At 65.6% G+C, this 55,014-nt stretch carries 55 protein-coding genes and 2 pseudogenes (2 of these 57 running past the window's edge); 29 read left to right on the plus strand and 28 right to left on the minus strand.

The genetic code is table 11. The annotated features are described in order from the left end of the window. Positions 1–644 carry the 3' portion of a carbohydrate kinase family protein gene (locus tag AC6EUH_RS11180; RefSeq protein WP_499738662.1) on the plus strand. Its footprint begins 316 nt before the window's first position, so the window shows 644 of its 960 coding nt (coding positions 317–960); its start codon lies off the left edge, out of view; it ends in the stop codon at positions 642–644. A gap of 45 nt (positions 645–689) precedes the next feature. Here AC6EUH_RS11180 and AC6EUH_RS11185 read toward each other — a convergent pair whose 3' ends face one another. Together AC6EUH_RS11185 and AC6EUH_RS11190 are read right to left on the minus strand one after the other, a co-directional pair. Continuing rightward, positions 690–2,630, minus strand: a complete 1,941-nt coding sequence (locus AC6EUH_RS11185) for a glycoside hydrolase family 32 protein (protein ID WP_499738663.1) — start codon at positions 2,628–2,630, stop codon at positions 690–692. Positions 2,631–2,746: 116 nt separating this feature from the next. After that, complete coding sequence (locus AC6EUH_RS11190; RefSeq protein ID WP_499738664.1) at positions 2,747–4,342, minus strand: glycoside hydrolase family 68 protein; 1,596 nt, start codon at positions 4,340–4,342, stop codon at positions 2,747–2,749. A 551-nt stretch (positions 4,343–4,893) separates the two neighbouring features. Here AC6EUH_RS11190 and AC6EUH_RS11195 point away from each other — a divergent pair. Beyond that, positions 4,894–6,258 (plus strand): type I glutamate--ammonia ligase, encoded by a 1,365-nt coding sequence (locus tag AC6EUH_RS11195; protein ID WP_499738665.1) that lies wholly within the window; start codon positions 4,894–4,896, stop codon positions 6,256–6,258. Further along, a complete protein-coding gene (locus tag AC6EUH_RS11200; protein WP_499738666.1) occupies positions 6,258–7,394 on the plus strand; it encodes an amidohydrolase family protein in 1,137 nt (378 codons plus the stop codon). Before AC6EUH_RS11195 ends, AC6EUH_RS11200 begins: the two co-directional genes overlap by 1 nt. A 35-nt stretch (positions 7,395–7,429) precedes the next feature. On the opposite strand, the gene AC6EUH_RS11205 is transcribed toward AC6EUH_RS11200, so the two are convergent. Then, positions 7,430–8,194 (minus strand): GOLPH3/VPS74 family protein, encoded by a 765-nt coding sequence (locus tag AC6EUH_RS11205; RefSeq protein ID WP_499738667.1) that lies wholly within the window; start codon positions 8,192–8,194, stop codon positions 7,430–7,432. Positions 8,195–8,382: 188 nt separating this feature from the next. Between AC6EUH_RS11205 and AC6EUH_RS11210 the strand changes: the two genes are divergently transcribed. Further along, positions 8,383–9,597, plus strand: a complete 1,215-nt coding sequence (locus tag AC6EUH_RS11210) for an NAD(P)/FAD-dependent oxidoreductase (RefSeq protein WP_499738668.1) — start codon at positions 8,383–8,385, stop codon at positions 9,595–9,597. A 69-nt stretch (positions 9,598–9,666) separates the two neighbouring features. Beyond that, a complete protein-coding gene (locus AC6EUH_RS11215; RefSeq protein WP_499738669.1) occupies positions 9,667–10,032 on the plus strand; it encodes a hypothetical protein in 366 nt (121 codons plus the stop codon). 177 nt (positions 10,033–10,209) lie between these two features. Here AC6EUH_RS11215 and mmuM read toward each other — a convergent pair whose 3' ends face one another. Then, positions 10,210–11,172, minus strand: coding sequence for a homocysteine S-methyltransferase (gene mmuM, locus AC6EUH_RS11220; protein ID WP_499738670.1), 963 nt, complete (start codon positions 11,170–11,172; stop codon positions 10,210–10,212). A gap of 113 nt (positions 11,173–11,285) precedes the next feature. Between mmuM and AC6EUH_RS11225 the strand changes: the two genes are divergently transcribed. From AC6EUH_RS11225 to AC6EUH_RS11235, 3 genes are read left to right on the plus strand one after another with little or no spacing between them, the layout of a single operon-like run. Next, positions 11,286–11,735, plus strand: a complete 450-nt coding sequence (locus AC6EUH_RS11225; protein ID WP_056430376.1) for a YqfO family protein — start codon at positions 11,286–11,288, stop codon at positions 11,733–11,735. Next, positions 11,732–12,484 carry a cyclase family protein gene (locus tag AC6EUH_RS11230; RefSeq protein WP_499738671.1) on the plus strand — a complete coding sequence of 251 codons (753 nt, stop codon included), beginning with the start codon at positions 11,732–11,734 and terminating at the stop codon, positions 12,482–12,484. Before AC6EUH_RS11225 ends, AC6EUH_RS11230 begins: the two co-directional genes overlap by 4 nt. A 32-nt stretch (positions 12,485–12,516) precedes the next feature. Continuing rightward, positions 12,517–13,293 carry an IclR family transcriptional regulator gene (locus AC6EUH_RS11235; RefSeq protein WP_056430382.1) on the plus strand — a complete coding sequence of 259 codons (777 nt, stop codon included), beginning with the start codon at positions 12,517–12,519 and terminating at the stop codon, positions 13,291–13,293. Here AC6EUH_RS11235 and AC6EUH_RS11240 read toward each other — a convergent pair. From AC6EUH_RS11240 to AC6EUH_RS11250, 3 genes are all read right to left on the minus strand, one after another. Further along, positions 13,290–14,090, minus strand: a complete 801-nt coding sequence (locus tag AC6EUH_RS11240; RefSeq protein ID WP_056430386.1) for an IclR family transcriptional regulator — start codon at positions 14,088–14,090, stop codon at positions 13,290–13,292. The genes AC6EUH_RS11235 and AC6EUH_RS11240 overlap by 4 nt on opposite strands. 37 nt (positions 14,091–14,127) lie before the next feature. Next, positions 14,128–15,273, minus strand: coding sequence for an alanine racemase (gene alr, locus AC6EUH_RS11245; RefSeq protein ID WP_499738707.1), 1,146 nt, complete (start codon positions 15,271–15,273; stop codon positions 14,128–14,130). 101 nt (positions 15,274–15,374) lie between these two features. Beyond that, positions 15,375–16,814 (minus strand): amino acid permease, encoded by a 1,440-nt coding sequence (locus tag AC6EUH_RS11250; RefSeq protein WP_056430391.1) that lies wholly within the window; start codon positions 16,812–16,814, stop codon positions 15,375–15,377. A gap of 302 nt (positions 16,815–17,116) precedes the next feature. Here AC6EUH_RS11250 and AC6EUH_RS11255 point away from each other — a divergent pair, with 302 nt between their 5' ends. The 3 genes from AC6EUH_RS11255 to AC6EUH_RS11265 all read left to right on the plus strand — a co-directional run bounded on the left by AC6EUH_RS11255 (position 17,117) and on the right by AC6EUH_RS11265 (position 21,077). Further along, entirely contained in the window at positions 17,117–18,169 is a 1,053-nt protein-coding gene (locus AC6EUH_RS11255; RefSeq protein WP_056430393.1) for a homoserine dehydrogenase, read from the plus strand. Beyond that, a complete protein-coding gene (locus AC6EUH_RS11260) occupies positions 18,162–19,577 on the plus strand; it encodes an aldehyde dehydrogenase family protein (protein WP_499738672.1) in 1,416 nt (471 codons plus the stop codon). Before AC6EUH_RS11255 ends, AC6EUH_RS11260 begins: the two co-directional genes overlap by 8 nt. A gap of 90 nt (positions 19,578–19,667) precedes the next feature. Beyond that, entirely contained in the window at positions 19,668–21,077 is a 1,410-nt protein-coding gene (locus tag AC6EUH_RS11265) for an aspartate ammonia-lyase (RefSeq protein WP_499738673.1), read from the plus strand. Between the two features lie 4 nt (positions 21,078–21,081). Here AC6EUH_RS11265 and AC6EUH_RS11270 read toward each other — a convergent pair whose 3' ends face one another. Further along, complete coding sequence (locus AC6EUH_RS11270; protein ID WP_056430402.1) at positions 21,082–21,549, minus strand: Lrp/AsnC family transcriptional regulator; 468 nt, start codon at positions 21,547–21,549, stop codon at positions 21,082–21,084. Between the two features lie 76 nt (positions 21,550–21,625). On the opposite strand from AC6EUH_RS11270, the gene AC6EUH_RS11275 reads away from it, so the two are divergent. Continuing rightward, positions 21,626–22,348 (plus strand): HAD hydrolase-like protein, encoded by a 723-nt coding sequence (locus AC6EUH_RS11275; protein ID WP_499738674.1) that lies wholly within the window; start codon positions 21,626–21,628, stop codon positions 22,346–22,348. A gap of 109 nt (positions 22,349–22,457) precedes the next feature. Here the strand turns inward: AC6EUH_RS11275 and AC6EUH_RS11280 are convergent, their stop codons facing one another. Then, the gene (locus AC6EUH_RS11280) at positions 22,458–22,853 is read right to left on the minus strand and encodes a phosphotransferase (RefSeq protein ID WP_499738708.1); all 396 of its coding nucleotides are present in this window, start codon (positions 22,851–22,853) and stop codon (positions 22,458–22,460) included. Here AC6EUH_RS11280 and AC6EUH_RS11285 point away from each other — a divergent pair. After that, complete coding sequence (locus AC6EUH_RS11285) at positions 22,840–23,214, plus strand: hypothetical protein (protein WP_499738675.1); 375 nt, start codon at positions 22,840–22,842, stop codon at positions 23,212–23,214. The two genes, AC6EUH_RS11280 and AC6EUH_RS11285, sit on opposite strands and share 14 nt — an antisense overlap. A gap of 483 nt (positions 23,215–23,697) precedes the next feature. Here the strand turns inward: AC6EUH_RS11285 and AC6EUH_RS11290 are convergent, their stop codons facing one another. The 4 genes from AC6EUH_RS11290 to AC6EUH_RS11305 all read right to left on the minus strand — a co-directional run bounded on the left by AC6EUH_RS11290 (position 23,698) and on the right by AC6EUH_RS11305 (position 27,193). Further along, positions 23,698–24,762 (minus strand): hypothetical protein, encoded by a 1,065-nt coding sequence (locus AC6EUH_RS11290; protein WP_499738676.1) that lies wholly within the window; start codon positions 24,760–24,762, stop codon positions 23,698–23,700. Between the two features lie 46 nt (positions 24,763–24,808). After that, positions 24,809–25,660: a phosphatidylinositol-specific phospholipase C/glycerophosphodiester phosphodiesterase family protein gene (locus AC6EUH_RS11295; protein WP_499738677.1), complete on the minus strand. Its 852-nt coding sequence runs from the start codon at positions 25,658–25,660 to the stop codon at positions 24,809–24,811. Positions 25,661–25,843: 183 nt separating this feature from the next. After that, on the minus strand, positions 25,844–26,719 hold the full coding sequence (locus AC6EUH_RS11300) for an aminoglycoside phosphotransferase family protein (RefSeq protein WP_499738678.1): 876 nt from the start codon (positions 26,717–26,719) through the stop codon (positions 25,844–25,846). Positions 26,720–26,887: 168 nt separating this feature from the next. After that, positions 26,888–27,193, minus strand: coding sequence for a hypothetical protein (locus tag AC6EUH_RS11305; protein ID WP_499738679.1), 306 nt, complete (start codon positions 27,191–27,193; stop codon positions 26,888–26,890). Positions 27,194–27,449: 256 nt separating this feature from the next. Here AC6EUH_RS11305 and AC6EUH_RS11310 point away from each other — a divergent pair, with 256 nt between their 5' ends. Both AC6EUH_RS11310 and AC6EUH_RS11315 read left to right on the plus strand, forming a co-directional pair. After that, entirely contained in the window at positions 27,450–28,409 is a 960-nt protein-coding gene (locus AC6EUH_RS11310) for a hypothetical protein (protein ID WP_499738680.1), read from the plus strand. Between the two features lie 91 nt (positions 28,410–28,500). Continuing rightward, the gene (locus tag AC6EUH_RS11315) at positions 28,501–30,375 is read left to right on the plus strand and encodes a Na+/H+ antiporter (protein WP_499738681.1); all 1,875 of its coding nucleotides are present in this window, start codon (positions 28,501–28,503) and stop codon (positions 30,373–30,375) included. 46 nt (positions 30,376–30,421) lie between these two features. Here the strand turns inward: AC6EUH_RS11315 and AC6EUH_RS11320 are convergent, their stop codons facing one another. Genes AC6EUH_RS11320 through AC6EUH_RS11335 form a run of 4 tightly spaced genes read right to left on the minus strand, consistent with a single transcriptional unit; the run spans position 30,422 to position 35,188 of the window. Then, complete coding sequence (locus tag AC6EUH_RS11320) at positions 30,422–30,901, minus strand: GNAT family N-acetyltransferase (protein WP_499738709.1); 480 nt, start codon at positions 30,899–30,901, stop codon at positions 30,422–30,424. A gap of 38 nt (positions 30,902–30,939) precedes the next feature. Then, a complete protein-coding gene (locus tag AC6EUH_RS11325) occupies positions 30,940–31,737 on the minus strand; it encodes an isocitrate lyase/PEP mutase family protein (protein WP_499738682.1) in 798 nt (265 codons plus the stop codon). Positions 31,738–31,773: 36 nt separating this feature from the next. Further along, entirely contained in the window at positions 31,774–33,774 is a 2,001-nt protein-coding gene (locus AC6EUH_RS11330) for a vWA domain-containing protein (protein WP_499738683.1), read from the minus strand. A gap of 25 nt (positions 33,775–33,799) precedes the next feature. Further along, the gene (locus AC6EUH_RS11335) at positions 33,800–35,188 is read right to left on the minus strand and encodes a sigma 54-interacting transcriptional regulator (RefSeq protein WP_499738684.1); all 1,389 of its coding nucleotides are present in this window, start codon (positions 35,186–35,188) and stop codon (positions 33,800–33,802) included. 92 nt (positions 35,189–35,280) lie between these two features. Here AC6EUH_RS11335 and AC6EUH_RS11340 point away from each other — a divergent pair, with 92 nt between their 5' ends. The 3 genes from AC6EUH_RS11340 to AC6EUH_RS11350 all read left to right on the plus strand — a co-directional run bounded on the left by AC6EUH_RS11340 (position 35,281) and on the right by AC6EUH_RS11350 (position 37,362). After that, positions 35,281–35,946: an MSMEG_4193 family putative phosphomutase gene (locus tag AC6EUH_RS11340; protein WP_499738685.1), complete on the plus strand. Its 666-nt coding sequence runs from the start codon at positions 35,281–35,283 to the stop codon at positions 35,944–35,946. 13 nt (positions 35,947–35,959) lie between these two features. Then, entirely contained in the window at positions 35,960–36,661 is a 702-nt protein-coding gene (locus AC6EUH_RS11345; protein WP_499738686.1) for an SCO1664 family protein, read from the plus strand. A gap of 341 nt (positions 36,662–37,002) precedes the next feature. Beyond that, positions 37,003–37,362 (plus strand): hypothetical protein, encoded by a 360-nt coding sequence (locus AC6EUH_RS11350; RefSeq protein ID WP_056430435.1) that lies wholly within the window; start codon positions 37,003–37,005, stop codon positions 37,360–37,362. A gap of 131 nt (positions 37,363–37,493) precedes the next feature. Here the strand turns inward: AC6EUH_RS11350 and AC6EUH_RS11355 are convergent. Together AC6EUH_RS11355 and AC6EUH_RS11360 are read right to left on the minus strand one after the other, a co-directional pair. Further along, positions 37,494–37,805: pseudogene (locus AC6EUH_RS11355) on the minus strand (IS110 family transposase); the annotation flags it as partial. An 81-nt stretch (positions 37,806–37,886) separates the two neighbouring features. Continuing rightward, positions 37,887–38,129, minus strand: a pseudogene (locus AC6EUH_RS11360) (transposase); the annotation flags it as partial. 208 nt (positions 38,130–38,337) lie between these two features. Here AC6EUH_RS11360 and AC6EUH_RS11365 point away from each other — a divergent pair. Then, positions 38,338–38,748, plus strand: coding sequence for a hypothetical protein (locus AC6EUH_RS11365; protein WP_056430440.1), 411 nt, complete (start codon positions 38,338–38,340; stop codon positions 38,746–38,748). 218 nt (positions 38,749–38,966) lie between these two features. Here AC6EUH_RS11365 and AC6EUH_RS11370 read toward each other — a convergent pair whose 3' ends face one another. The 3 genes from AC6EUH_RS11370 to AC6EUH_RS11380 form a co-directional block, all read right to left on the minus strand. After that, on the minus strand, positions 38,967–39,131 hold the full coding sequence (locus AC6EUH_RS11370) for a hypothetical protein (protein WP_499738687.1): 165 nt from the start codon (positions 39,129–39,131) through the stop codon (positions 38,967–38,969). A gap of 620 nt (positions 39,132–39,751) precedes the next feature. Then, entirely contained in the window at positions 39,752–41,761 is a 2,010-nt protein-coding gene (locus AC6EUH_RS11375; RefSeq protein ID WP_499738688.1) for an ABC transporter ATP-binding protein, read from the minus strand. After that, positions 41,758–43,497, minus strand: coding sequence for an ABC transporter ATP-binding protein (locus AC6EUH_RS11380; RefSeq protein WP_499738689.1), 1,740 nt, complete (start codon positions 43,495–43,497; stop codon positions 41,758–41,760). The genes AC6EUH_RS11375 and AC6EUH_RS11380 overlap by 4 nt, the downstream gene beginning before the upstream one ends. 122 nt (positions 43,498–43,619) lie before the next feature. Between AC6EUH_RS11380 and AC6EUH_RS11385 the strand changes: the two genes are divergently transcribed. Next, a complete protein-coding gene (locus AC6EUH_RS11385) occupies positions 43,620–44,147 on the plus strand; it encodes a DUF427 domain-containing protein (protein WP_056430449.1) in 528 nt (175 codons plus the stop codon). A gap of 97 nt (positions 44,148–44,244) precedes the next feature. Next, positions 44,245–44,478, plus strand: a complete 234-nt coding sequence (locus AC6EUH_RS11390) for a hypothetical protein (RefSeq protein WP_499738690.1) — start codon at positions 44,245–44,247, stop codon at positions 44,476–44,478. Between the two features lie 35 nt (positions 44,479–44,513). On the opposite strand, the gene AC6EUH_RS11395 is transcribed toward AC6EUH_RS11390, so the two are convergent. From AC6EUH_RS11395 to AC6EUH_RS11405, 3 genes are all read right to left on the minus strand, one after another. Then, entirely contained in the window at positions 44,514–44,735 is a 222-nt protein-coding gene (locus AC6EUH_RS11395) for a hypothetical protein (protein WP_499738691.1), read from the minus strand. A gap of 121 nt (positions 44,736–44,856) precedes the next feature. After that, a complete protein-coding gene (locus AC6EUH_RS11400) occupies positions 44,857–45,882 on the minus strand; it encodes a DUF808 domain-containing protein (RefSeq protein WP_499738692.1) in 1,026 nt (341 codons plus the stop codon). A 118-nt stretch (positions 45,883–46,000) separates the two neighbouring features. Continuing rightward, complete coding sequence (locus AC6EUH_RS11405) at positions 46,001–46,921, minus strand: 2-hydroxyacid dehydrogenase (RefSeq protein ID WP_499738693.1); 921 nt, start codon at positions 46,919–46,921, stop codon at positions 46,001–46,003. A 142-nt stretch (positions 46,922–47,063) separates the two neighbouring features. Here AC6EUH_RS11405 and AC6EUH_RS11410 point away from each other — a divergent pair, with 142 nt between their 5' ends. Next, positions 47,064–47,969: a serine hydrolase gene (locus AC6EUH_RS11410; protein WP_499738694.1), complete on the plus strand. Its 906-nt coding sequence runs from the start codon at positions 47,064–47,066 to the stop codon at positions 47,967–47,969. A 69-nt stretch (positions 47,970–48,038) separates the two neighbouring features. Here the strand turns inward: AC6EUH_RS11410 and AC6EUH_RS11415 are convergent, their stop codons facing one another. Further along, positions 48,039–48,206: a DUF8730 family Cys-rich protein gene (locus AC6EUH_RS11415; protein ID WP_499738695.1), complete on the minus strand. Its 168-nt coding sequence runs from the start codon at positions 48,204–48,206 to the stop codon at positions 48,039–48,041. A 192-nt stretch (positions 48,207–48,398) separates the two neighbouring features. On the opposite strand from AC6EUH_RS11415, the gene AC6EUH_RS11420 reads away from it, so the two are divergent. Together AC6EUH_RS11420 and AC6EUH_RS11425 are read left to right on the plus strand one after the other, a co-directional pair. After that, on the plus strand, positions 48,399–49,235 hold the full coding sequence (locus AC6EUH_RS11420) for an alpha/beta fold hydrolase (protein WP_499738696.1): 837 nt from the start codon (positions 48,399–48,401) through the stop codon (positions 49,233–49,235). Between the two features lie 356 nt (positions 49,236–49,591). Next, on the plus strand, positions 49,592–49,993 hold the full coding sequence (locus tag AC6EUH_RS11425) for a hypothetical protein (RefSeq protein WP_156367584.1): 402 nt from the start codon (positions 49,592–49,594) through the stop codon (positions 49,991–49,993). 81 nt (positions 49,994–50,074) lie between these two features. Here the strand turns inward: AC6EUH_RS11425 and AC6EUH_RS11430 are convergent, their stop codons facing one another. Both AC6EUH_RS11430 and AC6EUH_RS11435 read right to left on the minus strand, forming a co-directional pair. Beyond that, positions 50,075–50,314 carry a hypothetical protein gene (locus AC6EUH_RS11430; RefSeq protein ID WP_499738697.1) on the minus strand — a complete coding sequence of 80 codons (240 nt, stop codon included), beginning with the start codon at positions 50,312–50,314 and terminating at the stop codon, positions 50,075–50,077. A 114-nt stretch (positions 50,315–50,428) separates the two neighbouring features. Beyond that, positions 50,429–50,734 (minus strand): YciI family protein, encoded by a 306-nt coding sequence (locus tag AC6EUH_RS11435; RefSeq protein ID WP_499738698.1) that lies wholly within the window; start codon positions 50,732–50,734, stop codon positions 50,429–50,431. A gap of 283 nt (positions 50,735–51,017) precedes the next feature. On the opposite strand from AC6EUH_RS11435, the gene uraD reads away from it, so the two are divergent. The 5 genes from uraD to AC6EUH_RS11460 all read left to right on the plus strand — a co-directional run. Continuing rightward, positions 51,018–51,515: a 2-oxo-4-hydroxy-4-carboxy-5-ureidoimidazoline decarboxylase gene (gene uraD, locus AC6EUH_RS11440; RefSeq protein WP_056430482.1), complete on the plus strand. Its 498-nt coding sequence runs from the start codon at positions 51,018–51,020 to the stop codon at positions 51,513–51,515. Further along, positions 51,512–51,853 (plus strand): hydroxyisourate hydrolase, encoded by a 342-nt coding sequence (gene uraH / locus AC6EUH_RS11445; protein WP_056430484.1) that lies wholly within the window; start codon positions 51,512–51,514, stop codon positions 51,851–51,853. Before uraD ends, uraH begins: the two co-directional genes overlap by 4 nt. A gap of 383 nt (positions 51,854–52,236) precedes the next feature. Further along, on the plus strand, positions 52,237–53,577 hold the full coding sequence (locus AC6EUH_RS11450) for an MFS transporter (RefSeq protein WP_056430487.1): 1,341 nt from the start codon (positions 52,237–52,239) through the stop codon (positions 53,575–53,577). A gap of 68 nt (positions 53,578–53,645) precedes the next feature. Continuing rightward, entirely contained in the window at positions 53,646–54,329 is a 684-nt protein-coding gene (locus AC6EUH_RS11455; RefSeq protein WP_499738699.1) for a GntR family transcriptional regulator, read from the plus strand. Continuing rightward, positions 54,326–55,014: the 5' portion of an aspartate/glutamate racemase family protein gene (locus AC6EUH_RS11460; RefSeq protein WP_499738700.1), read on the plus strand. 115 nt of this gene lie beyond the right edge of the window; only the first 689 of its 804 coding nucleotides appear in the window; the start codon lies at positions 54,326–54,328; its stop codon lies beyond the right edge, outside the window. The genes AC6EUH_RS11455 and AC6EUH_RS11460 overlap by 4 nt, the downstream gene beginning before the upstream one ends.

The raw sequence follows: 55,014 nt of genomic DNA on the forward strand, positions 1-55,014 counted from the left end.
CCTCCTACCGCTTCGACATCAGCTGGGAGCTGGCGCCGGTCGCTCCCCCTTACCTGCCCAGGGTGCTTCACACCGGATCCATCGCCACGTTCCTCGCGCCCGGCGCTTCCACCGTCAAGAGGCTTCTGGAGCAGGCGCACCGGGAGTGCCTGGTGACGTACGATCCCAACGTCCGGCCGGCGCTCCTGGGAAGCCAGGCCGAGGCACGCTCCATCTTTGAAGACCTGGTTCCGTTGACCGACGTCGTTAAGCTCAGCGACGAGGATGCCGCCTGGCTCTACCCCGGGCTCCAGCCCGAGGACGCCGCGGCTAGGATCCTGGCCCTGGGCGCCGGTTTGGCCGTGGTGACCCGCGGCGGGCAGGGATCACTGCTGACCACCCCCGACGCAACAGTGCACGTCCCAGCCATCACATCAGTGGTGGCGGACACTATCGGCGCCGGAGATTCCTACATGGCCGCCCTGATCTTCGGCCTGCTGGCCCGCAGCACCGAAGGGCTGGGGCGTGACGTCCTGGAAATCATCGGCCGCACGGCGTCGAAGGCCGCAGCCATTACCGTCCGCCGGCCGGGCGCCACACCGCCCACGGCCGCGGAACTGACAACCGAGCTGCCGACGGCTGGAACTCCGGCCTTCATCCACTGACATCTGACCCGCTGCCGGCGCCGGGGACCGGCCGCGGCCAGCCGGTCAGTGCGTGGAGGCCAGCCGCCTGTAGCTGAAGGACTTAAGCGTCAGCGTGCCCCCGGCCGTGACGGCCTTGATGCTCGGAGTGCCCGGCGCGGGGAAAACGAGCGACGTCATGGTCTTTTCGCCGCCGTTGATGAAAACCTCAACTGAGCTATGGTCCACGAAAATTGACAGCTCCACTTTCCCGTCACGCGCCGGGCTGGCTGCGCGCCGTGTTGCCCGGAAGTCCGGACCGAGGTCGGCGCTGCCGGTGACAGCAGCGTCAGCCGCCCGGGAGATGAATGCCGATCCGTCGGCAAAGTCATATCCGACCGTCGCGAATGTTCCCCCGCCGCTGCCGAGCTCGATCCTCGCAACGGAACCGTCGTCGCCGGCCGTCCGCTCAAGCGTCACATCGAGCCGGTATGCTCCGCCCTCCGGGGCGGGCAGCTGTCCTGCGCCGTCCAGTGTCATACGGCGTTCGCCGGTCATTTCCGCCGGGCCCTCGATGGACTGCATGGCGGCCGTTGGGTTCGACACCAGGATCGGCTTCCCCTCGACCGTTTCGAGCCTGATATCGCGCACCATGGAGTCGGCACCGCCGTGCCAGTCCTCAGTGGGCAGCTGCCGGGCATAGGCCCAGTTGTTCAACCACCCGACGGCGTGCCGGGAGGACATCCGCTGGCTGTCGGTGAGCCTGGGATCATCCCACGTCACCGCGGCGTAGAAGTCGGAGCCGGCGTCGAGCCACTGATGCGGCGCACCGGACGGGGTGAAGCGGGTTCCGTCCCACTCGCCGGTCCAGTAGGCGACGCCCGTGGTGAACCCTTCCTGGCTCCCGTTGGCGCTGGCGGCCAGGACCCAGGTCCGTTTGGATGGGTCGCCGTCGAGATCCAGCTGGAAGAGTTCCGGGCATTCGAGGGTGCCCAGGCCGGTGCGTTCGACGCCGGAAGTGTAGCGCCAGTTCTTCAGGTCCGTTGAGGTATATATGCCGATTTTGTCGCCTTCGGCGAGGGCCATCACCCATTGGCTGTGGGCTTCATCGCTGATGATCTTAGGATCCCGCCAGTCCGGTTCGCCGGGGTTTTCCATGACCGGGTTCTGCTCATACGCGGTGAACGTGTATCCGTCGTCGGTGGAATAGAACAGGGACTGCCGCTGGATGCCCTGGTCCTGTTGGGTCATGATGGCGATGACGGCGCCCTTGCCGAAGCCGGCCGAGTTGTCTTTGTCCACCACGGTGCTTCCGGTCTCGATGTCGCCCAGCCCGTTTTTATACTTCGCGATCGCCACCCCTTCGTCTTTCCAGTGCACCAGGTCTGTGCTGGTCAGGTGGTACCACTCGGTACCGTTCTCCTTGGGGTAGTCGGCGTTGTAGAGGTAGTAGTAGTGCCACAGCCCGTCAATCAGGATCGGCCGCTGCGGATCGTTCATCCAGTTCTTCTCGGGGGTGATGTGATAGCCGGGCCGGAACTCTGATGCTCCCTCGGGCCGATCGAATGCGGAAGGCGCGGGCACCGGGATCTTCCGCGGCACGCCCATATCGGCGAGCATGGACTCCACCGCTTCGGATGTCATGCAGTCCGGACGAACAATCTCACCCTCCCCTGCGCTGACCACCTGGTCCTCCAAACTGGACATGACCTCGACGTCGCCTCCAGTGCGGGCGGCTGCCACCCACCCGGTGGGGCATTCGATGCTCCGCAGGTCCGTCACACCTTCGGTCGGGAGCGGATGTGACAGCTTCTCAAGCGTGCGGTCGGTACCGCTGAGCCAGTACGAGCCGTAACGCCCATGGGATTCCCTGGCTTCGGCCTGCGCGTCGGCAATGCCCCGGAGTGCCTGCTCGGCCCCGCTTTGTGCAGCCGGACCGGGTTCCGCCGACGGGATCAGCGCCACTACGACCAGTACAGCCGCGGCCGCGGCTGCCAAGGAAATCCAGATCGTCCGAAGGTTTTTCATGATTCAACATTCCTGGTTCTTGTGGAAGCCATCCCGCCCCAACTCTGACCTGTTCGTGCGAAGGGACGGAAGCGCCCGGAATCCCGGACGCTTCCGCCTCATGACTGCCTACTGCGCTACTTGTAGTGGCCGGCGCCGCCGACTTTGAGGTTCGTGGGCAGGTAGCCGAACGGACCGAGGCCGTTCTGCCCGAAGCTGCGGTCAACCGCGGATACACCGTTGCGGAAGTTGATCTTCACAGTGGGCGAGAGGGACCCGCCGCGGACGCCGTTGACGTTGTCGATGAAGGACTGCACCAGGCCGCCGGGCTGCACGTAGTGCGAGTAGGCCTGGAACTGACGGCCGTTCTGGCGGGGATCGGGACCCTCCGGCGCGTTGGCCGGCATGTTCAGGTCCGTGGGGGATGCCAGGGCCAGTCCGCTGTTGTTCATGGGCTGGTAGTCGGAACGGACACCGTTACCGACGAAGCCGTAGACGCCGTCGGGGCCGCGCATTCCGTCGGCGTAGGTGAACTGGTGGCTGATGGTGAACAGGTAGTACTTGTTCTTGCCGTCCTCGTTCTGGATGAAGATCTGCGGGCGCTCGGTCTGGTCGTTGACGCAGTTGGCGGACAGGATAGGCGGCAGGAAGGACCACTTGGTGAGGTCCTTGTTGTCCGCGACGGCGAGGCCGACGTTGGCGGTCTGGAACCAGGAACCGGTGCTGTTGACCTGTTCGAGGGTCTCGGCGTTCGGATCGCCGGGCTGGTAGCCGAGGTCCTCGTTCTTGCACTTGTAGTCGCCGCGGGTACCGCCGGTGTTGCCTTCGAAGACCATGTAAGTCTTGCCCGGGTGTGCCGGGTCCGCGAACGTGTACGGGTCACGGAACGCGAAGCCCGGGTTCTGGGCCTTGTTCTGGTACATGACGCCGTCCGGCTCCAGAAGCTTGGTGTGCTGGAAGCCGTCAAAGCTCACGCCGTTCTTGTCGGCGTGAATGTTTCCCAGTGCCTTGGCGATCACGGCGTCCGGGGCGATTCCGCCGCCGCCGGCGTTGCGCTCGGCAACGTCGTAGAACGTGGTGGCCGTGTAGAAGACGTTGACGTGGTTCCCCTGCATGAGGCGGGTGGAGCCGGACCATTCGGTGTTGCCGATGGAGGTGTTGTCCAGGAACAGGTGTCCGCCGTAGTTCCACTTGTCCTTGGCCGGGTCGGCGTTGGTCTTGCGGAAGAAGTAGCCGATCCGGGCGTTCCAGTGCCGCTGGTCGAAGCCGTAGCCGGCATTTCGGTCAGCAACGAGTGAGAAGATCACATCCCAGCCCTTGTAGCTGATCTGGTTCGCGTTCTCGTCGGTCAGGGACCACGTGTCCCAAACCCACACGTCGTCGTTCATGGCCGGGAAGTCCTCGGGGATCTCCGGCATAGTGACGCTCGGGCTCATGGAGTTCTGGCCCGGGGTTACGTTTGTGCTGCTTTGGGCCATGATCTGCTTGGCGTCCGCACGGGTCCATTTGGAGGTGAAGTCCGCGGCCGGGTCGTAGGCCTGCTGGGTGTGCTTCGTGGGCAGGGGGAAGCCGGGCGTTGGAGCCGGCATCTGCTCAATGTTCGGCGGATCCGACGGCGCGTTTGCCTGCGCCGGCGGAACGGAAAGGAAGACAGAGGCCGCCACGGCCGCTGCCAGTGCCGCGGCGGCAGAACGCCGCCGCAACTTGCGGGGTGAATTGTGATGCTCGTGCATTTTGCTCTTCTCGCGGAGTTGAGACCATTCGTGGAAGACGGGCATGTGCCCGGTCCCCGAGACTCCGACAGCCCCGATGCCACCGCAGGCGTCATCGAGGACGCCATCGTGTCGGGGGGACGGGACCTGGGTAGGGTCCCGAGTGGCAGCGGGGAATGATGCGGCCCGGCGCCGGGAACCACGTTAGGCAGGCCGCGCCGGGTTACCAAACCCTGCGTCGGGCGCCCGGGGCCGGGTATCGGCATCGCGTGTAAGCGCTTGCATTAAGTTCGGCGCGCGCGTGCCACGGCAGTCCGAGCCAGTCAAATGTTGCGTACGGTACCGCAGAGAAGCTGGGAATTTGCCCCGGATTTGCCCAGTGTTTGCTGGGCGCTGCTGAGCGCTGCGACGCTATTCTTGTCCTCTGCATCCCGGAACACCCGGGCAGACCGCGCCCGAGGCGGCGCGGATGGCGGCGCTGACGCCGGTGCCGCCGTCGCAGCGGCGCAAGCCAAAAGTCGGCACATCTTTTGAACCTTTCATTGGACCGGGAGTCGCCGCATGATAGGCGCATGACCCAATTCGCAGCAGCCGACGAATCTGCCGTTGCAATGGCTCAGCGCGAACTCGAAGCGGCCGGCGTCCGCACCGTGATCGGTACGGTGGTGAATGCTTCGGGCCTCACGCTGGCCAAGAGCGTTCCGTTGGCCCGGCTCAAAACCTTCCACGAAGCCGGGATGGGCGCTGCCCCCGTCTGGCACGTCTTCGCCATCGACGGCGGGATAGCGTTCACGGGCAGCATCACCACCGTGGGTGACATGCGCCTCAGGATCGATATCGCAGGGCTCCGTGTCCTGCCGGGCGGCCGGGCCTGGGCACCGGCCAGCCTGTTTGAACAAGACGGCGCCGCGTCTCCGGTCTGTACCCGCGGCCTTCTGGGCGACGTCGAGAGCAGCCTCGAGGAGGCCGGATACCACGCTCTCGTGGGCCACGAACTGGAATTCTTCCTCGTCGCCCCTGACGGTTCAGCGCTGGAAAACGCGCCCTGGGTTCCGTACGGGGCAACCGGCCTCTTGGACCGCGCGGACCTCCTCGATGACCTGCTGTCAGCGCTGCACCAGGCCGGCCTTCCGATGGAGCAGATCCACGCCGAGTACGGCAGAAACCAGTTCGAGTTTTCCCTTCCCCCGGCCCCGCCGGTGCAGGCTGCTGACAGCGTGGTCCTCGCCAAGACCATTGTTGGCATCGTCGCCCGGGCCCACAGCCTGCAGGCATCGTTCTCCCCGTTGCCGTTTGCCGGCATGGTCGGGAACGGCGCCCACCAGCACTTGTCGCTCCATAAGGACGGCGTGCCGCTGTTCTCCGGCGGCAGCGGACCGCACGGCATCGGCGCCGAGGGAGGCGCGGCCATTGGCGGCATCATCGCAGGACTCCCCGAGATCCAAGGGTTCCTCACGGGATCAGTCCTGTCCGGAAGCCGCCTGGCACCCGGCTCGTGGTCCGGCGCGTATTTGTGCTGGGGCCTGGAGAACCGGGAAGCCTCCGTGCGCTTTTTGGACGGGGGAAAGAGCAATCCGCACGGAGCCAACGTCGAGGTAAAAATCGTCGATCCGTCGGCAAACGTGTATCTGGCCTCCGCAGCCATCCTGGCACTCGCCCTTCACGGCGTCCGCGGCGGGCGCCAGCTTCCGGCAGAGATCCCGGGTGACCCCGGACGGCTTTCGGACGAGGAGCGGCGCCGGGCCAACGTCCTACTGCTCGCAGACTCCCCTGCCGCCATCATCGACACGCTGGACACGTCACGCCTTGCGCGCGGACTGCTCGGGGACGCCATCGTGGATGCCACGGTGGCCGTCCGGCGCTACGAACAGCGGATCTCCGCGGACCTACCGCCGGACGAGCTGGCCGAACGTTTTCGACTGGCCTGGTCGATCTAATGGCGGGCGGCTCCTTCCCGGACTTCGTTGACCACGTCAGCCTTGTTGATCACCACGTGCATGGCGCGTTTTCCGCCGACGGCGATGAGGCACGCTTTCAGAACGCGCTCAACGAGGGGAACACCGAACCGCTGGCCACCCCGGAGGACGCCTACAACACACAACTCGGGCTCGCCATCCGCCGCTGGTGCAGCGGCATTCTTGACCTGCCACGGCACGCCCCACCGGCGGACTACTGGCGCCGACGCTTCGAGCTGGGAGAACTCGAGGTGTGCCGGCGCATGACCCGCGCCGCCGGGGTGAGCGACTGGCTGGTCGATACGGGACTGGAGGGCCCTGACTACCTCGGCATGGCCGGCCTGGCCGAGGTCTCCGGCGGGCGGACCCACGAGATCGTGCGGCTGGAACCGGTGGCCGAGGCGCTGCTCCGGGAGATTGCCAACCCGGCAGAATACGTCGACGAATTCGGCCAGCGGCTCCACGAGCTCACCCGCGGCGCCGTGGGCGTCAAGACGGTTCTGGCCTACCGCACCGGATTCGACCGGAATCTCAGCCGACCCCCACCGGCTGCGGTGGCGGAAGCAGCCCGCCGCTGGCAGGAGACCCCGCGCGCCGGCACCAAGCTCATCGATATGACCCTGATTGCCCACGGGATCCACACGGCGGTGGCGATGAAGCTTCCGCTGCAGTTCCACGTCGGATTCGGCGATCGCGACCTGGACCTCCACAAAACCAATCCCCTATACCTCTTGGACTTTCTGCGGTCCGCCGAGGTCCGGGACACCCCCATCATGCTGCTCCACTGCTATCCGTTCGAGCGCGAAGCCGGCTACTTGGCCCACGCCTTTGAAAACGTCTATATCGATGTGGGCCTTGCCGTGAATTTCACCGGGTCACGGAGCCGGGATCTGGTGGCCCGCTCCTTCGAACTGGCCCCCTTCACAAAAGTCCTCTACTCCTCCGACGCGTTCGGCCCCGCCGAACTGCACTACCTCGGAGCGAGGCTGTGGCGCAACGCCATCACCAAGGTAGTGGGCGGATGGATCGACGACGACGACTGTTCCGAGGCGGATGCCCGCAGGATCGTGCAACTTGTCGCACATGACAACGCCCGCCGCGTGTACGGGCTCCCCTGAGCGCCGGCCCGAGATCCCGCGCCTGGCGATGTCAGTCAGCCTCCGATGCCTGGTTCCTCTTCCTCCGCCAGTCTGATCATGCGCAGTTCGTCCTCCACCGCGCGGGAGGGCCAGTAGTCGTTCGCCAGTTCACTGGCCCGGATTTTGTCTGCTGCCGGTACCAGCTTGCTGAGCAGCCCGGCCGCCTGAAGCAGGGCGATCAGCGCGGTGGTCCTGGCATCGGGGGCCTTGGCGTCAGGCGTCGCGGGAGCGGTCGTCTCCGCCGCGGGCCCGGCGTCGGCCGCCGCAGCAGCAGGCGCCCCGGTATCAGGCACCCCGGTATCCGGCGTCCCGGCATCGGCCGGTGCACCGCCGAGTGCGGCCTGGATCTTTTCCAGGAGCGCCGCCTCCGGAGCGTGGTCCTTCTCCGGGTACCGCACGCTCCGGAACACACCCAGGTGTTTTTCGCCGACATGTTCCACGATGCCCAGTGCCGCCATCCCCTCGTAGACGCGCTGCATTTCGGCGCGGCCCTCCATCATGGACACCCACCGCTTGGGCGTGTGGGGCCGGGACTTGCCCCGGATGAGCTCCAGCTCGTGCTGCAAGTCCGTCGGTGGGGCGGTGCCGGTGGCCCTGACGTGCTTCCCCTGCAGCCCGATGGCACCGATCAGCTCCAGCTCGGCCAGTATGGCCCCGGCCAGAGTGGTCCTGAGCGCGAACATCGGCACCTCAGGTTTCCCGCCTTGGTCGTTCGTTGCGAGAAGGAGGAAGGCCTGGGGAAGGTTCAGCTCCGCCGCCTGCGGCGTTTCAGCGTTCATACGAACATCGTGGCGCAGGCGGGCGGCCGCCACAATGGGAACTTGCCAGCGTCGACGTCGGCGTGTGCACTTTAGGAGCTTGCGGCCCGGCAAGCGGACGATACCCAATAAAGATCACCATGCTTACTATTGAGGCTCCGCGGCTGTTCACGAGTGCGCTGCCGGAACCGCCTATCCGAGGAGCGCCGATGTCGCTGAGCAAGGGAACACCCGTGGAATACGAAGTCCTCATTATCGGCGGCGGCAACGCCGGCGTCTCCCTGGCGGCGCGCCTCCATCGCTACGGCGTGAAGGATGTGGCCGTGGTGGAGCCGCAGGACACCCACTTTTACCAGCCGCTGTTCTCGCACATCGCCGGCGGGAGGGCGAATGCATCAGAAGCCACCCGGCCCCAGCGCTCCGTGATGCCGGAGGGCGTGGAATGGATCCGGGACGGAGCGGTGGACATCGACCCGGCGAGCAACACGGTGTCGCTGGCGTCGGGCGGCCAGTTGAAGTTCGGGCACCTGGTGGTCTGCCCCGGCCTGCAGCTGGATTGGGACAAGATCCCTGGCCTGGCCGACGCCGTCCACTCCCCCTCCGGTACGTCCCACTATGAGTTCACCCTGGCCGCCAAGTCCTGGACGCTGTTCCGTGGACTCAAGGCCGGAACCGCGGTTTTCACCATGCCCTCCGGCCCCATCAAGTGCGGCGGGGCCGCGCAGAAACCGATGTACTTGGCCTGCAATTACTGGCGGGAGCAGGGCGTCCTCCAGGACATCCGGGTGGTCATGGTGCAGCCCTACCCCACCGTGTTCGGGGTGGCCGGCGTGGATGAAGAGCTGAACCGCAAGATTGCCGAGTACGGCATCGAACTGCGGCTGAACAGCGAACTGGTGTCGGTGGACGCGTCGGCGCAGAACGCGCTGATCCGGAACAATGCCACCGGGCTCGCCGAGGAGCTGCACTACGACGTGCTCAATGCCGTCCCGCCGCAGTCGGCCCCGGACTGGCTGAAGGCCACGGAGCTGCCCGCACCCGGCGACCCGGGCGGATTTGTGGAGGTGGATCCGCAGACGCTCCGACACGTCCGCTTCCCGAACATCTGGTCCTTGGGGGATGCCGCGGCCACCACCAACTCCAAGTCCGGCGGTGCGCTGCGAAAGCAGACGAAGGTCCTCGCCAAGAACCTGGTTGCGGCCCGGGACGGAAAGCCCCTGACGCAGAAGTACGACGGATACTCGGTGTGCCCCTTCACAGTGGCCCGCTCTTCCGTTGTCTTCGCGGAATTCGACGACCAGTACCGGCCCATGCCCTCTGTCCCGAAAGTGCCAACATGGAAGGCGAGCCGGGCATCATGGGTTGTGGACCGCGACATCTTCCCCAAGGTCTACTGGAACCTGATTCTCAAGGGCCGCGCCTAGGCCTGAACGGCCGCGACCTGCCGTTTATCAAGTTCCAGGCGACCACAGGGATCAGCAGGCATAAGCTGGTTGAGCAACGTCTTTTCCATCACCGGGGAGGTCAGCATGGGCACTGAAACCGCCGACGTGATCGGCCATGATGTCACCACCATCACCTGCGTGTGCGGCAACACCGTCAGCAAGGACGGGTTGATCCAGGCCAATGCACAGGGCGTCCCCGTCTACAGCGGAGACAGCACCCCGGTCCCGGCCGGGCTGGCGGCATGGCCTGCTGATGAGGATCTCTACACCCTGTGTCCCTCCTGCGGCCGCGTGTACAGTGACTCGGTCATCGAAGAGACGGGAACCGCGCCCGTCGCCTTCCGCGTCGACGTCGCCGCCGACCCGATCGCCGAGGCCATCAGAGTCCATTGGCAGCTCAGCACCCAGGACTGACTCTGCCAAGCGGACGACGGCGGGACCTCCCGCCGTCGTCCGGCGTCATTTTGGATGTTGACCGAGCCGAGCTGTCCTTGGGGACCGAGGGTCTGAGGCATCGCACGGGACGCCGCCCTGTTCAAAGCCGACTAAGCCAACGACGGTCGAACCGGTTTGGCGACGCTCCCCTAACGATTAGTCCACGGACCGGGCCAAGGCAGCGATATCCCTGGGTGTGGTCCGGCAGCACCCTCCTATGATCCGCGCACCCAGTTCCTGCCAGGTGGCTGCCCCTTCCGCAAGGCTTGAAGGCTGCGAGCCACGGGATTCTGCGGCGCCGGAAACCGCCTCGCCCGGTCCCCAGGTCTTGCTGACCGGGTCATAACATTCGCCCGAATTCGGGTACACGACCAGTGGCTTACTCGTGGCTTGACGAAGGGCCTCAAGGGAGGGCGAAACCAGCTCCAACGGCACACAATTCACACCGATGGCTGCCACGTGCGGATGTGCTCCGCAGAGCCCTGCGACGTCGGCCAGAGAAGTCCCGTCGCTGATACGCTCACCGTCCCGGAGTGTAAAGGAGAACCAGGACTCGACGTCGAACTCTTCCACCAGGTCCAATAGCGCCTCGGCCTCCGGGAGTGATGGCAGCGTCTCACATGCCACGAAATCGGCCCCTGCCCCCACCAACGCCGCAATCCGTGGCCGGTGGAAGTCCATGAAACCGCGCTTTCCGAGGACGTAGTCACCCCGGTATTCCGATCCGTCCGCGAGGTAGGCGCCATAAGGGCCCACAGACCCGGCAACCAGCAACGGACCAGCACCCGGATGTTCGTTCAGGTGCTCGCGCCGCGCCTCGTCGGCCAAGCGCACACTCAATTCCACCAACTCCAGCGCTTTGGCCTCGACAATGCCGCGCTGAAGGAATCCTTGAGGCGTGGCCTGATAGCTCGCCGTGATGGCGACCGCGGCGCCGGCGCGGAAGTAATCGCGGTGGACCTGCCTGATTAAATCCGGCTGTTCCAACAGGACTTTGGCAGACCAGAGGGGGTCTGCCAGATCACAGCCGCGCGCCTCAAGCTCTGTAGCGAGCGCACCGTCCGCCACTACTTTTTCGCCGGCCCTGAGCATGTGGGACAACTTCGCGTTCCTGGGCATCAGCAACCCTTCCTGCTAGTCGTAATAAGCATTTGTAGTTGCTTGTAATGATCATCACTATATGTCACGATGACACTCAAGCAACCTGAGAACCGCGAGGAAGAGGCGTCCCCATGGACATTGAGATGAAGACCGTCCGTAAGCTGCGCGTGCATTGGCCCATATCGTCAGAGATTTTCACTCGGCTCACAAAGGGCGAAGCCGAGGCATTTCAGGATGACCAAGGCATAGCGGCACTGCTCCAGGCTTTGGCAGCATCCCCGGAACTGGGTGATTTCGGAAACTACAGGCACGTCTTTGAGTCTGGTGTCGGTTTTGAGGGATTCACCGTGTCGGAGGGAGCCAACCCCACGCTGGGGCAGGTGGGACAGCGGACGATTTCGACGACCCTTGCCTTCACCACGTACTTCGACGCTGCCTTGGAGGACGCCGCAGTGGACCGGATCATACGCCGCATCGTGGAAATCCATCCTTGGGAAGTGCCGGTCATCGAACTGTCCGGGCCTCTCAGTGTCTCTTGCACGGCGTTGGCGGCAGCCTACGACCACCAGGCCGCGTCATGATTGGAGCCACCAAGACGGCACTCTGGGACGATCTCCAGCCGCTGCTTGCCGGCAGGACATTTACCGATTTGACGCATGCCTTCCACCCCGGTCAGCCGCATTTCCCGGCATTCCCGGACGAGGTCAGGGAAGCTGTGTACGACCTGGCGAAGGGCGACGGGTTCACCGCCCACCGCTATTCCATCATCGGGCAATGGGGAACGCACGTTGATCCCCCCTCGCACTTCATCCGCGGGGGCCTGACGCTGGATCAGATCCCGGTTGAGGACATGGTCCTTCCCCTGGTCATCCTGGACATCACCGATCGAGTCGGTGCAAACGCTGATGCCTGCCCTACGGTGGAGGATATCCAGGCGTGGGAGTGCCGCAACGGCACCGTCCCGGCGGGCTCCTTTGTAGCCCTGCGGACCGGGTGGAGCCGTCGCTGGCCTGACGCGGACGCGATGGCAAACAGGGACGGCGCGGGCGTCAGCCACACGCCGGGCTGGTCGCAGGAAGTTCTCACGTTCCTGATAGAAGAGCGGTCAATTGCGGCTCTCGGCCATGAACAGACGGACACGGATCCGGGATTAGCCACTTCCCGGCAGGATTTCAGCCTGGAGACCTACGTTCTGGCGAAGAACCGCTGGCAGATCGAGCTACTGGCAAACCTTGATGGGCTTCCCGAAGCGGGAGCCGCGCTCATTGCAACATGGCCGAAGCCGCTACAGGGCAGCGGCTTTCCCGCCAGGGTCTTTGCAATCCACTAAAACGGGTCCATCCGGCGACTAGAATCGGGTCCATGCCTAAGACATCCAGCATGGGGCGCGGAATCATGGCCGTCTTCGCGGTTGGCTCCCGCAACGCAAAAGGCCTCCCCGGCGGGACTGTCGCCGACATAGCAGCCGATTTGGGCAAGGACCGCAGCCAGGTTTCGCGGAGTCTGCGGGGAGCACAGCAGGAGGGCTTCCTGGAACGCCGGGAACAGCGGTCCTACGCGTTGGACTGGTCGCTCTTTACGGACGCGCAGCTGCTGACAGAGCAACGGCTGCAGACCGACGGCGCAACTGCCCTGGAAGGCCTTGCCCGCGAAACGGACGAAGGGTGCTTTCTGGGTGTGCTGAGCGGAGACAGCACGGTGACCATCGGTGAACGCGTTCCGACCAGCAGCCATATGGTCGGCTCGTGGCTGGGCCGGCCCTACCCTGCTTACTGCAGTGACGCCGGCCAGGCATTGCTGTGGGAGGCGTCGGACGCCGAGGTCCGAACCGTTCTTGCTGCCGCTGCATTCGTCCGCCATGGCCCCAACACGCCCGTGGATGTCGAGGACTTCCTCACCCGGCTGCGTGACGCGCGTGCGCGGGGCTACTCCATCGTCGATGAGGAGGCCGAGCCCGGCCTCTATTCCCTGGCCGTTCCGATCCGGGATTTCAAAGGCGACGTGGCGGCTGCGCTACAGGTTGTAGGGCCCAAGAAGCGGCTGGAGCCGCGTCGTGAACTCTGCGCCGCGGCTCTGGTGAGGTGGGGACGGTGGCTGGAGTCGTCGCTTGGTCACTCGTCGCCGCAGGAGCAGGCTTAGCTGGGAATGCCTTCGTGACCGGCATCGTCCCGCGCACTGAGGTCGCAGGGCCCGAGCCGTCCAGCGGCTTCCGCCATGGCCTTGGCGATGCGCTTGGCAATCGGTTCGATCGCGTTCCGGGCGCCTAGGACACTAAGGGCGGCAAGAATCGTTCCCTCAGCGTTGCGGACAGGGACTGCCAGTTCATAGATGCCGTGCTCGAACTCTTCCGCCGCCACGATGAAGCCGCGGGGCCTGTCCCGGTCCATCAGTTCGAAGACCTCAGCCGGCGAATGAGCCGCTCCCGGACCGCCGACGCCGATGAAGCTGACCTCGCTGAGCAGGTCATTGATCGTCGATTGTTCGTGGTCCCAAAGCAGCGCCCGGCCGGATCCGGTGCACCATACCGGTGTCACCATACCGGGCTTTACGAAGCTTCCGGGGAGGGCATCGTTGGTGGAAGCCCGCAGGAGAATGACGCGGAAGCCGTCGCGGACGGAGATTCTGAATCTGAGGCCGAACGTGGCCACCAAAGTTTCCAGCTCGGTTCTTGAGTCGCGAACCCAGCCGCTGTTAAGCGAGTCCGCCAAGGCGAAGAATCGCGGACCAGTTCGAAATGGCCCCCTCTCGACACGTTCCAACAGTCCCAGATCGCACAATTCCTGGGTCAGCCGGGACACACGGCTCTGTTCCAGGTCAAGTTCGGAGGCGAGCTGAGATACGCCTAGAAGCCGCCTGCCCCACTTTTCCCGGTCCGCGACCAAGCGGACAATGCGAAGACCTTGTGTCATGGACGACGATTCCGAGGAAGAATCCACTGTCAACGCTCCTTCCGCCCGATAGCCACGCCCATTCTCACACGTCCTTAGGGCTGACAAGGATGCGGCGCCCTCCCGCCCACACGGTATAAAGGTCAGCGAGGATGGCCGAATTCGCTGTTTCCAGCTCTTCGGCGGTGATTTCTTCGCTTCCTTGCCGCCCGAAGAGCACCACCTCGTCCCCGGGAGAGACATCCGCGATGTCGGTGACATCTACCACCATGGAATTCATGGAGACAAGGTCCACAATGGCAGCACGGCGGCCATGAACGAGCACGCTGCCCTGGCATGCCAGGGCACGGCGGTACCCGTCGCCGTAGCCTGCGGTCACCGATGCCAGCCTGGAATCCCGCGTCAGGGTATGCGTGAGCCCGTAGCCGACCTTGCTGCCGGTGGCATAGCTGTTGACGGAGGCGATTCTGGCCTTGAAGCTCAGGCACCGTTGAAACTGTCCCTGCGCCGGATCCGAATCGCCGTAGAGCACCGCCCCGGCACGGACCATGTCCAGCCAGGTACCGGGCATGTGCATCGCGGCGTAGGAATTCGCGCAATGCAGGAGGACATCCTCTCGGGGAATGCCGGTTAGCTGAAGCAGGGTCATCGCCTGGCTGTGAAAACGCCAAAGGCCCTGTTCGATATGCCGGTTATCGTCTGTGGGGAAGTGGGTCATGATCCCAGCCAGTTGAAGCCACGGGTGGCTGACGATGCCTACAGCGCAGGCCCGGCCGAGCGGGGTGGAGACATCGAGGCTGTGCCTGCTCATCCCGGAAGAATTGATGTCGAGATGGATTCGAATCGATTTTCCCGCGTCGGCGGCGATGTTGTGCATCTCCCACGCGCTCTCCGGATCGGCGACAAGTTCTTCGATGTCATGGTCCAGCCCGGCTTTTATCTCCTGCGGCGCTGCGGCACGGACACGCAGGATCCGGCCCTCAAAACCGCAGCGGCGCGCGAAGGCCGCCTCCTCGTTATTTCCGACTCCGACGAAAGGGACGCCAAGCCGTACGAGGGATGGGAGCACCAGGTCAGCTCCATGGCCGTAGGCATCGGCCTTGACCACCGCGCACAGAAGCGCTTGATGATCGATCATCGACAGGACGCCGCGGACATTTGACTCGAAGGCGACGGCGTCAATCTCCAGCCAGTTGCCGACGTTCTGGATGGAGCTGCCCACATGGTGCATCAGGTGTTGGGATTTCATGTCTTATCCGTGGGACAGCTTCGCGGCCGGGGACACGGAACGCCCAGGCCGCGAAGCTGAGTTGATGAGGGTGAACGGTGCAACTAGGCCGACTCGACCGTTCGCGGCTGGCGCCCGTACTTGAAGTAGAAAAAGGCGTAGCAGGCACCCACGAAGGGAACTCCGAAGTACAGTGCCGCGATCTGGTTCGGGTCAAAGGCAATACCGATGAGCGAAACGAGGCACAGCGTGAAAGCCAGGATCGGGACCAGCGGAAACAACGGGGCCCGGTACGGAAGGGCTGCGACATCGCCACCGTTTTTGACGAAAGCCCTCCGGTGGAAGAAGTGCGAGGCAACGATCGACATCCAGACCCCCACGACGGCGAAGCCCGCAACCGAAACGAGGGCCAGGTACACCGTTTCGGGTGCCATGACACTGCTGATAAGCGAGGCCAGGCCGCCCAGCATGCTGACGGACAGCGCAACCATGGGGATACCGCGTTGGGTTAGTTTCTTCAGCACCCGCGGGGCGTGTCCCTCATCGGCGAGGGAGTAGAGCATCCGGGCGCAGGAGAATAGGCCGCTGTTGCCGGCGGACAGAAGTGCCGTGATGATAACGAAGTTCATGATGTCGGCGGCAAACGGAACACCGATGGAGGAGAAGACTGTCACGAACGGACTTTCGTCCAGTCCGACCTCGTCAAACGGGACGGTTGCGGCGATGACGGCGATCGCACCGACGAAGAAGATGAGCAGGCGCACGACTGTACTGCGCATCGCCTTGGGGATGCTGGTGGCGGGATCTGCCGTCTCGCCTGCGGCAACGCCGATGAGCTCGGATCCGGAGAAAGCGTAGAACACCGCAAGTGCCGTCACGAGCACACCCGTAAAGCCGTTAGGGAAAAGGCCGCCGGCAGTGTTGAAGTTCTCGAACAGGACGGGGTGGTTGCCTCCCTCGCTGAGCGGATGAAAACCGAACAATGCGGCGCCGCCGAGAACAATGAGGCCCACGATCGCTGCGACTTTGACGATGGCGAACCAGAACTCGGATTCGCCAAAGAACTTCGAGGAAACTGCGTTGAGGCCGAACAGGAGTGAGGCGAAAATTAAGCACCAAACCCACACATCTATGCCCGGGAACCAGCGTTGCATGAGGAGACCGGAGGCTGTGAACTCCGATCCGATGGCTACGGCCCAGCAAAGCCAGTACAGCCAGGCCGTGGCGAAGCCGGTGGCGGGCCCGATGGACCTTGCGGCGTAAATGTGGAACGCACCCGAGACCGGGTAGGCGATGGCAAGTTCGCCGAGGCAGGCCATCACGAGATACACCACAAAGGAGCCGATGAGGTAGGCGATGACGGCACCAAGCGGACCGGCCTGGGAAATCGTGTAACCCGAACTCAGGAAGAGTCCGGATCCGATCACGCCGCCCATGGCGATCATGACGAGATGCCGCGGCCCCATGGACCGGCGGAGCCCTGGTTCGGCCACCGGCGGGGCCGTTGGGTGTTGTTCAAGCTTGATGGTTGATGAGGATTCCATGGTGTCTCCCAGGTGAGTGGTCAGGTCAGCGGCGATCGGTGCGCGTGAGCCTCGGGTTGAAGCGCCACGGGGTGGCTGGAGCTGCACAAGAGGATGGTGACGAAGGTAACACGGAATGGCCCTAGCGGTCATTAAAAACATCCAAACATGCATATGTCGCACGTATGTTACTTGGGGTCGTAGGTGTCGAATCGACATGCGGATGGTCAGTTCGCCCCGTTCTTCGGTCAAAATCACATGCCCTGACGGTCACGCAGTGCCGTCAATATTGGGTGACCAACCTTATTGATTGAAGGAGCACCATGACCACGTATGACATCGCGCTGATCGGCTTCGGCGGCGTAAACAGGACCCTGGCCGAACTGATCGCCACACGCGGCGAGGCACTTCGTTCAGATTTGGGTTTTGGCCTGCGGGTAGTTGCCATCACCGATCTTCGCCTCGGATCGCTGGTCCAGTCCGAGGGAATTGATCTTTCCATGGCCCTGAACCTGGGCAGCGGCGGGGAAACCTTCGCCGAGCATGGCGGATCCGCGGACACCCACAACGAAGCAGTCATCCGTACATGCCCAGCGGACATCATCTGCGAGGCCACCTACACAAACCCCGAAGACGGCGAGCCTGCCGTGTCCCACGTCCGATGGGCGCTCGAAGCCGGCAAGAGCGTGTGCACCACGAACAAAGGTCCGGTTGCTCTCCGCGGTGCCGAACTGACGTCAATGGCCGAACAGAACGGAGTGCATTTCGAGTTCGAAGGTGCCGTCATGAGCGGCACACCCGTCATCCGCTTGGCCAAGAAGATGTTCGCTGGCCTCAAGCTGAACGGCTTCGAAGGCATCCTCAACGGCACCAGCAACTACGTGCTGGGGCGGATGGAAGCAGGTTTGGACTACGACGCGGCCATTTGCGAGGCACAGGAACTTGGCTACGCCGAGGCAAATCCCGCAGCAGATGTCGAGGGTTACGACGTTCAGCTCAAAGTCCTGATCCTCGCCAACGAGCTTCTCGATGCCGGCATCGAACTCAAGGATGTTCAGCGGCACGGAATCTCGACGGTGACGCCGGAAGATATCCAGAACGCTGCCCGGGCAGGACGCCGCTGGAAACTGGTCGGTTCGGCTCAGCGGAACCCCGACGGGACCATAACAGCAGGTGTTAATCCCGTCGAGCTGCCCCTCGACCACGGGCTGGCCGGGGTTTCGGGCGCGACGAACGCCGTCGCCTTCGATACCGATCTCCTGGGTCAAGTCACCGTCTCGGGACCGGGAGCCGGTCGCGTGGAGACAGCTTATGCGTTGCTTTCTGACATCATCGCCATGCACGCTGCCAAGACGGAGGCAGTTGCACATGTCTGAGTCCACCATGTTCCGCATGGAAACGGCGCTGTCGCAGAACCTCCGGGAGGTGACAAGCCCCTACGACGGGAGGGTGGTCGGCACAGTTCCACTGACCGCCTCGACGGCCGGCGAAGCGGTGCTCGAAGTGGCACGCTCCGGCGCGAGGAAGGCCCGGGCTTTGTCCCGCAATGCACGCGGGAAGATTCTTGACGCCGCCGCGACGGACATCGAACACCGGAACGAAGAGTTCGCTCGCACCATTGTGGCCGAGTCCGGAAAGACCATCCGGCAGGCACGAAAAGAGGTGCTGCGAGCCGTCAACACCCTCCGCCTCTCCGCAGACGAGGCCCGCAGGAACGCAGGCGAGGTCATCCCGTTCGACTCTTATGAGGGCTCGGAGGACCGGACCGGCTGGTACTCCCGGGAGCCGCTGGGCATCATTGCGGCGATCACGCCTTTCAACGACCCGCTCAACTTGGTGGCACACAAGATCGGGCCGGCCATCGCCGGAGGGAACGCTGTGATCCTTAAGCCTTCCGCTCTGACGCCCCTGTCGGCCCAATTGCTCACGGATGCCCTCGTGGACGCCGGGCTCCCGCCCGAAGTCCTCTTTGTTGTACACGGCGACCGGGACGTGGCCGAAAGCATCATTGCATCCCGCGACGTACGAATGGTGTCCTTTACTGGTGGTTTCTCCACTGGAGAGAGCATCGCCCGCACCGCCGGGTTGAAGAAACTTTCGATGGATCTGGGCGGAAACGCGCCGGTGATCGTCCTGAACGACGCTGATATTGAGAACGCCGTCGAATCCTGCGTTTCCGGTGCATTCTGGGCCGCCGGCCAGAACTGCGTGGGGGTGCAGCGCATCCTCGTGGCTGAGTCGTTGTACTCCGAGTTCCGCCAGCGCTTCCTGGATGCAACGGCGATCTTGGTTGCCGGCGACCCGTCGGACGAGCGGACCGATGTGGGCCCGATGATCAGCCCTGTCGCATTGAGCGAACTCCGGAGCAAGCTGGACGAGGCGATTGACGCTGGCGCTGTGGTTCTCACTGGCAACGTGGCGGACGGCAATGTTCTTCAGCCGACCGTCCTGGAAGCCGTCCCGGCAGACAGCAGGCTGTGGAAGGAAGAAGTGTTCGGCCCCGTTGTCATGCTCCATCCTTTCAGCACCTTCGAGGAGGCCATCGAAGTTGCGAATGCCATCGACTTCAGCCTCCACGCAGGCATTTTCACGGACTCCCTGGGCAGGGCCATGGACGCTGCCCGCCAGCTGGAAGCAGGCGGCGTCATGATCAACGACTCCTCGGACTACCGGTTCGATGGCATGCCGTTCGGGGGTTCCAAGTACGGAAGCATGGGCAGGGAAGGCGTCCGCTTCGCCTATGAGGAAATGACTCAGCCGAAGGTCATCTGCATCAAGAACTAGGGACGGAGGGGCGCTGCGCTCCTCCACCTTTCGCTCGGACCAGCCACATTGGCCCTGCAAAAACGATTCCACATTAGAGAACGGAACATCATGACCACCCGCATCGAGACTGATTCGCTCGGCAGCATTCCCGTGCCGGCTGCGGTCTACTGGGGAGCCCACACTGCCCGTGCTTTGGAGAACTTCACCATCAGCGGCATTCCTGTCTCCCGTCACCCGCATCTGGTACGCGCCTTGGCGATGATCAAGAGCGCCGCGGCTCAGGCCAATTGCGAGCTCGGGGTCCTCACGCACGCGCAGAGCCAGGCAATCCGCGAGTCGTGCCAGGAAATCCAGGATGGACAGCACCATGAGCAGTTTTGCGTGGACGTCATTCAGGGTGGAGCGGGCACAAGCACGAACATGAACGCGAACGAAGTGATCGCGAACCTTGCCTTGGAAAAACTGGGCCACCGCCGCGGAGAGTACCAGCACCTGCATCCGATCGATCATGTCAACCGGTGCCAATCCACCAATGACACGTATCCAACGGCGATCAAGCTGGCCCTGATTTTCGCCACCGCGGAACTCCACCATGAACTGGGCAAACTTGCCGACACGGCCAGAGGAAAAGCCGCCGAATTCGCCGCCGTCGTAAAGATGGGCAGGACCCAACTTCAGGACGCTGTTCCGATGACCCTCGGGCAGGAATTCAATGCATTCGCCGCAACACTGGAAGAAGACCGCGCCCGGCTCCTTGAGTCCACGGGCCTTATGCGTGAGTGCAGTCTGGGCGCCACTGCCATCGGCACAGGCATCACCGCCGAGCCGGGATATCAACAGCTTGTACTGCGGGTACTGTCCGAAGTCTCTGGCGTCCGGCTCGTTCGTGCCGCTGACCTCGTCGAGGCAACGTCTGATGTCGGCGTTTTCATGCACATGTCGGGAATGCTGAAACGGACGGCGATAAAGCTGTCCAAGATCAGCAGCGACCTCCGGCTGCTGTCCAGCGGACCGCAGAACGGCTTTGGCGAGATCATCCTGCCTCCCCGTCAGGCCGGGTCGTCAATCATGCCGGGAAAGGTAAACCCCGTGATTCCGGAGACCATGAACCAGATCGCTTTCGCGGTCGCCGGAGCAGACACGACAGTCACGATGGCGGCGGACAACGGCCAACTCCAGCTCAACGCTTTTGAGCCTGTTATTGCCCACGTACTTCTTCAGAGCATTTCGTGGCTCAAACAAGGAGTACGCGTTCTCCGGACTCACTGCTTGGAAGGCATCGAAGCAAACACCGAACGACTCGCCCGCCAGACGGCAGTCTCAGCGGGCCTTGCGACGGCGCTGATTCCGGCCATCGGTTACACGGCCGCAGCAGCAGTCGCCAAAGAGGCCCTCCACAACGGATCGACGATTCTTGACGTCGTCACCAGCAGGAAACTCCTGGACCGGGACGCGGCCCAGAAGCTGCTTGAAGCCGCCGTGCGGCCCGTTGAGGAGACCGCCACGTCGCCTGTCTGACCGCTCATTCCGCGTTGCCGACTCCACCGGTGCCTCGCCTAATGACACTGGAAAGCGTCATTGCCGTGACGGTGTCGGTGACGCCGGGAAGCGCGGCGATCTGCTCCCAGATCTCCTGGATCCTTTCCAGCGACCGGGCTTCAATTCTCACCAGTAGATCGAAGTCGCCGCTGACTACATCACACAAAACCACTTCCGGAATGGTCCGCAGAACTGTGATGACGTCCGACCCCCGCACACGGTCCTTCCGATAGACCATCAGGAAGGCAGATACGGGACTCTGGCCGGGCGGGCCCGACACAACTGTGTACCCCTGGATATACCCTTGCCGTTCCATCCGGTCGATCCGCTGGCGCACCGCATTCCGTGAAAGCAACACCTTCGTTGCCAGTTCCGCGTGACTAATGCGTGCGTTCTTCGTGAGCTCCGCAAAGATCCTCTGGTCTATCTGATCAAGACTCACTCGATCCATGCCTACCCTTCACAGCAAATCAATCCCCGGGCACAACCCGAGCTGAACCAACGCCAAGACCGAAAGTTCCTGAGAAATGATACTTCCGCACCAAAACCGTCCGACGCTTAAGGACATAACCTGCGTCCTGTTCGACATGGACGGAACGCTGCTCGACTCCGCACCCGGAGTTACATCAAGTGCCGCCCAAGCCCTGGCCGCTGTAGGCGCATCCATCCCGTCACAGGATGAACTGTGCCGGTTTGTCGGCCCGCCGATGATCGAGTCCTCCAGAACAGTGGCAGGGCTGGACGAACCAACCGCCCAAAGAGCCCTCCAACACTATCGCAAAGCGTATGCGGACAATGGTGCTGAGCAGTCCAGCCTTTACGCCGGAATCATCGAACTGCTGGAGGATCTACAGTCAGCCGGCATACCCATGGCTGTGGCCACTTCCAAAGTGGAAGATCAGGCAGTACGACTCGCGCGACGGTTTGGCATAGAACGCCACTTCGTCAACGTATGCGGTGCCTCCGACAGCGAGAGACGGGCCACCAAGGCGGAGGTCATTGCCGAACTGCTGCTCCGTCTCGACTCCTACGGCGTCGACATCTCCCATCCGGTGATGGTCGGTGACCGAAGCCATGATGTCGCGGGAGCAGCGGACCACGGCATCTCCACCATCTTCGTGCCTTGGGGATACGGCGGCGCGGAAGAAGCGTCGGGAGCGGCCGCGGTGGCCGCCTCACCTTCAGCCCTGGTGCAAATGATCCTGCAGAACAGCCACCGCCCCACTCGCCAGACAGGCGCCATACTGTAGCGGTTCACAGGTCTGCCTTTGAATCTCATTCGGTGGAAACGACGACGGCGCCAGGGTCCCCGGTATCGGGCGCTGAGGCTGAGGGAGGCCCTGCCAGCGGTTCCCTAAGTCAGCCTTCCAGGATCTGCCTGATCCCGAACTCCCCCACGGCGAACATCCGCGGATTGTCGTTGGAGTTGCTCACCAGGGCGGCGGACAGGTTGAGAGCCCAGCCCCGGGCCCTCATCCAGGTGTCCCCTTCCACTGCTAGGCCAAAGGCGTCGATAAAGCGGTGCCGGGCGCCGGCGTCGAACATCAGCCATCCCACCGCCAGATCGACCGCCGGGTCCCCTGCCCCGACGTCGCCGAAATCGATCACGCCGGCCAGCGAGCCGTCGTCCGCCAGCAGGACATTGCCCGGGTGAAGGTCCCCGTGGAGCATCATCGGCGGACCGTCCCAGGCTTTGGCGGCACAGGCCTCGACTTCAACCGCGGTTGCTAGGATCGAACTAATGAACCAAATTATTCGAAATGGTCAAATTAAGAACGCTTACTGGATACTCCTAAGCGTCTTTTTCGCTGCAGGAGTCGTTATCATTGGCCTTGCCGAGGGGATAATTCTGCTCGTTGCGGCAATCGCGCTCGTGGTCGCCATCGTCGGCCTCACGGCTCTGCATGGACAGTTCAGGAAAGACGTTATGCGCAGCCTCTCGACTGCGTCACCGGGCGTCGGCATCACGGCGGCCACCGTCGTTGCCGTTGCCGTCCTGCTGCGCGGCACTGATTCCGCGGTTTGGGCCGTCCCTCTACTGGCCGGCGGCGCCTCCGCTGGCCTTTATGTGTGGTTGCACCGCCATGGCCGTTACGACGAGTCCGCTGCTGTCTGAGGTCTAAACGCCGGTCCGGCCGCGGAGCCGCCCGTTTCCAGTGACGGATCGTGCCTCCTCAGGCCCGAGGCTGATCGTGTTCCGGGCGGTTCCGCGCGTCAATGCCATACGACTTCGGGCTGCAGCACCGGCCCTGCATAGTGCACTCGATCGCTCCAGGTTTGCATGGTCGGTTCCTGTCTTCGAAAAGCAATGGCAGGCCAGGAACAAAATGGGGAGCGATAGTTGCCGAAGAGCCCGCCGTCCGGCGCGGCTGCCCGGACGACCTTCCCAGGACGGTGCTCGTTGGTATATCCGAGTTCCCGAGCGCCAATTCACAACGTGTCCCCGTCCACATCGGAGTCAGCACCCCGGTCCCCGGCGGGCTGGCTGCATAGCCCGCGGATGAGGATCTCTACACCCTGTGTCCCTCCTGCGGCCAGGTGCACCGTGTTGAGCGGACGACGGCGGTACCTCCCGCCGTCGTCCGCTTCCGTGCGGTGACTACTGGGTGAAGGCGACCTTTTCCCAGGCCAGAACGTCCGCGTCGTCGGCACGGTTGCCGGCGACGGTGAACCTGACGTAGTTGGTGGCGTTGGCGGATCCGTCCACGGTGATGCGCTGCAGGTCATCTGCGGCGGGCTGGCCGTAGATGCCCAGCCAGGGTGAGCCCTCCGCGAGCGGCTCGTTCTCGGCGAAGGCGTGGCTGTCGCCGTTGATGAGGTAGACCGGGGCGTCGAAGCTGTTGGTTTCGTCGATGATGGCCTGCACGATATCGCGGAAACCGGACATGGTGTCCGGGTTGGCGGTCGCGGCGGCGAGCAGGGACGGGTCGAACATGTCGGCCTGGGTCATCAGGACAACGGCGCGGTCGTTGCGGCGTTCGGCGTCAGCGAAGGTGTCGCGGATCTGGGCCAGGACTGCGCCCGTCCGGTGCTCAACTTCGTCCAGCTGCTCGGGCGTGGCGGTGGTTTCGCCCAGGCCCGTCCACGGCTGCAGCGAGTTGTTGCTGCCCTGGATGTTCAGCACGGAAAACGCCACCCGGTTGTGAGTGAAGCGGACGTTTTCCGGCAGCCCGAGGTCCGCCTGGGTCTTGACAGGCATGGTGGCGCCCAGGGTCTTGCCAGGCTCGTCGAAGAAGACATCCCGCAGCTTGTCGAGCCGTTCCAGAGGGTTGTAGGCGCCGTTGTTGGTGCGGTGGCAGTCCACCCATTCGTTGTCGCCCGGGGTGAAGACCAGCGGGTGCTCGAAGGTGTCGAACTGCGTGCGGATGTTCTCGAAGTACTCGTCCGAGCAAACCGAGGAACCGTTCTTGATGTCGCCCACGTGGGTGACGAACTTCAGCGCGCTGTCGGCGTTGATGTCCTGGATGCGGGCGGGGAACTTCGCGATTTCCGCCTCGCCGTAGGGGATGTCACCGATCACGCCGAACGTGAACCCTTTGTTGTCCGCGGCGCTGTCGGCGGTGCCGTCGGCGGCGGTGGCGGCGGCGGTGGCGGGCTGGGACGAAAGGAGGCCGAGCGCCAGGACCGCTGCCGCCGTCGTCGTTTTGATGGTCCTTGAAGGCATGGCGGTGTTCCTCTTCTTTGCGGAGTTGGGGCTTGAGGCGTGCGGCTTAGGCCGCGCGGGCGGTCAGGAACTGCTGCAGCGCGGCGAGGTCGTCGGTGTTGATGTGGTCCACGCCGGCATCGAAGAGTTCGTTCCAGATGGCTCCGCGTGCGGTGCCGGGCATGTCCGGGGTGGCCCAGAAGCGGACGCGGTAGCCATTGGCGTGCGCGTCGGCCACGTAAGCGCGCAGTTTGGCGCGCTCGGCCTCCGGCATGGGGCCCACGCCCTGCCAGGTGAAGAGCTTGGTCCAGTTGTCGCTGACCAGCGGTATCAGGCCCGCAGGCTTGCCGGAGGTGAGGTCTGCGGAGCGGCCATCGTAGAAGCTGAAGCGCTTCTCCTGTGCCTGCATGGTGGCCAGCGGGCGGTTTCCGCTGATGACCGCGGTGACCGGGCCGGTCTTGGTGGTGCCGTGGCTGTAGCGGCTCATGATGTCGCGGTGCTCGGCCAGTTCCTTCTCGATGGCGGCGTAGGTGGATTCGCCGTCGCTCTTGATGTCGATCAGAAGCTGCAGGCTGCCGTCCCACTTCGGGTAGACGCTGTGGCCCTGACCCCGGGCGAGGTCCTGGAGCGGATCGAGGTAGAGGCTCTCGAGCGTCACGCCGGGCCGGGCATCCTCCAGGTCGTGGGCCACCAGCAGCTCGCCGTCCACCAGCCACACGTCCGCTTCCACGCTGGTGAAGCCATGCTCCAATGCGTCGAACAGGGGACGGTCATGCTCATAGTCGTTGTGCGCATGCGCCTGGGCGAGCGGCTGGCCGACGACGGGAGCCGGCTTGGTTGCCTCTGCCTGGGCAGGGGCTGCTGCACCGGCCAGGGAGGCAAGGACGGCGACAGCGGCGAGGGTGCTTTTCACGTACACGGAGTACTCCTTGAATACAGGGGACTCTCCGCCCGGCACATGGGAACGTGCCGGGCAAAAGGGGGCGTGAAAAGACTGCTGGTCGCGGGAGAACGCTGGAGGGCGTGTTGGTGGCTGGTGGGTGAACTGGGAAAGATCGTTGGCGTGGCGAGGATGAGGGAGGCCCTGCCAGTGGTGCCTAAGTCAGCCTCCCAGGATCTGCCTGATCCCGAACTCCCCCACGGCGAACATCCGCGGATTGTCGTCGGAGTTGCTCACCAGGGCGGTGGACAGGTTGAGGGCCCAGCCCCGGGCCCGCATCCAGGTGTCCCCTTCCACTGCTAGGCCAAAGGCGTCCATAAAGCGGTGGCGGGCGCCAGCGTCGAACATCAGCCATCCCACCGCCAGATCGACAGCCGGGTCCCCTGCCCCGATGTCGCCGAAATCGATGACGCCGGCCAGCGAGCCGCCGTCCGCCAGCAGGACATTGCCCGGGTGAAGGTCCCCGTGGAGCATCATCGGCGGACCGTCCCAGGCTTTGGCGGCACAGGCCTGCGCCCACACTGCTCTCAGCGCTGCTGCCTGCGGGTAGCGTTCGCGGTCCCGGAGCCGTTCCACCACCGCAGTGTCGCGCTCCAGCAGCGGCACGCCGCGGAAAGGATTCACGGGTACGCCGGTGTCGGCGGGCACGTGGAGGGAGAGGAGGAAATCGGTCAGACCCTCAGCGGCCGGCCCACGGTCCGCGGGGCCGACGTCGGCCGCGGCGGTTCCGGGGACCCACCGCACGATGCTCCACGGCCAGGGAAAGTCCGGCGCCCGCCGGCCGGCGTGGACGGGGACAGGAACCGCCACCGGGGAGCGGCTGGCGATGCCGGGAAGGTAGCGCTGCTCATGCAGGATCAGCGGCACGGCCTCGGCCCTGCGCGGCAGCCGGACGGCCAGGTCATCGCCGAGCCGGAAGGTCGCGTTGTCCCAGCCATTCGCGACCCGCACCGGCTGACGATCGGCGAGATCGGGCCGCTGGTCCCGGACGACGGACTGGACGACGGCGTCATTGACTTCCAGCGTGGCTGGTGGCATTCCCGCCATCCGGAGGCCCGCCTTCCTTTGCGCCCGGAATGCAGTCCAATCCTTTCCCGGCATCCTCCAGCCCGCTGGAGGATATGGAATCGCCGCGGGATGTCCCGCCGTCGACCTGGGGACGCCGGGCATGAAACTCATCCGGCGAAGACCCCGGATTCTCGGGGGTCAGCCCGCGCCCAGGCCCTCGCGGGCCATCTCCTCCAGAATCCTGGCTGTTGGCGCTGCCGACATGAGCTGCCCCATCACCTCGGGTTTGTCCCACACCTGGCTGCGCAACTTTTCCAGAAAGTCGGTCGCGGCCTCCTTGGTGTCGAAGTCCAGGAGCACGGCCACGCTGTTCTGGTCCTCGGTATCCCGGAACAAGCGGACAGATCGGGCGCCCGAGGCTGCGCGACCTGCGGGATCCGTGTCGAACACTTTCTTGAAAGCCTCGTATTCCCGGACCGGATAGCTAATCTGCAGGGTGAACATCGTCCTTCCTTCCCTCGCGCTGTGGCAGGGACCACGATAGGCCGTCCAGCGTCATCCCGATAGGGCCGGAAGGTGGACGTGAGCCGGCGCCGCGCATGAGGGCGGTGACGTTGATCCGGAAGACCCGATCCCGGCGGTCATCGTCCACCTCGTGGGTGGGGCGACTAGGTTAGTCCATTCGGTGCATTATTCTGGACGGGATAACCCACTTACTCGTGCGCGTCCCTCCCAGAGCGCTCAGACGCAAGGAGCCTCCGTGAGCCTTCCCGCTCAAGCGATGGACCAGACAGCTCCCAGCAGACCACCACGCCGAACTCCCGCCGGGGATGCCGCTTGGGGGCGGCTGATCGGGATCCTCGCGGGATTGCTCGGTTTGGGCCCCTGGCTGGTGACCGGCGCACAGCTCCCACTGCAGAACTTGTGGGGCGCCGACGTCGCTCCGGACCAGATGCCCGTGTCGTTACTGCCGCTAAGCCAATACGAACTCACCACGATCGTGGCCCTCCTCACCGTGGGAGGTGCGGCAGCCGGACTTGCGGTGCGCATCTGGTCCCCCGCCCGACGGCGACTGGTGGCGTGGTGCGCGGCAGCCGGCGTTCTTGTGGTCCAGTCCACGGCTGCCGTCCAGTCCTTCACCGTGCTCGACGGCGGCTTGACGGGCGGAACAACGGCAAGCCTCTACTTCGCCGGGTTGCTCGCGGGCGTCACCGCATCCCTCGCTGCTGCCCTCGTGGCGCACCTGCTGCTCTGTTCAAGGTCACGGAGCCTGGCGGCACTGGGCGCCGGACTCGTGGCGGTGCCGTTCGCTTCGTGGACGGTGGAGTGGGTTGTCGGCTTCGTTGGCCACATCAACGTCCCCGCGGCAGTGCCGTCCCTGGCTCACTGGATTCCCGCCATCCTCGTTGGTTGTGCCCTGGCATGGTGCGGCCTTCGTCCTGCGCGGCGGGCCGCGATGTGGGCCCTGAACCTTGCCCTGTTGTGGGTGGTTCCCGCCCTGTTCATCTCCGTCAACTACGTTCTGGGGACGCGCGTACTGGCTGGCGACCTGCAGGAGATGCTGTTGATGAGTCGGCAGATCCTGGCGGCAACACTTGGACCCGCGGGTGGAGCAGCTCCCAAAGTCTTGCTGGCTCTGGTCATCGCGTTGGCGGGGCTGGGGGCCAAATCCATTTTTGCCCGCCGGCGGCCGGACGTGCCGACCTTCCCGTCCACGTAAAATCCCGGCTCACCCGCGATTGAGCACGGCCACGCTGGTCTGGTCCTCCGCCGGCCCAGACACGCTTTCCTCCAGCTGAGACAATGTCCCAATGGACATCGCGCTGGGACTCCTGGTTCTCGTCGCGGTGGTCTGTGCCGGCAGCGCGCTGGGCCGGAAGCTCAACATTTCGGTCCCACTGCTGCTGGTGTTGGCCGGCGTGGTGGGCTCCTTCCTCCCCTTCGTTCCGCAGATTGAGCTGAACCCTGAAGTGGTCCTTGTGGGACTCTTGCCGCCGCTGCTGTACGCCGCGGCGCTGCGGACTTCGCTCTTCGATTTCAGCTCCAACCGCCGCGCCATCGGACTGCTCTCGGTGGGCTACGTCATCTTCGGAACCTTCGCCGTGGGCTTTGTGGTCTGGTGGTTGTTCCCGGAAATTCCGCTGGCTGCCGCTATCGCCCTCGGCGCGGTCGTGGCGCCGCCGGATGCTGTGGCGGCCACCGCCATCGCGAGGAAGGTGCGAATGCCACGCAGGATCGTCACCATCCTGGAGGGTGAATCCCTGGTCAACGACGCCACCGCCCTGATCTGCCTTCGCGCCGCCATCGCCGCCATTGCGGGGTCGGTGTCCGTGACGGGGATCGCCGGGGACTTCCTGCTCGCGGCCGGGGGCGGGGTGGTGGTGGGCATTGCGGCCGCCTACGTGCTGACCGAGCTCCGCAAGCGGACCCGGAACGTCGCCATTAACACGTCGACGTCGTTGATCGCCCCGCTGGTCGCCTACCTTCCCGCGGAGGCGATTCACGCGTCCGGCGTACTCGCCGTCGTCGTTACCGGGTTGGTGATGGGTACCAAGGCGCCATCCATGCCCAACGGTGCCGCCCGGCTGAGCCAGCGCAGCAATTGGAACACTGTGCAGTTTCTGCTGGAAAACGCAGTCTTCCTGCTGATCGGGCTGCAGGTGCGGACCATCATCGACGGCGTCCAAGACGACTCCCTGGGCGCGGGGCGGATTTGGGCCGGCTGCGCTCTGATCCTGCTGGCGGTGCTGGTGCTCCGGCCGGTATGGGTTTTCCCGGCCACGTACCTGCCCCGCCTGATTCCGGCCGTGCGGCGGAACGACCCGGCGCCGCCGTGGCAGTTCGCGGCGATTGTCTCCTGGGCCGGGATGCGGGGAGTGGTCACCCTGGCCGCGGTGCTGGTGCTGCCCGCAGATCTGGAGCACCGTTCGGTGCTGATCCTGGCCGCCCTGGTGGTGGTGGGCGGCACGCTGACGCTGCAGGGGTTCACTCTTCCGGGGCTGGTCCGTCTCCTGAAGGTCCAGGGCCCGGACCAGCGCGAAGACGCGCTGAACCAGGCTTCGCTGATGCAACTGGCCACCGCTGCGGGCGTGGCACGCCTGCAGGAACTGCGCACGGAAAACGATCCGCCAGAGGTGGTGGCCATGCTGAAACGCCGCACCCAGGAGCGCGGGTTGGCTGCTTGGGAACGGCTCGGCCGCCCATCGGCGGAAACGGCGACCCCCAGCGCGCGTTACGCCTGGCTGCGGCTGGCCATGCTGGAAGCGGAACGGGCCAAGGTACTGGAACTGAGGCGGGGCGGCGAGTACGCGCAGGAGGTCCTCAGTGATGTGCTGGACCGGCTGGATGTTGAGGAATCCATGTTGGACATGGCGCTGGACGAGGTGGACACCTCCGGCGAGGGCGGCGGGGAAGGGATCGCGCGGCCGGGCGGAGTATGTGCCCACCTCGAGTCGGCCCGGTCTCGGGACGTACCCGCGGACCCCTTCTGCGCGAGCTGCCGGAGGGAAGGCACCACGACGGTGCACCTGCGGATGTGCCTGGCGTGCGGCAGGGTGGGGTGCTGTGATTCCTCACCCGGAAGCCACGCCTCGAGGCACTTCGAAGCGACCGGGCACCCGGTGATGCGGAGCATCGAGCCGGGCGAAGACTGGCGCTGGTGCTATCAGGACGACCTGCTGGGCTGACGGCAGGACAGAAGACTTTCCCCTCGCCGTGAACAACGTGCCCGTTTCAGAGCTCGCGATAGTAGTAGAGCATTGGGTCTGTCTGGTTGGGTTCGGTGTTGGTGAACCCGTGGGCTTCGTAGAAACGGCGCGCATCGGTGTCCTCGCCGTCCACGTTGATCTCAAGGAGTGCACCGCCCCGGGCCCGCACCAATTCGAGGGCTGCGTCCAGGAGTGCGCTGCCGAGGCGGTGACCGCGGAGCTCTGGACGGACATAGAGCTCGTCGAGGATCGCGACCGGCCCCCGGTACCAGACGTTGGGCCGGAAACTAAGCACCGCAAGCCCGCTCGCTGGCTCGCCGGTCAGCAGGACCACCACGTCGTCCCCTGCCAGGAGCTGCGTCAATCGTGATTGAAGCTCCTGGGTGTCCGGGGTCGGCGTCGAGAACTCAGTGTTGAAGTCATGAAGTAACTGGGCAACGACGGCGGCGTCGTCCAGTGTCGCCCGCCGCGGCTTCTGGCCGCCTGCAGAATCGTCGGAAGTCATGGCTTCATCAAGAGGAGCAGGCGAAGCGGCGTCCATGGTCACCTCCTCTCAAGATCCGGAGGGCGCTGGCTGAAGGACACGAGACGCGACTGCATCTCCCAGTACGGAGTGGCGGCCGGGACCTGCGTGCCGTCACGCAGGGCGTTGACCACGTTCACCGCCGCGTCCACTGCTGCGCGGTATGGCAGGGAGCCGGAACTCACCCGCCGGACCCCCAGCTCGCCCAGCTCGGCAACAGTCAGCGAGGGATGTGCCAGCACGTTGACCGGCAGCCCAATACCGGCCGTGATGGTCCGGATGTCCTCCGGGACCACAAGTCCGGGGACGAAGATCCCGTCCGCTCCGGCGTCGGCGTAGGCCCGGGCGCGGAGCAGGACGGCATCCACAGTGGCCTGTTCGCCGAACCATATGTTGTCCACCCGGGCGTTGATGAACAGAGCAGGGCTGCGCCGCTTGACGGCGGCCACTTTCTCGGCAAAAGCTGCTGGATCGACCAGGTGCCCGTCCGTGCTGTCCTCCAGGTTGACCCCGGCCACGCCCTGGGCAGCCAGTTGGGTCACAAAGTCTGCAACCTCGGCGGGGTCATCGGAGTAGCCGTCCTCGACGTCCGCCGTGACGTGGACAGGCAGGCGGCACAGCTGGTTCACCAGGGCGGCGGTCACTGCCTTGCTGGACCGGCCGCCGTCGGGCAGGCCGGCGCTTGCCGCGATGCCAAAGCTGGTGGTGCCGACGGCCGGATAGCCAGCTGACGCAAATGCCAAGGCGGATCCGACGTCCCACGCATTGGGAAGCAGGAGCGGCGCCCCGGTGTGGTGGAGTTCCCGAAAAGTGGCCATAGTATTTCCTTCCCTCCCAACCGAATAGGTGGATTCCTACCCGGCCCAGTCGTCGTCGTAGGGGCGGCCGCGGAAGTGCGCGCGGAGGTACTCCCCCACCACGGCAGCGCCCAGGTCCCCGGTATCGGGCGCCACGACGCGGCCGTCGATCCGGCGGGCCATCCGGGCGACGAAGCGTTCCAGGCCGGGGTCGTCGCCCAGCCGGAAGAACGTGGCCTGGGTCCCGGCGCGCCCCAGGCGGTCCAGCTCGGCCACGGTCACGCGGATGGTCTCCGGGTCCGGCGGATACGCGAACCAGGATTCGCCGTCGGCCAGCAGGTGGGCGGTGGGTTCGCCGTCGGTCACCACCAGGAGGACGGGCTGCATCGACGGGTGCTGGCGGAAGAACCGGCCGGCCAGCAACAGCCCATGGTGCAGGTTGGTACCCTGCTCCCGGAAGGCCGGCAGGGCGGTGAGCTCGCCGATGTCCATGGACTGCGCGTAGCGGCCGAAGCTGATCAGCTGCAGCCGGTCGCCGCGGAACCGGGTGGTGACGAGATGGTGCAGGGCGAGCGCGGTGCGTTTCATCGGCACCCAGCGTCCCTCAGCGGCCATCGAGAAGGAGACATCCACCAGCAGGGCGACGGCGGCCTGCGTGCGCGCCTCTGTCTCCGTCACCTCGATGTCATCCACGGCCAGGCGCAGCCCGTGGCGCGGGTCGCCGCCGTCAGCGATCGTGCGGCGGATCGCGTTGGTGATGGTCCGCGTGACGTCCCACGGCTCGGCGTCGCCGAACTCCCACGGCCGGCTGGAGCCGGTCTGCTCCCCCGCGGCCCCGGCAACCCGCGTATCCCGGCGCCCCTGCCGGCCGGAGAGCTGCCTGGCGGTGTCCCGCAGCAGCGCCCTGCCGAGCCGCCGCATGGCCTGCGGCGAGAGCCTCAGGTCGCCGTCGGCCCCGCGCTGCAGGAAGCCGCCATCGTGCATGGCCCGCTCGATCTCCGCCAAGGTGCGGGCCGACACCGCCGCGTCCTGCCCCAACTGGCGGGCGAGGGCGTCCAGGTCCAGGTCGTCCAGGCGGGATCCGTTGTAGGACTGGGAGAGCTGTTCGGCCAGCTCGTCCAGTTCGGCGAGGTCCTGCAGCACGCCGGTGCCGTCGCCGAGCCCCAGCCCCTCCTCGCCGTCGAAGCGTTCGGAGCCGGACCAGTCCTCGCCGGGACGCAAAGCCTGCAGGTTGGCGTCGAGTTGGCCCAGCTGTGCCATAAGCGCCGGCGAGCCGAACGCCTGCGCCGAGAGCCGCATCAGCTCCTCGCGCTGCTCGGCGGACATGGACTGCAGCAGCCGCTGGGCGGCGGCCGCGCGCTGGGCGAGCGCGTCCACCAGCTCCTCGACCGATTGCGGGTTCTCCGGGAAGTACTGGCCGTGCTTGGCCATGAACTCCTGGAAGTCCGCGTCCGTGTCCTCGCCGCGCCGGTGTTTGTCCAGCAGCTCGTTGAGGTCCTGCAGCATCTCGGCCACGGCCGCGCGGTCCTCCTGGGTGGCGCCCTCGAGCGCCTCCTTCATCCCGGCGAACCGCTGGTCCAGGATCTCGCGGCCCAGCAGGTCCTTGATCCGCTCGTAGGCTTCCCGGGCGGTGCTGGACTGCCAGTCGTAGGAGGCGAGTTCGTTGACCGCAGCGGCCGTGGATTTGGGCAGGTTCTGCAGCTGCATTTCCCGGAACGCGCGGTCGGTGTTGTCCATCATGGCGTCGCGGGCGAGCTGTTTGCGCTCCTCGAGCACGGCGGTGTCCAGCAGCTTCTGGACCTCGTTGAGGGTGCCGTCCAGCCGGTGCTGGCCCAAAAGGTCCTTGCGCCGCTGCTGGACGCGCCCAGCGAGGTCGTCGAGCCCTTCCCGGTTCCGGCCGCCGCGCCGCAGGTACTCCTGGAGGGCGTGCCGGGGCGAGTATCCGGCCATCACGTCCTCGGCGACGGCGTCCAGCGCCTCCGCCAGATCCACGGGCGGGGCGAGCGGATCCGGCCCTCCCCGGTACCGGCTGTACCGGGACCGGTGGTGTGCGGTCATGAGGCCTCCTGTGCCGTGGGATTACTTACCCGTAAACGGTCGCCTCGTCGTCGGACTCCTTGGCGATCCGCCGGGCGAGGTAGAGGCCTTCCAGTGCCAGTTCGACGGCGGCGGCGCGCTGCCCGTCGTTTTCCGCGCCGAGGCGCTCCCCGATGTCGTCGTAGAGGCTGGATCCGTTGAGCGCCGGGAGGTTGTCGAGGAACTCCCGCGCCGTGACCAATTCCCCGGTGGTCACCGTGGTGTGGCCGTCCAGTGCGGCGACGAGGTCACCCATGTCGATGCCGTGGAAGTGCGCCCGCACGGCTTCCGCGGTGGCCACGCGCAGGAGGTGGTCCAGGATGTCCTGCTCCCGGCCCTCCTCCCCCGATTCGAACTCGATCTTCCCGGCGAGGACTTCCACGGCGGCGTCCAGGTCGATGATCCTGGCGACGGCCTCGTCCTCGCCGCGCACGCTGGCCCGGCGCAGGGCGGCCGCGGCGACGGTTTCGGCGCCGGCGATGGCGAACCGCGCGGACACCCCGGAGGTCTGGTTGATCGCCGGGGACTGCCGCAGCGCCCGGGTGTAGCGGGCCAGGATCTCGAGGATGACGGGAGGGACACCGGCCACCAGGTGCCCCTCCTGCCGGATGACGGCCACCTCGTCGTCGAGCTCGATCGGGTAGTGGGTGCGGATCTCGGCGCCGAAGCGGTCCCGCAGCGGCGTGATGATCCGGCCCCGGTTCGTGTAGTCCTCCGGGTTGGCGGACGCGACCACCAGGACGTCCAGCGGCAGCCGCAGCACGTAGCCGCGGATCTGGATGTCGCGTTCCTCCATCACGTTGAGCATGGAGACCTGGATCCGCTCCGCGAGGTCGGGCAGCTCGTTGATGGCGATGATGCCGCGGTTGGAGCGCGGGACCAGGCCGTAGTGGATGGTTTCCGGGTCCCCGAGGCGGCGGCCCTCGGCCACCCGCATCGGGTCGACGTCGCCGATCAGGTCCGCGACGGAAGTGTCCGGCGTCGCGAGCTTCTCGACGTACCGTTCGGAGCGGTGCCGCCACGCCACCCGCAGCCGGTCCCCCTCGGTGAGGGCACGGGCGCGGGAGTGCTCCGTGATGGGCTCGTACGGGTGTTCGTTGAGTTCCGAGTCCTCGATCACCGGGGACCATTCGTCCAGCAGTCCGGCCAGGGTGCGGAGGAGCCGGGTCTTGCCCTGCCCGCGTTCGCCGAGCAGGACGACGTCGTGCCCGGCGAGCAGCGCGCGTTCGAGCTGGGGCAGGACGGTGCGGCTGAAGCCGTACATCCCGGGCCAGGGGTCGCGGCCGGCGGCGAGCGCGGCGAGCAGGTTGTCGCGGATTTCGCGGCGCAGGTCCTTGTGGACGTGGCCGGAGGCACGCAGTTCACCAACAGTGAAGATATCGGGGCGATCACTCACCCCTCCACCGTAGACCTGTACCCGGCGGGGAATCGAGGGATTTCTTGAGATTCATGCGCTTTGGGCTGTTGCCCGGCTTAGGCTGAATCTTGATGACTGCAGCAACGCCTGGACCTTCGGCGAAGCCCCCACAGCAGGGCACGCTCCTCCTTTTGGTGCGCCACGGCGAGACGCCGACGACGGGCATGGTGCTGCCGGGGCGCGCCCCGGGGCTGCACCTGTCCGACCGCGGCCGGGACCAGGCAGTGCGGGTCGCGGAGCGGCTTTCTGGCCTGCCGGTGGACGCCCTCTATTCCTCGCCGCTGGAGCGCGCCTGCGAGACGGCAGAGCCGACGGCGGTGCGCACCGGACTGGCGGTGAAGCACGACGACGGGCTGCTTGAGTGCGATTTCGGCGAGTGGACCGGTGCCGCGATCGCCGAGCTGGCGGCGTTGCCGGAGTGGCAGACCGTCCAGCACAGCCCGTCGACGTTCCGCTTTCCTGACGGCGAGAGCTTTCCGGAAATGCAGGCGCGGATCGTCGGCGCGATGGAGGTGCTGCGTGCAGCCCACGCCGGGGGCATAATCGTGTGCTTCTCCCACGCCGACCCCATTAAGGCGGCCGTCGCCCACGCCCTGGGCACGCCCTTGGACCTCTTCCAGCGGATCGTCATCAGCCCAGGATCGGTGTCGGCCATCTCCTTCGTGGAGGGCCAGGACCCTGCCGTGCACATGGTGAATTCGACGTCGGAACCGCTCAGCGGGCTGAGGGCGTCATGAGTGAGGGCCGACGGTGTCCGCCCGGGAACTGATGCTGCTCAGCGAGGGCAGCATAGAACTTCTCGGACTCATCCCGCGCAGCAGCAACCAGACGTTTCTCGTCCAGGTCTCCTGCGGCGAGGACAAAGGGTACGCGGTCTACAAGCCGGAGGCCGGCGAACGTCCCCTGTCCGACTTCGAGCCCGGGCTCTACAAGCGAGAACGCGCCGCCTACCTGCTGAGCGAATCGCTCGGCTGGGGCTTCGTGCCTCAGACGGTCATTCGGGAGGATGCGCCCCTCGGTGTCGGGTCGCTGCAGTGGTTCATCGAGTGCGACTTCCAGGAGCACTACTTCACCCTGTTCGAGGACGCCCCGGAGACGCACCGCGAGCTGGCACGGATCGCCCTGTTTGATTACGTCGCCAACAACACCGACCGCAAGAGCGGCCACGTGCTCCGCGGCGACGACGGTAGCATCTGGGGCATCGACCACGGGCTGTGCTTCTCGGCGGCGTTCAAGCTGCGCACCGTGATCTGGGACTTCGCCGGCGAACCCATCCCAGAAGCCCTGCTCAAGGACATCGCCCCGCTCGCAGAGGCTGTTCCTCCCGCAGTGGCTAAACTGCTCGACGACGACGAGATCACGGCCATGCAGCACCGCGTCCAGCGCCTGCTGCGTGCACGGGTGCTGCCCGCTGACCGCACGGGCATGCGTTACCCATGGCCGCTCGTATAGGCGCCCGCGACAACCGATACCGGATCTTCTGTCAACCTAGTTGCCTCAGGAAACCTTTCAGGCACCAACGGCAAAGTTTCCCATGGTCCAGGCCGCGCTACTCCGGCCCCGGCACTGAGGTGTGGCCGGCTCTTTTCCAGCCGTAGACGACACGGAGTCTGGGGTGGGCGGACACAGCGAAGGCCGGCACCTTTCCGGACGTAGGCTGGCCGCAGCAGAGTGGCAGGAACCGGGAGAGGGACGCCATCGGCCCTTAGAATGCCGCGTAACCGGACCGTTCGCTAGGCTGGCCCAAAAGTACCGCCATATTGATCAGTCACACGCGAAAGAAGCACCCCGTAATGGAAGCACTTATCAGCATCGTTGGCTTCATCATCGTCGTCGGAGGTATCGTCGCCGTCGCCTACTACTACACGTACGTCGCGGAACCCCGTAAGCGCACTCCGCAGATCATTGCGGCACTGGAAGAGAACGAGCGCATCGGACTCTCTGACATCGATGTGGACATCCGTAGGACCGCCGCACGGTGGGGACTCCTGAAGATCGGGCACACTGAAGCGAAACGCTTCAAGACCGAAGCGTACAGCGACCGCATCGCCGCGCAGATGAAAGTCCTTGAGCCTCGCGCCGCCGACCTGCTGCGCGAACGCACCAAGCTCACGAACCTCGAAACGTTCCTCAATATTGACACCTCGATCTGAGACGACAAGTAAGCCAGCTCCCTCGGGCCTCGATGGACGAGGGAGCTAGTGATGGGATTCCAGCCATCCCGCCATCTCATGTCACCATCCGCAACAATTTAAGAGATGACAGGTCAGACACAAACAGGCGATGCCTGGTCAGCGACGACGGCGGCGTCTTTGGCGACCGTTTTTCCCTCGCCCCGGTAGAGCCGGGAGGCGTGGCGGACGATCCGGCCGGGGATGTTCAGGATGTCCTGGCCGTGAGCAAAGAGCAGTGCGATCAGGAGCGCCGGTCCGCCGTGTTTCAGGTCCGTCGCCCAGACCACCTCATCGCCCCCGCCGAGTTTGAGGACGTGGCGATGAGGGAGCACGGCCGGTTCATCGTTGGGGGACTTTTGCGAGAGCAGACGATTTCCATCGGCGTCGATCACGACGCAGTGATGGTGGGCTTTGCCGGTCATACCGGCCCATAGGTGCACCAAGAACTGCCTCCAGTCTGTCGGATGGATGGGGCCCAGCAGATCACCGTGCCGTTGTGACTCCTTCGTCCTCGGATCAGGCCCCACGCGCACCAGCACGACCTGGTGTAAAGCCTTATTCCCGTTGCGGTCCCCTCCCCGGGTGAGACGGTGACGGCTCGTCTTACCTGATGATGCAGGCATCGGCACCCCGGCTAAAGCTGCGAACTGGGCCTCACTACCCACGCGTTCTAAAACGTCGCCGACCGTCACCAGCAGCTGGCTGGCAACCTCGACACCAACACCCGGAAGGTCACAGAGCAAAGGAGAGTCCAGGATCCCCGCCGGTGGCCACACGCGCTGTCATGCACTCCATCCGTGATCTTCACGGCCCCGGCCTGCACCCGGAGGGAGACGACCCGCTGGGGCGCCTGGATCAACGACTACCGCGCGGCAGTTGCAACCCGCGCTGCGGCCAGGGTTCCCCGTATGCTGACCGGGGCAGCCCTTGCCCCCGTGACCCGAAAGGTACCCAGTGACCAGTCCCGCCCCGTGGAACGAAACTGACGGCTTTGCCTACGCCACACCGCCCACCTCGAACACGTTGCCGGTATGGGCGAGGACCTTCCGTAACGTCCTGATGGTACTCGGTGGGGTTGGTGTTGCAGCCCTCATTGGGATTTATGTCAGCTTTGCTCTCCCGGCAAGCATGTACGAGCCCGGAGGGCTTCGCGGAGTTGGCTTTGGCATCATGTTGTCGCTTTTCTACGCGGTCGGATCGATCCCCTATTTGATCGCGAACGTCGTCTATGCCATTCGCTGGGCGACCTCTCTGCGCGGCCACGGCTACAGTGTCTCCCTACTCAGTTCAGCCTTCCTCGTAGCCGCCCCGATACTGGTCTCCCTTAGTGTCGCCAGTGGCGTCGCTTTGCTCTGGTGGCACTAGCGGGGACTTTGGCACACGCCTCCGCGCAGATGATGTGCATGGAAACTCAGACGCTCCCAAATTCGGCACCAACTACCATCCCAATGTCGTCCGGCAGGTCAGTGCCGGCCGGGCGACCAATCACTCGGTGGAGTCGTCCCATGAGACGCTTCTCGCCGAGGTGGAGCGCCTGACGTACCTAGTCGCCCCGGAGAAGCTGGAACAAGCGAGAGCTGTTCCTAGGCGAAATCTTGCGTTGTGCCCACGGCGCCGAACAAACCCGACTTGCGGCCGCCAATGAGGTTGAGCATGCCGACCTGGAAGTACTGCCGGGCAGTCTCCTGCTGCCAGCCCTTGACATAGATGTACAGCCGGACGTTTGGGTGACGGGTTCCTCGGTCCAACTCTTGGTTGAGGCAAAAGGCTTCAAGAAGGGCGCCGCGTTCAGTGTCGAGCAGCTTCCTCGGGAGCTGCTACGCCTGCAGGCGCGCAGCGGCGACCGCGCCCTTGCTCCTGCTGCTCCTGACCACTCCCCCACCCATCAGACTCGCCGGGAGGGGCCGACACGAAGTCGAGGCTGGTGTTGCCGTGGGTCTTTAGTCCCTGTACGCCCGCGCTGGAATGTCTGCCGCAGATTACGAGGGTTTGCTTGCCTCGATTCCGTCTTGTGTCGCATGGATAACGTGGTTTGAGATCCACGCCATCGTCATGCGACAGAAAAGCGCCTTTCCCGGGCTCCCCTCAAGCATCGCTGCATCCCTACATCGGATCGCTGACGGCGTGGCCCAGGCTATCAAGTGGCACTCCGGTGGCCTCGTCACCGAACCTGTCTCGTTCGTTGATCAGCCCTAGAGCTGACCGGTGCAGCATGAAATCGGAAGTCGCTCGCTGCCGGAGTCTGTGAGTCATTGAGTGCGGGCCGATAGCGGATATTATGTAACCTCCGTACGATGAGGCGGCCCGTACTGTCGCACCATGGACCGTCTATTCGTGATTCCCGCCTGGCGGGAGCGGCCCAGCGCCCCTAAACCTCCGCCACCGGCGCCGCGAACTGTGCCGCGTACAGCGCCGCGTACGCCCCGCCCGCCTCCAGCAGTGAAGCGTGCGTCCCCTGCTCCACGATCTGCCCGGACTCCATCACCAGGATGAGGTCGGCGTCGCGGATGGTGGAGAGCCGGTGCGCGATGACGAAGCTGGTCCGGTCCGAGCGCAGCGCACTCATGGCCTTCTGCACCAGCACCTCGGTGCGCGTGTCCACCGAACTGGTCGCCTCGTCCAGGATCAGCACCGACGGACGGGCCAGGAACGCCCGCGCGATCGTGAGCAGCTGCTTCTCCCCCGCCGAGACATTGCCGCCCTCGTCCTCGAGCACGGTGTCGTAGCCCTCCGGCAGGGAGCGGACAAACCGGTCCACGTACGTCGCCTTCGCCGCTTCGAGGATCTCGGCCTCGGACGCGCCGGGCCGGCCGTAAGCGATGTTGTCCCGGATGGTCCCGCCGAACAGCCAGGTGTCCTGCAGCACCATCCCCATCCGCGAGCGCAGCCCGTCGCGGGTCATCGCGGTGACGTCCACGCCGTCGAGCGTGATCCGCCCGGCGTCGAGCTCGTAGAAGCGCATCATCAGGTTCACCAGCGTGGTCTTCCCGGCCCCGGTGGGGCCGACGATCGCCACGGTCTGCCCCGGCTCGGCCACCAAGCTGAGGTCTGAGATCAGCGGCTTCTCCGGCGAATAGGAGAAGGACACGTTCTCGAACACCAGCCGCCCCCGCCCGCCGTTCGGCGCCGCTGACGGCACAGGATCCGCCGACTGCTCCGCCTCGTCCAGCAGCTCGAACACCCGCTCGGCCGACGCCACGCCGGACTGCAGCAGGTTCGCCATCGAGCCCAGCTGGGCCAGCGGCTGGGTGAACTGCCGCGAGTACTGGATGAACGCCTGCACGTCGCCCAGCTGCATCGCCCCGGCTGCCACCTGCAGCCCGCCCACCACGGCGATTCCCACATAGACCAGGTTCCCGATGAACGTCATGGCCGGCATGATCAGCCCGGACACGAACTGCGCGCCGAAACTGGCCTCATACAGCTCCGCGTTCTTCTGCCGGAACCGCTCCTCCACCTCCCGCTGCCGGCCGAACACCTTCACCAGCGCGTGCCCGGTGTACGTCTCCTCGATCTGCCCGTTCAGCTCCCCCGTGTGCTTCCACTGCGCCACGAACAGCTTCTGCGAGCGCTTGGCAATCAGCGCCGTCGTCACCAGCGTCAGCGGCACGGTGACCAGCGCGATCAGCGCGAGCGTGGGCGAGAGGATGAACATCATCACCAGCACGCCCAGCACGGTCAGCAGCGACGTGACCGCCTGGCTGATGGACTGCTGCAGGCTCTGCGAGATGTTGTCGACGTCGTTGGTGACCCGGCTCAGCAGCTCGCCGCGCTGGATCGAGTCGAAGTAGCGCAGCGGGAGCCGGTTGATTTTGGCCTCGATCCGCTCGCGGAGCCGGAACATGGTCCGCTGCACCACGCCGTTGAGGATATATGCCTGCATCCACATGAATCCCGAGGCCAGCACGTACAAGGCCAGCGCCCACAGCAGCACGTTGGCCAGCGCCGCGAAGTCGATCCCCGCGCCCGGCGTCAGCGTCATGGCACTGAGCATGTCCGCCTGTTGGTCCTGCCCCTGAGCCCGCAGTTGCGCGATCAGCTGCTCCTGGCTCACCCCGGCCGGCAGCTGCTTGGACACGACGCCGGCGAAGATCAGGTTGGTGCCCTCGCCGAGGAGCCGCGGCCCGATCACCGAGAACGTCACACTCACCACCGCGAGCATGAGGACCAGCACCAGCCAGAGCCGCTCCGGCCGGAGCTGGCCCAGCAGCCGTTTGGCGGACGGCCAGAAGTTCATCGCCTTCTCCGCCGGCACGTTCATCCCGGCGAACGGCCCGCCGCGGCCCGGCCCGCCGGCAGGGCGCGGAATCCGCAGCGGGGCTTCCTTGGCGGTTGCTGCGCCGCCGGCACCGGGCGTCTGCGACTCGACCTTGCTCATGCCGCCTCCTCCGCCGCGAGCTGGGAGTTCACAATCTCCTGGTAGGTCTCCGAGGTCTCCAGCAGCTCCGCGTGCGTGCCGTGCGCGACGATCCGTCCGCCGTCGAGCACCAGGATCTGGTCCGCGTCCACGATGCTGGACACGCGCTGGGCGATGATCACCAGGGTGGCGCCGGCGGTGTGCTGCCGGAGCGCCTGCCGCAGCCGGGCGTCGGTGGCGGTGTCCAGCGAGGAGAACGAGTCGTCAAAGATGTAGAGCTCGGGCCGTTTCACCAGCGCCCGGGCGATCGCGATCCGCTGCCGCTGCCCGCCGGAGACGTTGGTGCCGCCCTGCGAGACGGGCGCGTCCAGCCCGCCCTCCATCTCCCGGACGAAGTCCTCCGCCTGCGCAATGGACAGCGCCCGCCAGAGCTCCTCCTCGGTGGCGTCGGGTTTGCCGTAGAGCAGGTTGCTGCGCACCGTGCCGGAAAACAGGAACGGCCTCTGCGGGACCAGGCCGATGTGCCCCCACAGCAGGTCCGGGTGCAGCTCCCGGACGTCCACGCCGTCGATCAGCACCGCGCCCGAGGTCGCGTCGAAGAGCCGCGGCATGAGGTTCACCAGGGTGGTCTTGCCGGACCCGGTGGCGCCGATGATCGCCGTCGTCCGCCCCGCGCGGGCGGTGAAGCTGATCCCGGCGAGGACCGGCTGCTCGGCACCCGGGTAGGCGAACCCGACGTCGCGCATTTCCAGTTCGCCGCGGCCGGCCCGGCCAGAGAAATCCAGCGGGCGCTCCGGCGGCCGGACGCTGGACTCGGTGCCCAGCACCGCGCCGATCCGGTCCGCGGAGACCGCCGCGCGCGGGATCATGATCGCCATGAACGTGGCCATCATGACGGACATCAGGATCTGCATGAGGTAGCTCAGGAACGCGATCATGGTGCCCACCTGCATGGAGCCGTCCTGGATCCGGAACGCGCCGAACCAGATCACGGCCACGGACGAGACGTTCAGCACCAGCATCACGGTGGGGAACGCGAGCGCCATCAGCCGGCCGGCGCGCAGGGCGGTGTCCGTGACGTCCTCGTTGGCCCGGGCGAAGCGGGTGGTCTCCACTTGCTCGCGGACGAACGCGCGGACCACGCGGATGCCGGTGAGCTGTTCGCGGAGCACCCGGTTCACGGTGTCGATCCGGGTCTGCATGAGCCGGAACAACGGCACCATCCGGGTGATGATCAGCCCCACTCCCGCGAGCAGCACCGGCACACTGACCGCGATCAGCCACGACAGCTGCAGGTCCTGCCGGATCGCCATGATGACGCCGCCGATACAGAGCATGGGCGCGGCCACCATGAGGGTGGCGGACATGAGGACCAGCTGCTGGACCTGCTGGACGTCGTTGGTGGAACGGGTGATGAGGCTCGGCGCGCCGAAGTGGGTGACCTCCTGCTCGGAGAACGCCGCCACGCGGCTGAAGATCGCCCCGCGCACGTCCCGGCCCATCGCCATGGCCGCCTTCGCCCCGAAGTACACGGCCGCGATGGCGCAGGCGATCTGCAGCAGCGTCACCAGCAGCATCACGGCGCCGGTGCGCAGGATGTACTCCGTGTCCCCCTTCGCCACGCCCTGGTCGATGATGTCCGCGTTCAGGGTGGGCAGGTACAGCGAGGCGATGGACTGCGCCAGCTGGAAGACGACGACGGCGAGCAGCAGCCGCTGCTGCGGCCGCAGGTATTCAACGAGCAGTTTCCAGAGCATCCGTACTCCACTTCACGGGTCACGGCAGTGGTGTGAAGGTCAGTTTACGTCCGGAGGCTTGGAGCGGAACGGGTTCCTCTCAGGGCGGACCGCTTCCCGGCGGAAGGTGGCACCATGGGGAGATGACTCCTGCTCACGGTCTTTCCGGCATTTTCCGGCGTCCCCGGCCCATCAAACCCGAGCCCGGCCAAGAATCGGTGTGGGACTACCCCCGGCCGCCCAGGGTGGAGCACCGGCCGGAACGGGTCACCGTGCGGCTGGGCGGGCAGGTGATTGCCGACACCACCGATTCCGTGCGCGTCCTGGAGACGAGCCATCCCCCGGTCTACTACCTGCCGCTGGATGCCTTCCCGGCCGGGGTGCTCGTCCCGGTGGAGGGCACCAGCTTCTGCGAGTTCAAGGGGGAAGCGCACTACTTCGACGTCGTTGCCGGCGGCGTCGTGGTTGCCCGCGGAGCGTGGACCTACCCGGAGCCCGCACGGGGGTTCGAGGCGCTCAGGACCCGGGTGGCCCTCTACCCGCGGCACATGGACTCCTGCGAAGTCGACGGCGTGCCGGTGACCTCCCAGGAGGGCGACTTCTACGGCGGCTGGATCACTAAGAAGATCGTCGGTCCGTTCAAGGGCGGCCCTGGCACGGCCGGGTGGTGATGACCTCTTCTGAACCTGACACGACCATCCGTTCGGCAGCAGCGCTCAGCCGCGGGAGCGTTTGCGGGTCTCCGTTCACCGACGTAGCCTCAGGCAGATGAACGGTGAAGGAAAGCCCACGTCGGAGTCGAACGGCCGAGCGAAGAGAAGCGGGGGCTCGGCATTCCTGCCGATCGGGATCGTCTTCTTTGCCGTTGCGATCGCAATGATGTTTCTGGGCACCACGGCTTGGATTGCGTTCTTCACTATGGGCATCACCTTCCTCATCCTCGGGATGCAGAAGCCCGCAGGCAAAGGTGAGCGTCCACCCAGCGAGACCTCGCAAGGCTGACCTCGGCCGCCGAATATCGCCGCTGTGGTTCGGTCTCAGAATCGTCCGTCGTAGCTGTCCCTTAGGCCCTGCGCGGTGAAACTCCAGCCTTCGACGAGTTCGCTCAGGTGGTTCTCCGGAGTTGCCTTGCCAAGTTCACGGGCCAGTGTCACCTCAGCCTCCATGAACGCGGCCATCCTGTCCGCGTAGTCGATCAGGGCCCGGATCTTATCCGGTTCCAGTTCAGGCGGTTCAGGCGGCGGCGGCATCTCGATCATGCCGGCCATTCTGTCAGATGCCCTGCGCTGCGGCCGGTCCCGGCCGTGCACAGATCATCGGTGTCCGTCCGTTCTAAATCGCCCAAGGAAATGCGTCCGACATGTGGCCGGCGGGTGCGAGCTAGGAGGCGGGATCGGCGTCGTGCTTTGCGGGCTGATGGCTGTCGACGGCGGCGCGGACGTCGCCCTCTTCGTGCCCGCTCTTCTTCTTGCCGAACGGCAGCACCTTGAGCAGCGGGGTCAGGATGGCCATGACCACCAGGCCCCAGGCGAGACCGAGGACGGCCGAGCACAGGGTGTTCACCAGCCAGGCCAGGAAGCCGCCCGCCACCGCGATCCCCGCGAACGGTGCCTCGAGGACGTGGACCAGGTCATACGGCAGGTGCCAGCCGAGGTCGTAGGCGCCCTGCAGCATGATGTGGCCGCCCACCCACAGCATGGCGACCGTCCCGATCACAGTGATCGTGGTCAGCACGGCGGGCATCCCCTTGACGAGCATCTCGCCGAAGCGCTGGGATCCCGCGGAGTCCTTGGTGGTCAGGTGCAGGCCGATGTCGTCCATCTTGACGATGAGTGCGACGGCGCCGTACACGGCCACCGTGATCGCGAGCGCCACAACAACCAGGATGGCCGCCCGGGCCCAAATGGACTCGGCGGAGATCTCGTTCATCGCGATGACCATGATCTCGCAGGAGAGGATGAAGTCGGTGGTGATGGCGCCCTTGGTGACCTTGGCCTCCGCCTCCGGGCCACGGTCGACCGCCGGTGTGTCTTCCTCGGCCTCGTGCTGGCCGCGGAGCTTGTGCCAGACCTTCTCGGCACCCTCGTAGCAGAGGTACGTGCCGCCCAGCATGAGGATGAACGGAATGACCCCCGGGATGAAGGCGCTGATGAGCAGCAGCGCCGGCAGGATGATCAGCAGCTTGTTCCGGAGCGAGCCCCAGAAGATCTTTTTGATCATCGGCAGTTCGCGGGACGGGTCCGCCCCCGACACGTACTGAGGGGTGACGGCGGCGTCGTCAATAACGACGCCGGCTGCCTTGGCCCCCGCCTTGGCCGCTCCGGCTGCAACGTCGTCCACCGAGGCGGCCGCGATGCGGGCCAAGGCTGCGATGTCGTCCAGCAGGGCGACGAGACCGCCGCTCACAGCTCGCTTCCGTAATGCTTGAGGGCGGACGGCTGGGCGAGGTTGCCTCGGTCAAGGCGCGTGATTGGCATGTTCGAATTATATGGTGGCGGGCGGTCCGTCGACGGGAAAGGCGGACTTAGCCGCCCAGCACCACGTTCGCCGGCGGTTCGCCAGCAAGCATGAGGTCGATCTGCCGCTGGAGGAGCCGGCCCATCCGCGGGCGCATGGCAGAGCTCGCCCCGCCCACGTGCGGGCTGATGATGACGCCGGGGGTCCGCCAGAGCGGGTGGTCCTGCGGCAGGGGCTCGGGATCGGTGACGTCCAGGGCGGCGCGGATCCGGCCGCTGGCGGTGTGCTTGACCAGGGCGTCGGTGTCCGCGACCGGTCCGCGGGCCACGTTGACCAGCAGGGCGCCGTCGGGCATGGCCGCGAGGAAGCGATCGTCGATGAGGTGGCGGGTGGAATCGCTGAGCGGCACGCCCACGATCACGATGTCGTGTTCCGGCAGCAGGGTGTGCAGCTCGTCGATGCCGTGAACGTGGCCGCGCGGGTCTGTCCGTTCCCGGCTGGCCACCCTTGTCACGGTGGTTTCGAACGGCAGGAGCCGGTCCTCGATCGCCTTGCCCACGCCGCCGTAGCCGACGATCAGCACCCGCCGGTCGGCGAGGCTGGCGGTGGGCAGGGTCTCCCAGCGGCCCTCCTGCTGGTTCTGCAGCAGCCGCGGGAACTCGCGCTGGCTGGCCAGGATCAGGGCAAGGGTCAGTTCGGCGGTGGAGGTTTCGTGGACGCCGGCGGCGTTGGCGAACACCCGGTCCGGCGGCAGCGAGTCCGCGACGCCGTCGTACCCGATCGACTGGCTCTGCACCAGCCCGGTTTCCACCCGTTCCAGGCTGCGCAGGATCTCCGCGCTGCCCATGTAGGGCTGTACCACGATGTCGATGCGGGGCACGGGCGGTTCCCCGGTCAGGTCCCATTCCAGGACGGTGACGTCCGGGTGGGGCGCCAGGTACTCGCGCAGGGTGGGGTCCGGCAGGCTCACAGTTATTATCCTCGGCATAGCTGCCAGCCTAGTGCGGCGGTCCCGGCTGGGAGTTGGCCCTCACCTGCCTGACGTCCCGTGCGTCGCGTGGACATGCCCAGTCCCCGGGCATAAGTTGCAGGAAACCCCTCCCCTTTGTAAACCCGGAAGGCCCTGCCCCATGAACACCTCGGGACCCTCCCGCCCGGCCGCCACCTCCCTCCCTGCCCGTGGGAAGCTGCTCCTGGTCTGGGCGGCCACGGTCCTGGTGCTGCTGGGCGTGGTGACCGCCGGCGTCGTCCGTACCGGGCCGGACCCCCGGACGGAGTTCCTCGCCGGCCCGCAGACCCAGCAGGAGGAGAAGCCCGCGGCAGCGGCCCCGGTGACGCAGGCACCGCGGGCCGCCGTCGACCTCGACGCCGAGATCAAGCGGATCCTGGCCGCGAACTCCGGCTACCGGATCGGCGTCGTCCTCGCGGACACGCACGGCGAGGAGCCGCGCAGCTACGGCGACGGGACCGAGTTTGTGGCGGCCAGCACCGCCAAGATCATCACGGCGGCCGCCTATTACCACCTGGTGGAGGCCGGCGAGAAGTCGCTCGACGCGCCGCTGGGGAGCTTCGACGCCGCGTTCCAGCTCCAGGCGATGGTCAACGCGAGCAGCAACGGCGCCTGGCTGCTGCTGATGCAGGACATCGGCTATCCGGAGCTGATCGAGTACGCCGCGTCGATCGGGATCAGCTACGACCCCGAACAGAACCTGCTGACCGCGGCCGAGATGGCGGAGGTGCTCAAGCAGCTCTCCACCGGCAAGCTGCTCAACGCGGAGCACACGCAGGAACTGCTGGGCTACATGCAGAAGACCAACAACGAACGCCTCATTCCGGCCGCCGTCGGGCCGGACATCACGGTGCAGCACAAGTACGGCGAGCTGGAAGGCTATGTCCACGACGCCGCGCTCCTGACCTCCGGTGAGCGCTCCTACGCGCTGGCCATCTACACCTGGGGCGAGGACGGCGAGAGCAAGGAACGCCTGGCCGTGATCCACGGGCTCACCGAGGTGGTGACGCGGGCGCTGCTGGAGTAGGGGCTACTCAACGAACAGGGCCCCCGCCGCACGGGGTGCGGCGGGGGCCCTGCCTGCTGGAGAACCGGGTTAGCGGCCGAAGAGCTTGGCGAAGAATCCGGTCTTGGTGCTGACTTCACCTTCGTGGCCCCTGCAGCGGTCGGCGCTCTTGACGCCCCGCATGACCTGGTCAACGTGCTGGCCGCAGCCGGCCCAAGTGGTCTTACCGCACTTCTTACATGCAACCTGTCGGCACATCTGGCTCTCCTTTTGGTAGGTCGGTTGCAATTACTATACCCCTAGGGGTATCTGTCTCAAAATGTGCCCCATCAAAATCCGGGGCGCGGGAACACGCCACTGCCTGCCGGCGTTGGTTCCGTACAGTGGCACCAGCGCTGCGCCGCTCCTGCACGAACTGACTTTCCGAACCGTACCGAGAGGACCGCTGACATGGCTTACATCAAGGTTGGAACCGAGAACAGCACCGACATCGAGCTCTACTACGAGGACCACGGAACCGGGCAGCCGGTGGTCCTGATCCACGGCTATCCGCTGGACGGATCCTCCTGGGAAAAGCAGACCACGGCCCTGCTGGGCGCCGGCTACCGCGTCATCACCTACGACCGCCGCGGCTTCGGCCAGTCCAGCAAACCCACCGACGGCTACGACTACGACACCTTCGCCGCGGACCTCAACACCCTGCTCACCACCCTGGACCTGAACGCCGCCGTACTGGTGGGCTTCTCAATGGGCACCGGCGAGGTGGGCCGTTACCTCGGCACCTACGGCTCGGCCCGGGTGGCGAAGGCCGCGTTCCTCGGCTCGCTGGAACCCTACCTCCTGCAGACCGACGACAACCCCGACGGCGTCCCGCAGTCCGTGTTCGACGGCCTAATGGAAGCTGTGACCGCCGACCGCTACGCCTTCTTCACCGAGTTCTTCAAGAACTTCTACAACAGCGACACCTTCCTGGGCACACCCCGGCTCAGCGAGGAAGTCATGCGGGCGGGCTGGAACCTGGCAACCTCCGGCGGCGCCACCGCCTCGGCGGCCGCACAGCCCACCTGGCTCACCGACTTCCGCGGCGACATCCCCAAGATCGACGTCCCCGCGCTGATCGTCCACGGCACCGCGGACAACATCCTGCCGATCGACGTCACGGGCCGGCGGTTCGCCAAGGCATTGCCCAGCGCGGAATATGTCGAGATCGAAGGTGCCCCGCACGGCATGCTTTGGACCCACGCCGCCGAAGTCAACGAGGCCCTGCTGGGGTTCCTCGGGAAGTAGGGGCGCGGCCGGCCGTGGCGGGGTGGACATGCCCGCGTCCCGGCGGCCGGCGACGGGCGTTGAGGGGTGGCGCGGCGGCCGAAGCAGGAGCACCATAGATATACCGGGCCGAGCAAGTACAACGAGCGGGCCCCGGACCCAAGCCCCGCAAAATCAGGGGGTGCTAATCGAAATGGACGGAATCGTTACCGCCTCGATTGCCCTTCGTTCGACGTGCAACCGTCGCCGGCTCGCACCGTCCGAAATTGGTGATCCGCATCATTAATGTAGGAGCAAGAAAAACAATGTCCATCACTCCGACCGCCAAGAAATCCTGGCGGTCAAGGCTGGCCTTATTCTCGGCCATATCCTTCGGATTGACCGGAATACCGCTGGCACTGGCGGCACCGGCCCAGGCCGATACCTCGTACCGCGGCTGTACCGTCGATCCCCTCGACCCCCAGTCGCGTGGCAACGGCAAAGTGGACTTCAAAATCAAGGTCTACTGCCGCGACGGCCGGACCGTACAGATCCGGCAGCTGCGCTACGAGGACGAACGCCGCCACGACAACTTCCTGGGTTCATCGTGGTTCAGGGAGTCCTTCGATCGCCACGACAGGGCGGTCACGCTGCGCAGCTCCGACTGGGTACCGAACTATGATCGCCACGGCCCTGAAAAGGTGTACCAGCTGGTCTCCTTCAGGGTCAGCACCGACCATGGCCGCTGGTCCAACTGGACACGGTGGGAGAAGAGCGACCTGGAAACAGTGCGCCGCTGATCCACCGGCATGCCTACCCCGGCGGGTACGCAACGGGAGCCAGGGGACATGTCCCCTGGCTCTTCCTTGTGGGCGGAGGCGCTACACCTCTTCGTCCCACATGCCGGTGTCCGCGGCGTCTTCCGGTTTGTCTTCCGCCTCGGAGTCGCCGGACCCGACATAGGCTGCGGGCACTGTTCCGGCGGCCTGGGTCAGCTGTTCCTCGCGGATGTTGCCGGCCTGGCCGGGTTCGGCGTGCGGCTGACGGGCTTCGACGGCGTCCGGGTCGCCCGGCCCCCGCAGATCGGCCGGATCGTTGCTCGGTTCAGTGGGATCGCTCATGACCCTGCCTTTCGTCCGCGGATGGAATCCTTCCCAGCGTAACGCGGAGGCAGAAGGGGCTGCCGGTGGGCGGAGTCGACCGACCGGGGGCTCGTCAGCTAGGGATCACGGGACTCAGCTGGCGGGGTCGTACTGGAAAGCGCGCACCTCCTGCGCGCAGCGGCAGGCGACGGCGATCTTCGCGGCCCACTCCAGGGCCGCCTCGTACGAGGGCAACTCCAGCACCGAGTAGCCGCCCTCGAGCTGCGCAGTCTGCGGGTAGGTGCCCTCGCGCACGGTCCCGTCGCCGTCGACCATCACGGGCGGGATGCTCTCATCGATGCCGCCGCCGAACACCCAGACGCCGGCATCCTTCGCCTCCTGGACGACGGCGTGCGCCGCATCCGAAACGGCCTGCAGCTCTTCCTCAGGGAAGACCATGGCGGCACTCGGAAACGAGATCAGATACTTGGTCGTCGCGTCGACTCCTTCTTCGCAGCACGGGGATCGCACCCATCCTCGCCGACGCGATCGTGCCGCGCAAGGATCCCGATGGCCCCAAGCGCCGGTGCCCGCTCCGTCGCCAACCGCCCGGAAGTTGACACCCGCAGGACAGTACGATTGACTTTTTGCATATGCTGAAATAACAGTTCCATGATGCGGAAGCAAATGTCCGCATAGCCCTACACCGTGGATGCCAGCATCACATACGAGGACCTGTCTCATGCACCTTGAACAGTTCAACGCGACCGGCCGCACGGAGGCCGCCGATGCCCTGCGTCCCTGCCTGGACATCCGGCGCTGGATCGACGAGGTCGCCGACGCGCGGCCCTACGCCACCATCGACGCACTCCTGGACGCGGGCCGCGGCGCAGCCGACCCGTTCACCCCGGCCGAGATCGACGCCGCCCTGGCCCATCACCCGCGGATCGGTGAGCGGGCGGCAGGAAACAGCACCGAAGCAAAATTGTCCCAGTCGGAGCAGGCCGGACTGGGCGTGGCCGATGCCGCCGTCGCGGAAGCCCTGGCCGAAGGCAACCGGGCCTACGAAGAGAAGTTCGGCCAGGTGTTCCTGATCCGCGCGGCCGGCCGCAGCCGCGAGGAAATCCTGGCCGCGCTCAACACCCGCCTCGCCCACACCCCCGAAGAAGAACAATCAATCATTGGCCAGCAGCTGCGGGAAATCGCAGTGCTCCGACTCGAAGGACTGATCGGCAAATGAGCATGTCCCACGTCACCACCCATGTGCTCGACACCGGCTCCGGCAAGCCGGCGGCAGACGTCCCTGTCACCCTCCACATGCTCGACGGCGAGCGTTGGGTCCAGATCGCCGAGAGCACCACCGACGCGGACGGACGCGTGAAACAACTCGGACCGGACCGGCTGCCCACAGGGACCTTCCGCCTGGCCTTCGACACGGGCAAGTACTTCGCCGCCAGCGGCACCGAAACGTTCTTCCCGGAAGTGATCCTCACCTTTGGCGTGGTGGAGTCAGAAGCCCACTACCATGTGCCGCTCCTGCTGAGCCCCTTCGCCTATTCCACCTACCGGGGCAGCTGAGAGCACCAGAACCTGCCATAACGGGAAGGGTCCGCGGCGCCGCCGCGGGCCCTTCCGCGCGCCCGGCACCCTGCCGCCAAAGCCCGGCTCCCACCCCGCACCCGCCACGGGATCCTCCGCCCGCAGCTGTCACAATCAGTATTTTGGCCCAGGTGGGCCACAACCGAACCAAAGTCCTTGACAGTGGCGCGGGTCACTCCTAATCTGAATTTTGGGATCCCAAAATGGGATCCCAAAAAGACAGCGATTCAGATCCCGAGCCGCAGTTCATTGCCAGGCTCCCCTGAATTAGGTCCCAGGACGCCCCACCACCCGGCCCCTGCCCCGCCGTCACCCAAGTCTTTCTCCCCGTCTGCAATCTTCCTCTCTGTAAAGGAGAAGTTGTGTCTGTTCAAAATACTGAAACCGCAGTCCCGCTCCCCGACGACAAAACCGGCAAGGACGGCGTGCAACGTCGCACCAACGTCCGCTGGAAAATGTTCCTGCTCCTGCTGGTCCTGGTCGCGGTCAACTACATCGACAGGGGCTCCATCTCCGTGGCCCTGCCGATCATCCAGAAGGAATTCAACCTCGCCCCCGAACTCGTGGGCCTCCTGCTCTCGGCGTTCTTCTGGACCTACGCCCTCATGCAGATTCCGGTCGGCCTCCTGATCGACAAGTTCGGTCCCCGTAAGGTGATGACCGCCTCCTGCGTCGGCTGGGGCGCCGCAACGGCAGCATCCGGCCTGGCCGGCGGCTTCCTCAGCATGTTCATCGCCCGCCTGGGCATCGGCGTCACCGAAGCCGGTGTGATGCCGGCCGGCGGCAAGCTCAACGCCATCTGGATGCACAAGTCGGAACGTGGCCGCGGCGCCACCATCCTCGACGCCGGCGCGCCCCTGGGCGCCGGCCTGGGCGGCATCCTCATCGCAGGCCTCATCGCCTCGACGGGCAGCTGGCGGATCGCCTTCATCATCGCCGGCGCCGCCACCGTCCTCATGGGCCTGGCCGTCTGGTGGTACGTCCGGGACAATCCGCGCCAGCACCGCGGCGTCAACGACGCCGAGGCCGAGTACATCGAGGCCTCCCACGCCGCTGAGGACGCAGAAGCCGAGCTCGACGGCAGCAGGGGCAAGCGTGCACTGCTCCCCTACCTGAAGTTCCGCTCCTTCTGGGCCATGTGCTTCGGCTGGCTGGGCTTCAACGGAGTCTTCTACGGCCTGCTCACATGGGGTCCGCTCTACCTGGCCCAGGCCAAAGGCTTTGACCTCAAGACCATCGGCTGGTCCACGTTCGTGATCTTCGGCGCCGGGTTCGTCGGCGAAATCCTCGGCGGCACCCTTGCCGACAAATGGCGGGCCGCCGGCGCCTCCGCCAACCGCGTGATGCGCACGCTCCTGGGCACCTCCAGCGTCGTCGTGATCGGCGGCCTGATCGGCGTCACCGTCGTCGCGGACCCCACCACCGCCGTCGTCCTCCTGTCCGTGGTGATGTTCTTCCTCCGCTGGGTGGGCCTGTTCTGGAGCATCCCTTCCATCCTGGGCGGCCGGACGAACGCCGGTGTCCTGGGCGGCGCGATGAACTTCAGCGGCAACATCTCCGGGTTTGTGACGCCGATTGCGGTGGGCCTCATTGTCGGAGCCACCGGCTCCTACACCTGGGCGCTGCTCTACTTCGTGGGATCCGCGATCATCATGGGCGTCTCCGTCCTGACCCTGAACTACAACAAGCGGCTACCTGTCTAAGCTGGCCACACACATCTGTTCCTGATGCCGGGAACGCAATGCCCGACAAGAACCGAAAGTGGAGAAACATGCACACCGCAGAAGAGACCCAGGACAAGGAACGTCCCCTTCGGGAGGCCGTCCGGGACACCCTCCGCAACAGGATCTTCGAAGGGCATTACGTTCCCGGCACCAGGTTGGTGGAACGCGACCTCGCCGCCGAATTCAACGTGTCCCGCCTTCCCGTCCGCGAAGCACTCCGCATGCTTCGCCAGGAAGGGCTCCTCAGCGACCGGGGCGCCCGCGGGGCCGAGGTCAGCACCCTGAGCCCCAAGGACGTCGAGGATTTGTTTGACGTCCGGCAGTCCCTCGAGGTGCTCGCCTGCCGCCTGGCCGCCACCCGCGCCACGCCCGACGACCTCAGCGCCCTCAAAGACCTGCTGGACGAGGCGGACTGCTGCCTGGCCAAGGGCGCCATCATGGAAGCCCACCGAGCCAACAGCGAATTCCACGACGCCATCACCCGGATCGCGGACAACGGCTTCCTCAGGTCCGCGCTGGAGCCGCTCCAGGGCCGCATGCACTGGCTGTTCCGCCACGTCAGCGACCTGCCCGAACTCATCGCAGAACACCGCGCCCTCTATGCCGCCATCGCCAGCGGCGACCCGGAACGGGCCGCCGCCCAATCGGCGTCGCACATCGGCAAATACCGCGAACAGTTTCCGGAGGATTTCAGCCGGACAGAACCCGCCCTTCATCGGAAGAACTTATGAAACTTCTTGTCATCAACCCCAATATCAGCGACGCCGTCACCGCCCTGATCGAAGCGGAGGCCCTCCGCACCGCCTCCCCCGGAACCGAACTTGTGGTCCGGACCGCCGGGTACGGCGTGGAATACATCGAGACCCGCTTTGAGTCCCTGATCGCGGCGGGGGCAGTCGCCGAAATCATCGCCGAATACACACGCGAAGGCCCCGGATCCGGCAACAGCGTCGACGGCGTGGTGGTGGCCGCCTTCGGCGACCCCGGGATGCCGGCGCTGAAGGAACTCACCGACATTCCCGTCATCGGGATCACCGAGGCCGCACTCTGCGCCGCCGCCCTGCAGGGGCAGCGCATCTCCATCATCGCCATCTCGGACCGGATCCGGCCCTGGTACCAGGACTGTGTGGAACGCTTCGGCCTCGGCGGCCGGCTGGCGTCCATCCGCTCCATCAACGAGTCCCTGCACGGCATCGCCTCGGTGCAGCAGGACTTCAAGTCAACCCTGCTGGCACTCAGCCACCAGGCCGTCACCGAGGACGGGGCCGACGTCGTGATCCTCGCCGGGGCGCCGCTCGCCGGCCTGGCCCGCGACCTCCGCGGGCAGATCAGGGTCCCCGTGGTGGACGGCATCTCCGCGGGCATCCGTATGACTGAAGCGGTGGTCGGCCTTCAGTCCGGCCCGCACCGCGCCGG

The organism is Arthrobacter sp. 001422645 (genome assembly GCF_059816125.1).

Bases quoted from the DNA above. Each gene is read 5' to 3' on its own strand.
- AC6EUH_RS11200 (WP_499738666.1), top strand. From the start codon at position 6,258: ATGGCGGGCGGCTCCTTCCCGGACTTCGTTGACCACGTCAGCCTTGTT.
- AC6EUH_RS11225 (WP_056430376.1), top strand. From the start codon at position 11,286: ATGGACATTGAGATGAAGACCGTCCGTAAGCTGCGCGTGCATTGGCCC.
- AC6EUH_RS11265 (WP_499738673.1), top strand. From the start codon at position 19,668: ATGACCACCCGCATCGAGACTGATTCGCTCGGCAGCATTCCCGTGCCG.
- AC6EUH_RS11190 (WP_499738664.1), bottom strand. From the start codon at position 4,342: ATGCACGAGCATCACAATTCACCCCGCAAGTTGCGGCGGCGTTCTGCC.
- AC6EUH_RS11290 (WP_499738676.1), bottom strand. From the start codon at position 24,762: ATGCCTTCAAGGACCATCAAAACGACGACGGCGGCAGCGGTCCTGGCG.
- AC6EUH_RS11395 (WP_499738691.1), bottom strand. From the start codon at position 44,735: ATGATCGAGATGCCGCCGCCGCCTGAACCGCCTGAACTGGAACCGGAT.
- uraD (WP_056430482.1), top strand. From the start codon at position 51,018: ATGCACCTTGAACAGTTCAACGCGACCGGCCGCACGGAGGCCGCCGAT.
- AC6EUH_RS11260 (WP_499738672.1), top strand. From the start codon at position 18,162: ATGTCTGAGTCCACCATGTTCCGCATGGAAACGGCGCTGTCGCAGAAC.
- AC6EUH_RS11270 (WP_056430402.1), bottom strand. From the start codon at position 21,549: ATGGATCGAGTGAGTCTTGATCAGATAGACCAGAGGATCTTTGCGGAG.
- AC6EUH_RS11340 (WP_499738685.1), top strand. From the start codon at position 35,281: ATGACTGCAGCAACGCCTGGACCTTCGGCGAAGCCCCCACAGCAGGGC.
- AC6EUH_RS11330 (WP_499738683.1), bottom strand. From the start codon at position 33,774: ATGACCGCACACCACCGGTCCCGGTACAGCCGGTACCGGGGAGGGCCG.
- AC6EUH_RS11315 (WP_499738681.1), top strand. From the start codon at position 28,501: ATGGACATCGCGCTGGGACTCCTGGTTCTCGTCGCGGTGGTCTGTGCC.
- AC6EUH_RS11430 (WP_499738697.1), bottom strand. From the start codon at position 50,314: ATGAGCGATCCCACTGAACCGAGCAACGATCCGGCCGATCTGCGGGGG.
- AC6EUH_RS11250 (WP_056430391.1), bottom strand. From the start codon at position 16,814: ATGGAATCCTCATCAACCATCAAGCTTGAACAACACCCAACGGCCCCG.
- AC6EUH_RS11435 (WP_499738698.1), bottom strand. From the start codon at position 50,734: ATGGTCTTCCCTGAGGAAGAGCTGCAGGCCGTTTCGGATGCGGCGCAC.
- alr (WP_499738707.1), bottom strand. From the start codon at position 15,273: ATGCACCATGTGGGCAGCTCCATCCAGAACGTCGGCAACTGGCTGGAG.
- AC6EUH_RS11275 (WP_499738674.1), top strand. From the start codon at position 21,626: ATGATACTTCCGCACCAAAACCGTCCGACGCTTAAGGACATAACCTGC.
- AC6EUH_RS11210 (WP_499738668.1), top strand. From the start codon at position 8,383: ATGTCGCTGAGCAAGGGAACACCCGTGGAATACGAAGTCCTCATTATC.
- AC6EUH_RS11235 (WP_056430382.1), top strand. From the start codon at position 12,517: ATGCCTAAGACATCCAGCATGGGGCGCGGAATCATGGCCGTCTTCGCG.
- AC6EUH_RS11255 (WP_056430393.1), top strand. From the start codon at position 17,117: ATGACCACGTATGACATCGCGCTGATCGGCTTCGGCGGCGTAAACAGG.
- AC6EUH_RS11455 (WP_499738699.1), top strand. From the start codon at position 53,646: ATGCACACCGCAGAAGAGACCCAGGACAAGGAACGTCCCCTTCGGGAG.
- AC6EUH_RS11420 (WP_499738696.1), top strand. From the start codon at position 48,399: ATGGCTTACATCAAGGTTGGAACCGAGAACAGCACCGACATCGAGCTC.
- uraH (WP_056430484.1), top strand. From the start codon at position 51,512: ATGAGCATGTCCCACGTCACCACCCATGTGCTCGACACCGGCTCCGGC.
- AC6EUH_RS11385 (WP_056430449.1), top strand. From the start codon at position 43,620: ATGACTCCTGCTCACGGTCTTTCCGGCATTTTCCGGCGTCCCCGGCCC.
- AC6EUH_RS11320 (WP_499738709.1), bottom strand. From the start codon at position 30,901: ATGACTTCCGACGATTCTGCAGGCGGCCAGAAGCCGCGGCGGGCGACA.
- AC6EUH_RS11195 (WP_499738665.1), top strand. From the start codon at position 4,894: ATGACCCAATTCGCAGCAGCCGACGAATCTGCCGTTGCAATGGCTCAG.
- AC6EUH_RS11230 (WP_499738671.1), top strand. From the start codon at position 11,732: ATGATTGGAGCCACCAAGACGGCACTCTGGGACGATCTCCAGCCGCTG.
- AC6EUH_RS11375 (WP_499738688.1), bottom strand. From the start codon at position 41,761: ATGAGCAAGGTCGAGTCGCAGACGCCCGGTGCCGGCGGCGCAGCAACC.
- AC6EUH_RS11390 (WP_499738690.1), top strand. From the start codon at position 44,245: ATGAACGGTGAAGGAAAGCCCACGTCGGAGTCGAACGGCCGAGCGAAG.
- AC6EUH_RS11410 (WP_499738694.1), top strand. From the start codon at position 47,064: ATGAACACCTCGGGACCCTCCCGCCCGGCCGCCACCTCCCTCCCTGCC.
- AC6EUH_RS11350 (WP_056430435.1), top strand. From the start codon at position 37,003: ATGGAAGCACTTATCAGCATCGTTGGCTTCATCATCGTCGTCGGAGGT.
- AC6EUH_RS11300 (WP_499738678.1), bottom strand. From the start codon at position 26,719: ATGCCACCAGCCACGCTGGAAGTCAATGACGCCGTCGTCCAGTCCGTC.
- mmuM (WP_499738670.1), bottom strand. From the start codon at position 11,172: ATGCCCAGGAACGCGAAGTTGTCCCACATGCTCAGGGCCGGCGAAAAA.
- AC6EUH_RS11405 (WP_499738693.1), bottom strand. From the start codon at position 46,921: ATGCCGAGGATAATAACTGTGAGCCTGCCGGACCCCACCCTGCGCGAG.
- AC6EUH_RS11380 (WP_499738689.1), bottom strand. From the start codon at position 43,497: ATGCTCTGGAAACTGCTCGTTGAATACCTGCGGCCGCAGCAGCGGCTG.
- AC6EUH_RS11205 (WP_499738667.1), bottom strand. From the start codon at position 8,194: ATGAACGCTGAAACGCCGCAGGCGGCGGAGCTGAACCTTCCCCAGGCC.
- AC6EUH_RS11325 (WP_499738682.1), bottom strand. From the start codon at position 31,737: ATGGCCACTTTTCGGGAACTCCACCACACCGGGGCGCCGCTCCTGCTT.
- AC6EUH_RS11185 (WP_499738663.1), bottom strand. From the start codon at position 2,630: ATGAAAAACCTTCGGACGATCTGGATTTCCTTGGCAGCCGCGGCCGCG.
- AC6EUH_RS11285 (WP_499738675.1), top strand. From the start codon at position 22,840: ATGAACCAAATTATTCGAAATGGTCAAATTAAGAACGCTTACTGGATA.
- AC6EUH_RS11305 (WP_499738679.1), bottom strand. From the start codon at position 27,193: ATGTTCACCCTGCAGATTAGCTATCCGGTCCGGGAATACGAGGCTTTC.
- AC6EUH_RS11415 (WP_499738695.1), bottom strand. From the start codon at position 48,206: ATGTGCCGACAGGTTGCATGTAAGAAGTGCGGTAAGACCACTTGGGCC.